57 protein-coding genes and 1 tRNA gene (1 of these 58 only partly in view) are annotated in these 55,144 nt (G+C 65.5%); 32 read left to right on the forward strand and 26 right to left on the reverse strand.

The features are described 5' to 3' along the window. A partial coding sequence (locus HMPREF9710_RS02785) for an SEL1-like repeat protein (RefSeq protein ID WP_005663704.1) occupies positions 1-473 on the reverse strand: 473 nt, incomplete at its 3' end. 224 nt (positions 474-697) lie between these two features. On the opposite strand from HMPREF9710_RS02785, the gene HMPREF9710_RS27650 reads away from it, so the two are divergent. The 3 genes from HMPREF9710_RS27650 (at position 698) to HMPREF9710_RS02795 (ending at position 3,503) form a co-directional block, all read left to right on the forward strand. Then, entirely contained in the window at positions 698-910 is a 213-nt protein-coding gene (locus HMPREF9710_RS27650; RefSeq protein WP_157225416.1) for a hypothetical protein, read from the forward strand. Between the two features lie 73 nt (positions 911-983). Continuing rightward, positions 984-2,033: a porin gene (locus tag HMPREF9710_RS02790; RefSeq protein WP_005663706.1), complete on the forward strand. Its 1,050-nt coding sequence runs from the start codon at positions 984-986 to the stop codon at positions 2,031-2,033. A 189-nt stretch (positions 2,034-2,222) separates the two neighbouring features. Continuing rightward, a complete protein-coding gene (locus tag HMPREF9710_RS02795; protein WP_005663709.1) occupies positions 2,223-3,503 on the forward strand; it encodes a porin in 1,281 nt (426 codons plus the stop codon). Between the two features lie 60 nt (positions 3,504-3,563). Here the strand turns inward: HMPREF9710_RS02795 and HMPREF9710_RS02800 are convergent, their stop codons facing one another. After that, positions 3,564-4,280: a hydrolase gene (locus HMPREF9710_RS02800; protein ID WP_005663710.1), complete on the reverse strand. Its 717-nt coding sequence runs from the start codon at positions 4,278-4,280 to the stop codon at positions 3,564-3,566. A 322-nt stretch (positions 4,281-4,602) separates the two neighbouring features. On the opposite strand from HMPREF9710_RS02800, the gene HMPREF9710_RS02805 reads away from it, so the two are divergent. From HMPREF9710_RS02805 to HMPREF9710_RS02845, 9 genes are all read left to right on the forward strand, one after another. Then, positions 4,603-5,268, forward strand: coding sequence for a DUF484 family protein (locus HMPREF9710_RS02805; RefSeq protein ID WP_005663712.1), 666 nt, complete (start codon positions 4,603-4,605; stop codon positions 5,266-5,268). 10 nt (positions 5,269-5,278) lie between these two features. Next, positions 5,279-6,199 (forward strand): tyrosine recombinase XerC, encoded by a 921-nt coding sequence (xerC, locus tag HMPREF9710_RS02810; RefSeq protein WP_005663714.1) that lies wholly within the window; start codon positions 5,279-5,281, stop codon positions 6,197-6,199. Positions 6,200-6,353: 154 nt separating this feature from the next. Next, complete coding sequence (locus tag HMPREF9710_RS02815) at positions 6,354-7,412, forward strand: CobW family GTP-binding protein (RefSeq protein WP_005663716.1); 1,059 nt, start codon at positions 6,354-6,356, stop codon at positions 7,410-7,412. Between the two features lie 421 nt (positions 7,413-7,833). Continuing rightward, positions 7,834-8,283 carry an RNA polymerase-binding protein DksA gene (gene dksA / locus HMPREF9710_RS02820; RefSeq protein WP_005663718.1) on the forward strand — a complete coding sequence of 150 codons (450 nt, stop codon included), beginning with the start codon at positions 7,834-7,836 and terminating at the stop codon, positions 8,281-8,283. 214 nt (positions 8,284-8,497) lie between these two features. Then, complete coding sequence (locus HMPREF9710_RS02825; protein WP_005663720.1) at positions 8,498-9,757, forward strand: STAS domain-containing protein; 1,260 nt, start codon at positions 8,498-8,500, stop codon at positions 9,755-9,757. A gap of 257 nt (positions 9,758-10,014) precedes the next feature. Then, positions 10,015-10,551: an ATP-dependent protease subunit HslV gene (gene hslV / locus HMPREF9710_RS02830; RefSeq protein WP_005663724.1), complete on the forward strand. Its 537-nt coding sequence runs from the start codon at positions 10,015-10,017 to the stop codon at positions 10,549-10,551. 13 nt (positions 10,552-10,564) lie between these two features. Beyond that, complete coding sequence (hslU, locus tag HMPREF9710_RS02835) at positions 10,565-11,905, forward strand: ATP-dependent protease ATPase subunit HslU (RefSeq protein ID WP_040775527.1); 1,341 nt, start codon at positions 10,565-10,567, stop codon at positions 11,903-11,905. A 20-nt stretch (positions 11,906-11,925) separates the two neighbouring features. Beyond that, positions 11,926-12,129 carry a hypothetical protein gene (locus tag HMPREF9710_RS02840; protein WP_005663727.1) on the forward strand — a complete coding sequence of 68 codons (204 nt, stop codon included), beginning with the start codon at positions 11,926-11,928 and terminating at the stop codon, positions 12,127-12,129. 152 nt (positions 12,130-12,281) lie between these two features. Continuing rightward, complete coding sequence (locus tag HMPREF9710_RS02845; RefSeq protein WP_005663729.1) at positions 12,282-13,013, forward strand: helix-turn-helix domain-containing protein; 732 nt, start codon at positions 12,282-12,284, stop codon at positions 13,011-13,013. A gap of 52 nt (positions 13,014-13,065) precedes the next feature. Here the strand turns inward: HMPREF9710_RS02845 and HMPREF9710_RS02850 are convergent, their stop codons facing one another. The 16 genes from HMPREF9710_RS02850 to gpmA form a co-directional block, all read right to left on the reverse strand. Then, positions 13,066-13,809: a hypothetical protein gene (locus HMPREF9710_RS02850; RefSeq protein WP_157225417.1), complete on the reverse strand. Its 744-nt coding sequence runs from the start codon at positions 13,807-13,809 to the stop codon at positions 13,066-13,068. 19 nt (positions 13,810-13,828) lie between these two features. After that, a complete protein-coding gene (gene gspF, locus HMPREF9710_RS02855) occupies positions 13,829-15,049 on the reverse strand; it encodes a type II secretion system inner membrane protein GspF (protein WP_005663734.1) in 1,221 nt (406 codons plus the stop codon). A gap of 31 nt (positions 15,050-15,080) precedes the next feature. After that, entirely contained in the window at positions 15,081-16,502 is a 1,422-nt protein-coding gene (gspE, locus tag HMPREF9710_RS02860; RefSeq protein WP_005663735.1) for a type II secretion system ATPase GspE, read from the reverse strand. A gap of 3 nt (positions 16,503-16,505) precedes the next feature. Then, positions 16,506-18,920 carry a type II secretion system secretin GspD gene (gspD, locus tag HMPREF9710_RS02865; RefSeq protein WP_005663737.1) on the reverse strand — a complete coding sequence of 805 codons (2,415 nt, stop codon included), beginning with the start codon at positions 18,918-18,920 and terminating at the stop codon, positions 16,506-16,508. Then, on the reverse strand, positions 18,920-19,693 hold the full coding sequence (gene gspN, locus HMPREF9710_RS02870; RefSeq protein ID WP_005663739.1) for a type II secretion system protein N: 774 nt from the start codon (positions 19,691-19,693) through the stop codon (positions 18,920-18,922). The genes gspD and gspN overlap by 1 nt, the downstream gene beginning before the upstream one ends. Further along, positions 19,690-20,208 carry a type II secretion system protein M gene (locus HMPREF9710_RS02875; protein WP_005663740.1) on the reverse strand — a complete coding sequence of 173 codons (519 nt, stop codon included), beginning with the start codon at positions 20,206-20,208 and terminating at the stop codon, positions 19,690-19,692. Before HMPREF9710_RS02875 ends, gspN begins: the two co-directional genes overlap by 4 nt. After that, positions 20,205-21,452, reverse strand: a complete 1,248-nt coding sequence (gspL, locus tag HMPREF9710_RS02880) for a type II secretion system protein GspL (RefSeq protein WP_040774936.1) — start codon at positions 21,450-21,452, stop codon at positions 20,205-20,207. Before gspL ends, HMPREF9710_RS02875 begins: the two co-directional genes overlap by 4 nt. A 16-nt stretch (positions 21,453-21,468) precedes the next feature. Beyond that, positions 21,469-22,449, reverse strand: coding sequence for a type II secretion system minor pseudopilin GspK (gene gspK / locus HMPREF9710_RS02885; protein ID WP_005663743.1), 981 nt, complete (start codon positions 22,447-22,449; stop codon positions 21,469-21,471). Then, on the reverse strand, positions 22,449-23,111 hold the full coding sequence (locus HMPREF9710_RS02890; RefSeq protein WP_005663744.1) for a PulJ/GspJ family protein: 663 nt from the start codon (positions 23,109-23,111) through the stop codon (positions 22,449-22,451). Before HMPREF9710_RS02890 ends, gspK begins: the two co-directional genes overlap by 1 nt. Next, positions 23,108-23,500, reverse strand: coding sequence for a type II secretion system minor pseudopilin GspI (gspI, locus tag HMPREF9710_RS02895; protein WP_040774939.1), 393 nt, complete (start codon positions 23,498-23,500; stop codon positions 23,108-23,110). The genes HMPREF9710_RS02890 and gspI overlap by 4 nt, the downstream gene beginning before the upstream one ends. 8 nt (positions 23,501-23,508) lie before the next feature. Beyond that, positions 23,509-23,988, reverse strand: coding sequence for a GspH/FimT family pseudopilin (locus HMPREF9710_RS02900; RefSeq protein WP_005663746.1), 480 nt, complete (start codon positions 23,986-23,988; stop codon positions 23,509-23,511). 12 nt (positions 23,989-24,000) lie between these two features. Further along, a complete protein-coding gene (gene gspG / locus HMPREF9710_RS02905) occupies positions 24,001-24,438 on the reverse strand; it encodes a type II secretion system major pseudopilin GspG (protein WP_005663747.1) in 438 nt (145 codons plus the stop codon). Positions 24,439-24,643: 205 nt separating this feature from the next. Then, positions 24,644-25,393 carry a HesA/MoeB/ThiF family protein gene (locus HMPREF9710_RS02910; RefSeq protein WP_005663748.1) on the reverse strand — a complete coding sequence of 250 codons (750 nt, stop codon included), beginning with the start codon at positions 25,391-25,393 and terminating at the stop codon, positions 24,644-24,646. 14 nt (positions 25,394-25,407) lie between these two features. After that, positions 25,408-26,880: a S41 family peptidase gene (locus HMPREF9710_RS02915; protein WP_005663749.1), complete on the reverse strand. Its 1,473-nt coding sequence runs from the start codon at positions 26,878-26,880 to the stop codon at positions 25,408-25,410. 17 nt (positions 26,881-26,897) lie between these two features. Beyond that, positions 26,898-28,328: a murein hydrolase activator EnvC family protein gene (locus tag HMPREF9710_RS02920; RefSeq protein ID WP_005663750.1), complete on the reverse strand. Its 1,431-nt coding sequence runs from the start codon at positions 28,326-28,328 to the stop codon at positions 26,898-26,900. A 42-nt stretch (positions 28,329-28,370) separates the two neighbouring features. Next, positions 28,371-29,117, reverse strand: a complete 747-nt coding sequence (gpmA, locus tag HMPREF9710_RS02925) for a 2,3-diphosphoglycerate-dependent phosphoglycerate mutase (protein ID WP_005663751.1) — start codon at positions 29,115-29,117, stop codon at positions 28,371-28,373. Between the two features lie 91 nt (positions 29,118-29,208). Here gpmA and HMPREF9710_RS02930 point away from each other — a divergent pair, with 91 nt between their 5' ends. From HMPREF9710_RS02930 to HMPREF9710_RS02950, 5 genes are all read left to right on the forward strand, one after another. After that, complete coding sequence (locus HMPREF9710_RS02930) at positions 29,209-29,610, forward strand: rhodanese-like domain-containing protein (RefSeq protein ID WP_005663752.1); 402 nt, start codon at positions 29,209-29,211, stop codon at positions 29,608-29,610. A 46-nt stretch (positions 29,611-29,656) separates the two neighbouring features. Then, on the forward strand, positions 29,657-29,920 hold the full coding sequence (grxC, locus tag HMPREF9710_RS02935; RefSeq protein ID WP_005663754.1) for a glutaredoxin 3: 264 nt from the start codon (positions 29,657-29,659) through the stop codon (positions 29,918-29,920). Between the two features lie 170 nt (positions 29,921-30,090). Continuing rightward, the gene (gene secB, locus HMPREF9710_RS02940; protein ID WP_005663756.1) at positions 30,091-30,552 is read left to right on the forward strand and encodes a protein-export chaperone SecB; all 462 of its coding nucleotides are present in this window, start codon (positions 30,091-30,093) and stop codon (positions 30,550-30,552) included. Positions 30,553-30,632: 80 nt separating this feature from the next. Then, positions 30,633-31,088: an SH3 domain-containing protein gene (locus HMPREF9710_RS02945; protein ID WP_040774942.1), complete on the forward strand. Its 456-nt coding sequence runs from the start codon at positions 30,633-30,635 to the stop codon at positions 31,086-31,088. 18 nt (positions 31,089-31,106) lie between these two features. Then, positions 31,107-32,138: an NAD(P)H-dependent glycerol-3-phosphate dehydrogenase gene (locus HMPREF9710_RS02950; protein WP_005663758.1), complete on the forward strand. Its 1,032-nt coding sequence runs from the start codon at positions 31,107-31,109 to the stop codon at positions 32,136-32,138. A gap of 46 nt (positions 32,139-32,184) precedes the next feature. Here the strand turns inward: HMPREF9710_RS02950 and HMPREF9710_RS02955 are convergent, their stop codons facing one another. From HMPREF9710_RS02955 to mscL, 4 genes are read right to left on the reverse strand one after another with little or no spacing between them, the layout of a single operon-like run. Further along, positions 32,185-32,562 (reverse strand): cupin domain-containing protein, encoded by a 378-nt coding sequence (locus HMPREF9710_RS02955; protein WP_005663760.1) that lies wholly within the window; start codon positions 32,560-32,562, stop codon positions 32,185-32,187. Between the two features lie 11 nt (positions 32,563-32,573). Next, the gene (locus HMPREF9710_RS02960) at positions 32,574-33,272 is read right to left on the reverse strand and encodes a DUF2461 domain-containing protein (protein ID WP_005663762.1); all 699 of its coding nucleotides are present in this window, start codon (positions 33,270-33,272) and stop codon (positions 32,574-32,576) included. Positions 33,273-33,298: 26 nt separating this feature from the next. Then, positions 33,299-34,444: a Do family serine endopeptidase gene (locus HMPREF9710_RS02965; RefSeq protein ID WP_040775530.1), complete on the reverse strand. Its 1,146-nt coding sequence runs from the start codon at positions 34,442-34,444 to the stop codon at positions 33,299-33,301. 50 nt (positions 34,445-34,494) lie between these two features. Then, a complete protein-coding gene (mscL, locus tag HMPREF9710_RS02970) occupies positions 34,495-34,914 on the reverse strand; it encodes a large conductance mechanosensitive channel protein MscL (RefSeq protein ID WP_005663765.1) in 420 nt (139 codons plus the stop codon). Positions 34,915-35,137: 223 nt separating this feature from the next. Between mscL and petA the strand changes: the two genes are divergently transcribed. The 6 genes from petA to HMPREF9710_RS03000 all read left to right on the forward strand — a co-directional run bounded on the left by petA (position 35,138) and on the right by HMPREF9710_RS03000 (position 39,407). Next, the gene (gene petA, locus HMPREF9710_RS02975) at positions 35,138-35,752 is read left to right on the forward strand and encodes a ubiquinol-cytochrome c reductase iron-sulfur subunit (RefSeq protein ID WP_005663766.1); all 615 of its coding nucleotides are present in this window, start codon (positions 35,138-35,140) and stop codon (positions 35,750-35,752) included. A 2-nt stretch (positions 35,753-35,754) separates the two neighbouring features. Next, entirely contained in the window at positions 35,755-37,167 is a 1,413-nt protein-coding gene (locus HMPREF9710_RS02980; protein ID WP_005663768.1) for a cytochrome b, read from the forward strand. A 28-nt stretch (positions 37,168-37,195) separates the two neighbouring features. Next, positions 37,196-37,960 carry a cytochrome c1 gene (locus tag HMPREF9710_RS02985; RefSeq protein WP_005663769.1) on the forward strand — a complete coding sequence of 255 codons (765 nt, stop codon included), beginning with the start codon at positions 37,196-37,198 and terminating at the stop codon, positions 37,958-37,960. Between the two features lie 98 nt (positions 37,961-38,058). Continuing rightward, positions 38,059-38,670 carry a glutathione S-transferase N-terminal domain-containing protein gene (locus HMPREF9710_RS02990; protein ID WP_005663771.1) on the forward strand — a complete coding sequence of 204 codons (612 nt, stop codon included), beginning with the start codon at positions 38,059-38,061 and terminating at the stop codon, positions 38,668-38,670. A gap of 135 nt (positions 38,671-38,805) precedes the next feature. After that, positions 38,806-39,306 (forward strand): ClpXP protease specificity-enhancing factor, encoded by a 501-nt coding sequence (locus tag HMPREF9710_RS02995; RefSeq protein WP_005663772.1) that lies wholly within the window; start codon positions 38,806-38,808, stop codon positions 39,304-39,306. A 25-nt stretch (positions 39,307-39,331) separates the two neighbouring features. Then, a tRNA-Thr gene (locus HMPREF9710_RS03000) sits at positions 39,332-39,407 on the forward strand. A gap of 57 nt (positions 39,408-39,464) precedes the next feature. Here HMPREF9710_RS03000 and HMPREF9710_RS03005 read toward each other — a convergent pair. Continuing rightward, complete coding sequence (locus tag HMPREF9710_RS03005; protein WP_229409712.1) at positions 39,465-40,664, reverse strand: cation:proton antiporter; 1,200 nt, start codon at positions 40,662-40,664, stop codon at positions 39,465-39,467. Between the two features lie 261 nt (positions 40,665-40,925). Here HMPREF9710_RS03005 and HMPREF9710_RS03010 point away from each other — a divergent pair, with 261 nt between their 5' ends. The 9 genes from HMPREF9710_RS03010 to HMPREF9710_RS03050 all read left to right on the forward strand — a co-directional run bounded on the left by HMPREF9710_RS03010 (position 40,926) and on the right by HMPREF9710_RS03050 (position 52,533). Continuing rightward, positions 40,926-42,176 carry an ABC transporter substrate-binding protein gene (locus HMPREF9710_RS03010; protein WP_005663776.1) on the forward strand — a complete coding sequence of 417 codons (1,251 nt, stop codon included), beginning with the start codon at positions 40,926-40,928 and terminating at the stop codon, positions 42,174-42,176. A 4-nt stretch (positions 42,177-42,180) separates the two neighbouring features. Then, complete coding sequence (locus tag HMPREF9710_RS03015) at positions 42,181-43,074, forward strand: carbohydrate ABC transporter permease (protein ID WP_005663778.1); 894 nt, start codon at positions 42,181-42,183, stop codon at positions 43,072-43,074. Between the two features lie 32 nt (positions 43,075-43,106). Next, the gene (locus HMPREF9710_RS03020) at positions 43,107-43,967 is read left to right on the forward strand and encodes a carbohydrate ABC transporter permease (RefSeq protein WP_051205051.1); all 861 of its coding nucleotides are present in this window, start codon (positions 43,107-43,109) and stop codon (positions 43,965-43,967) included. Positions 43,968-43,973: 6 nt separating this feature from the next. Beyond that, positions 43,974-45,020: an ABC transporter ATP-binding protein gene (locus HMPREF9710_RS03025; RefSeq protein ID WP_005663781.1), complete on the forward strand. Its 1,047-nt coding sequence runs from the start codon at positions 43,974-43,976 to the stop codon at positions 45,018-45,020. Positions 45,021-45,100: 80 nt separating this feature from the next. Then, a complete protein-coding gene (locus tag HMPREF9710_RS03030) occupies positions 45,101-46,168 on the forward strand; it encodes a LacI family DNA-binding transcriptional regulator (protein ID WP_005663783.1) in 1,068 nt (355 codons plus the stop codon). A 146-nt stretch (positions 46,169-46,314) separates the two neighbouring features. Further along, entirely contained in the window at positions 46,315-47,679 is a 1,365-nt protein-coding gene (locus HMPREF9710_RS03035) for a GH1 family beta-glucosidase (RefSeq protein ID WP_005663785.1), read from the forward strand. 37 nt (positions 47,680-47,716) lie between these two features. Beyond that, entirely contained in the window at positions 47,717-50,239 is a 2,523-nt protein-coding gene (locus tag HMPREF9710_RS03040) for a glycoside hydrolase family 3 protein (RefSeq protein ID WP_005663787.1), read from the forward strand. Beyond that, positions 50,236-51,216, forward strand: a complete 981-nt coding sequence (locus tag HMPREF9710_RS03045; protein ID WP_005663789.1) for a glucokinase — start codon at positions 50,236-50,238, stop codon at positions 51,214-51,216. The genes HMPREF9710_RS03040 and HMPREF9710_RS03045 overlap by 4 nt, the downstream gene beginning before the upstream one ends. 12 nt (positions 51,217-51,228) lie before the next feature. Further along, positions 51,229-52,533: a sugar MFS transporter gene (locus HMPREF9710_RS03050; protein ID WP_005663791.1), complete on the forward strand. Its 1,305-nt coding sequence runs from the start codon at positions 51,229-51,231 to the stop codon at positions 52,531-52,533. A 50-nt stretch (positions 52,534-52,583) separates the two neighbouring features. Here the strand turns inward: HMPREF9710_RS03050 and HMPREF9710_RS03055 are convergent, their stop codons facing one another. The 3 genes from HMPREF9710_RS03055 to HMPREF9710_RS03065 form a co-directional block, all read right to left on the reverse strand. Beyond that, positions 52,584-53,597 carry a cupin-like domain-containing protein gene (locus HMPREF9710_RS03055; protein WP_005663793.1) on the reverse strand — a complete coding sequence of 338 codons (1,014 nt, stop codon included), beginning with the start codon at positions 53,595-53,597 and terminating at the stop codon, positions 52,584-52,586. Continuing rightward, positions 53,581-54,300 carry a SapC family protein gene (locus tag HMPREF9710_RS03060; RefSeq protein WP_005663795.1) on the reverse strand — a complete coding sequence of 240 codons (720 nt, stop codon included), beginning with the start codon at positions 54,298-54,300 and terminating at the stop codon, positions 53,581-53,583. The genes HMPREF9710_RS03055 and HMPREF9710_RS03060 overlap by 17 nt, the downstream gene beginning before the upstream one ends. Before the next feature lie 125 nt (positions 54,301-54,425). Further along, positions 54,426-55,144, reverse strand: partial view of a TonB-dependent receptor gene (locus HMPREF9710_RS03065; RefSeq protein WP_005663796.1) — the 3' portion only. It continues 2,314 nt past the right edge of the window; only the last 719 of its 3,033 coding nucleotides appear in the window; its start codon lies beyond the right edge, outside the window; the stop codon is at positions 54,426-54,428.

The following is a 55,144-nucleotide window of genomic DNA, read 5'->3' on the forward strand; positions in this document are numbered from 1 at the left end:
GGCTGCGCCGCGCCGCTCGACGGCGCGGCCCGCGTACCGGGCTGGGCCGCGGGCTGCCTGCCCTGCCGCTGCGACAGCAACCATTGCGCGTGCGGGAAGCCGGCGCGCGCCGCGTCCTCGAGCGCCCGCACGGCCTTCGGATGCTGCTGGGATGGCGCTGCCGCCGGATCGAGCACCAGCTGGGCGAACACCAGGCCTGCATGCAGGCTGCCGTCGTCATAGGCGCGCTCGTACCACTGGGCGACGGCGCTGGCGTTATGCTGGGCAAGCTCAAGAGGAATATGGTTACCGATCAACTGCCAGGCAGGTGGACAGTCTTGTCGAGCCGCACGTTCAAGCCAGTGGAGCGCCGTCGGCAGGCTCTGCGGGAGTCCGGCGCTGCCGAACAGATACAGCTTGCCCAGCTCGAGCTGGGCCGCCACCTGCCCGGCGCGGGCGTTGCGAATGATCGCCAATTCTTCGCGGTTAGCCATCGTTGGAATACGTAAAAAAAAGTGAGTCGGCAACACGCAGCGGCGACGGCATCACGGCCGTCCGGCCCCATGGCGCAAGCCGGCCTGGCGAGGTTGCCAATATACAAGGTATTGACAGGGCCTGTCGCCGCTCATGCAAATTTGGCCAAAGTCTAAGCCGCTGCAGCCGGCGATTCGATTCGATTCCGGGGTGAGTTGACGGGGCGCAAAGCTGGTTCAAGCGGATGAAACCGGCCACCCTGGCCGCACGACATCAACGCATGCTCGCGCTCGCTTCATGGATGAACGCCGCGGTCTTTTTCCCGGACGCAAAAACCGCCGGCTTTGTGTCATGCATAAGGCATACGTTTCAAAAATACAACAGCACGATTGGATTTATTAGCGATCTACCAAGCGCGCCACTGATAATTGACCAAATAGCCAGCCCTGAAGTTTGAAACAATCAAGGTGACCCGAGCGGCCGGCCTCGACGTTCTGCATGCGCTCACCTCGATCCTGGGAACACCGATAATGAAGAAATCTCTCCTGGCCGTCGCACTGCTTGGCGCTTGCGCCGGCGCGGCCCATGCGCAGACGTCGGTGCAGGTCTACGGCAACCTCGATGCCGGCATCGTCAAGCGCAGTGGCGAGAACGTCAGCATCGGCAAGCGCGCCGCCAACACCCTCGGCATCCGCGGCACCGAAGACCTGGGCAATGGTTTCAAAGCGCTGTTCCACCTTGAAATGCGTTACGAGCCGGATACCGGCAGCAGCGAGATCGGTCCCGACGGCAATCAGCGCCAGCTGTTCCAGGGCCAGAGCCGGGTCGGCCTGCAAGGCGACTTCGGCATGCTGCGCATCGGCCGCGGCCTGACCCCGTTCCATGAAACCATCGGCAACTTCGAACCCTTTCATGCGATCCCGACCGCGGGCGGCTTCTATACCGACCTGAGCGTCGCCGGCTACAGCTCGCAACCGCTCGACCCGGTCGACGCATCTGGCAACCGCTGGTCGAACGCCATCTGGTACAACTCACCGATCGTCAATGGCTTCCAGCTCAACACCGCGATCGCGACCAGGGAAAACAATGGCGGCGTCGCCGTGATCGGCCGCGGCAGCGCCGGCGCGCCGCAGTATCCGGTCGGCGCCGAAGCCTCGGCCAATCCGTTCTCGGTCTCGGCCACCTACAACAACGGCCCCGCCGCCCTGATGGCGGCCTACGAGCGCAACGCGATCGAGTCGAAGGTCTGGTCGGTCGGCGCCTCGGTCCAGGCAACCCCGGAACTCAAGCTCATGGGCACCTTCACGAGGCTGGACGAAGACCACACCCGCCTGTTCAACAACGATACCAGTTCATGGGTGCTGGGCGCCAACTACACGCTGGGCCCGGGCAGGTTCCTGGCCGGCTACGGGCAGAAGGACACCGATGGACTGGAGAAGGTCAGGCAGCTGTCGCTGGGCTATGAATACAGCCTGTCGAAGCGCACCTATCTGTACATCGACGCTTCGCGCAAAAAAGGCTTGCTGACCAATCCGGGCAACGTCAACCAGTACGACATCGGCATCCACCATTCGTTCTAGACGTTCTGGCGTGAGGCGACCTGGCGCAGCCAGCGTTGTCCCTGTCGTCCATCATCCATGTAGTGTTTTCACAACGCCAATCTACCCTCGGCGTGTCCGCGAACGAGCGTTCTGTACAGTGCGCCATGGCAATGGCATATTGGTGGAGCGAGCTCAAGCATCGCGACAAGAAAATAATATGGAGACACGATGAAGAAAAGCCTGATCGCCGCCCTGCTCGGCGCTACGTTTGCATGCTCCGCCCTGGCCCAGACCAGCGTCCAGATCTACGGCATCGCCGATGCCGGCGTGATGTGGCAAAAAGGTGGACCGACCAAGATCTATAGTGGCGGCGCCGACGGCTCGCGCCTCGGCATCCGGGGTAGCGAAGACCTGGGCAATGGCTACAAGGCCATCTTCAACCTCGAAGCCCGCGTCGAACTCGATAACGGCTCGCAGCAGCCGGCCCTGATGAACGACAATCCGGGCGTCTACCTGCTGCGCGGCATGGACCAGATCCCGCAAGCCATCCGCGACCGCCTGCAGGCGGCGATCCAGCCGCCGGGCGCGCCGGCCGTCAATCAGGAAAAAGCCCTGTTCGACCGCACCGCGATGGTCGGCCTGATCACGCCGATCGGCGCCGTCATGCTGGGCCGCATGTACACCCCGGGCTACGAAGTGTTCAACATGGCCGACGCCTTCGAATCGGGCACCGCCGGCACCTGGGGCCACGTCACCGGCGGCACCGCCGGCTTCACCGCGCTGGGCGCCGACATCCGCTCGCAGGAAGCGATCCAGTACCGCATCGCCCTGCCGAACGGCCTGGGCGGCTCGGTCATGTATGGCGCCCGCAATTCCGGCTACCTCGGCCGCTATTACAAATTCCGCGCCGGCGCCGTCACCTATAAGGCCAACGGCTTCGACGTCGGCATCGGTTACAACCACGGCTACGACATGCAGAACCGGCCGAGCCTGCGCACCCTGACGGTCGGCGGTTCCTACACGCTGAACGACAGCTGGAAATTCTTCGCCGGCTTCCACAGCCAGCGCAACCAGAATTCGGCGCTGCTGCCGGATTACCTGGCTGGCTGGAACCAGGCCGTGGTGCCGGCGCTGGTGGCGCAAGGCGTCCCGCAGGCGACCCAGGCCGCCCTGCTCAGGATCTTCCAGACCAATATCACCGCCAACACCCAACAGGACGCGAACAGCTACCAGGTCGGCGTCCACTATCGTGTCGGCAACGGCCGCATCGTGGCCTCGTACGCGCACCAGAACGACCGCCTGGCCTCCAACAGCGACGCCGACCTGTATGCGGTGGGCTACAACTACTACCTGTCCAAGCGCACCGACCTGTACACCGCGCTGGCCTTCATCAAGAACGACAACGAGGCGCAGTATGCGCCGGGCACCTCGGGCAATCCGGGCGGCTTCACCGAAGCGCCGGGCGCCGACGGCCGCGCCTTGCAGCTGGGCATCCGTCATCGTTTCTGACGCGGTCCGCGCAGGCATGCACACCGCGGCCACGGCCGCGGTTTTTTTTTGATCGCCGGATCAGCGCAGCGGCGCCGCGCTCGCTGCAGCAACCGGAGCAGCAACCGGCGCCAGCACCGGGTTGTCGCCGCGATTGCGCGCCGGCGCCTTGTGCACCATGGTGTAGGCGTAGTCGACGCCCATGCCGTAGGCGCCCGAATGCTCGGTGACGATCTTCATGACCGCGTCGTAGGTGTCGCGGTTCTTCCAGTCGCGCTGCCATTCCAGCAGCACCTGCTGCCAGGTCACCGGCACCACGCCGGCCTGCACCATGCGCTGCATGGCGAAGTCATGCGCATCCTTGGTGGTGCCGCCCGAGGCGTCGGCCACCATGTAGATCTCGTAATCTCCTTCCAGCATGGCGCACAGCGCAAAGGTGGTGTTGCACACCTCGGTCCACAGGCCGGCCACGATGACTTTCTTGCGGCCGTTGGCAGCCAGCGCATCGCGCACTTTCTGGTCGTCCCATGAATTCATCGAGGTGCGTTCGAGGATCGGCTTGCCCGGGAATACGTCAAGCAGCTCCGGATAGGTATGGCCCGAGAAGCTGTCGGTCTCGACCGAAGTGATGATGGTCGGGATATCGAAGACCGAGGCCGCCTTGGCCAGTCCGACGACATTGTTCTTCAGGGTCTGGCGGTCGATCGACTGCACGCCGAACGCCATCTGCGGCTGGTGGTCGATGATGATCAGCTGCGAGTTTTGCGGGGTCAGGACGTCGAGTTTCGGATTGTGCATGATGGTTCTCCCAGGTTGTGTATGTATAAACCATCGAACTGATCGACGCTGGATCGAGGCCTTCTGCCTGTTCCGTTGCTTCGTGTTCGATGCGATGGAGCCATTATGCGGTGCTGAAACGCCAAGGAAAAACGGAAAAAATATCAACATTTCATCGAAATTTTCGAACATCGATTTTGCCTCTATCCCATTGGCCGGGACGACCTGTCCCTGCTGCGGCAAGCCGCGTGGCAGGATGGCGCCGGCGGCATGTTTGTTCGCCGGCGCCATGCCTGGGTCGGGTAGAATGGGAGAATCATTTTCACGCCGGACCTCCCATCACATGAGCATCGCACCACTGGACGCCAACGCAGTCGCGCAATACCTGATCGATCATCCGCAATTTTTCCAGGAGCATGCCGGCCTGCTGGGCGAAGTGAAGCTCTCCAGCCCGCTGACCGGCCGCGCCGTGTCGCTGCAGGAGCGCCAGATGGAAGTGATGCGCGACAAATTCCGCGCGCTCGAGCTGCGCCTGTCGGAGCTGTCGCGCCGCGCCGAAGAAAATGCCGGCATCGCCAACCGTTTCCACGCCTGGACCCAGGCCCTGCTGGTGTCAAAGGGTGGCGCCGCCATGGCGCGCGACCTGGCCGACGGCCTGCGCACCCATTTCATCGTGCCGCAAGTCACCCTGCGCCTGTGGAATGTGGCGCCGGAGCATGCCGGCGAATGGTTCGCCCAGGGCGTGTCGGACGACGCGCGCATCTTCGCCAACAGCCTGCGCGCGCCATATTGCGGCCCGAACAACGATTTCGAGGCGGTGCGCTGGCTGGACGATGCGGAATCGATCCGCTCGACCGTCATGCTGCCGCTGGGCCAGCCGGGCCAGAGCTTCGGCCTGCTGGTGCTGGGCTCGCCCGATCCGGCGCGCTTCACGACCGCGATGTCGACCGATTTCCTGGTCCACATCGCCGCCACCTCGACCACCGCGCTGGCGCCGCTGCGCGCCTGAGCCAGCGGCCATGGACTGGGCCGCACGCTACCTGGCCGAGCTGGCTACCCAGCGCCAGCTGTCGCCGCACACGGTCGACGCCTACCGGCGCGACCTGGCCGAGCTGGCCGAACTGGCCGGCCACGCCGACTGGCCGCGGCTGACCCACTTCGATATCCGCCGCTACGCCGCCAAGCTGCATGCCGGCGGCCAGTCGGCGCGCACGATCGCGCGCAAGCTGTCCGGCTGGCGCGGTTTCTATGCCTGGCTGTCGAACCACACCCCGCTGGCCGCCAACCCGGTCGACGGCGTGCACGCCCCGAAACGCCCCAGGAGCCTGCCCAAGGCGCTGGCCGTCGACGATGCCGTGCAATTGATGGATGCAAATACGCGCGGCCACGCCGAACCTTTCGAGCTGTGCAACCGCGCCATGTTCGAGCTGCTGTATTCGAGCGGGCTGCGGGTATCGGAACTGGCCGGCCTCGATATCGCCTGGCAGGATGCGCGCGCCGGCCAGCCGGCCTCGCTCGGCTGGCTCGACCTGCAGGCCGGCGAAGTGGTGGTCACCGGCAAGGGCGGCAAGATGCGCCGGGTGCCGGTCGGCGGCCCGGCGCGCGAGGCGCTGGCGGCCTGGCTGGCGGTGCGTCCCGCCGCGCGCGACGGCAGCGCCGCCCTGTTCCTGTCGGCGCGCGACACCCGCATCTCGCCGCGCGTGGTGCAGAACCGGCTCAAGCAGCATGCGCTGCGCGCCGGCGCCCCGGTCCACGTGCATCCGCACGTGCTGCGCCACTCGTTCGCCTCGCACCTGCTGCAATCCTCGGGCGACCTGCGCGCGGTGCAGGAATTGCTCGGCCACGCCAGCATCACCTCGACCCAGATCTATACGGCACTCGATTTCCAGCACCTGTCGAAGGTGTATGACGCGGCCCATCCGCGCGCCAAGGCCAAGTAATCGCCTGACCGACGCAGGCGCGCCATTCTGGCCACATCCCCGGGTTGATGGTTTGAACTCGATCAAGCCCGGACACTGTTGATGGTGAGCTTGCAAGAATTGCGGCATAATCCCCCGGTTCTTTTGTCCAACCCCCAACACGAGTAGCGTACCAATGGACCTGATTCCCAGCACCATCCTGACCGGCTTCCTCGGCGCGGGCAAGACCACCCTGCTCAACCGTATCCTGCAGGAAGAGCACGGCATGCGCATCGCCATCATCGAGAACGAATTCGGCCAGGAGAATATTGACAACGAAATCCTGGTGCAGGATTCGAGCGAGCAGATCGTCGAGATGAACAACGGCTGCATCTGCTGCACCGTGCGCGGCGACCTGATCGTGGCATTGACCAACCTGGCGCAAAAGCGCGCCGCCGGCGAAATCAGTTTCGACCGCGTGGTGATCGAAACCACCGGCCTGGCCAACCCCGGCCCGGTGGCCCAGACTTTCTTCGTCGACGAAGAAGTGGGCGCCAACTACCTGCTCGACGCCGTGGTGACCGTGGTCGACGCCCGCCATGCGATGGACCAGCTGACCCAGAACGAGGAAGCCCAGCGCCAGGTCGGTTTCGCCGACAAGATCCTGCTGTCCAAGACCGACCTGGTCGACGCCGCCGCCGTCGAGACCCTGAAGGCGCGCCTGCACCGTATCAATCCGCGCGCGCCGATCGCGACCAGCGACTTCGGCCGCGCGCCGATCTCGGACGTGCTCGACCTGCGCGGCTTCAACCTGAACGACAAGCTGGAACTGGATCCGGATTTCCTGAAGGTCGAGGAAGCCCATGACCATGATCACGACCACGATCACGCCCACTGCGGCCACGACCATGCGCATGGCGAAGCCTGCAATCACGACCACCACCACGGCCACCACACCGACGACATCGCCGCCTTCGTGTTCAAGAGCGAGCGCGCCTTCGACCCGGAACGCCTGGAACAATTCCTGGGCAGCCTGGTGCAAGTCTTCGGTCCGCAAATGCTGCGCTACAAAGGCGTGCTGCGGATGGAAGGCGTCGACCGCAAGGTGGTGTTCCAGGGCGTGCACCAGATCATGGGCAGCGACGTGGGACCGAAATGGGGCGAAAACGAGACGCCTGCCACCAAGATGGTCTTTATTGGTAAAAATTTACCAAAAGACGTATTTGTCCGCGGACTTGAACAATGTTTGGTATAAACTACATCGGTTTGACCGGCGTGTTAAGAGCCTATCCCGGTAGGTGGGGGGAAGCGCATGGCGATGCATGGCTGGCGTGAGCAAGGCGCGAGGAGGACGCATGGCGGCGCCATGCAACGACGAGCAACGCAGCACACGCCTGCCAGGCGCGCCAGGCGCGACTCCCACCTGCCGGGGTAGGCTCTCAGATCGCATGACGACCCGCCGCGACAGTTTGTCGCGGCCGACTCGCCGGACCGACCGGTGCGCTATATACTAGCCGCCAGCCTGCTGTAGCGAACTGTCCTTGCTGCATATGCGGCGCGGCCAGAGAAGGGATGGCGCCAGGTCGCCATCAAGGCAGCTTGCCTCACGCACACCTTTATCGGGTATAAAGTTGGCAAGCTGATAAAATGAAAACCTCTGTCGTATCGAAGGCATCATGACTAAAACAACGAAACCGAATACCGCCCAGCCCGAAGAACGCCTCCTGACGGAAGAAGAGATTCGGGCGATGAGCGATGACGACTACATGAATCCGGCCCAGCTCGCGTTCTTCAAGAACCGTCTGCAGGAACTCGAGAAGGAACTGCTGAAGAACGCCGGCGAAACCACGGAACACCTGCGCGAAACCGTCCTGGTTCCCGACCCGGCCGACCGGGCGACGATCGAGGAAGAACACGCGCTGGAACTGCGCACCCGCGACCGCGAACGCAAGCTGCTCAAGAAAGTGCAGCAATCGCTGCAGTCGATCGACGGCGGCGAATACGGCTGGTGCGAAGAAACCGGCGAGCCGATCGGCATTCCACGCCTGATCGCCCGCCCGACCGCCACGCTGTCGCTGGAAGCCCAGCAGCGCCGTGAGCTGAAGCAAAAACTGTACGGCGACTGATTTATCGCCGACGCCATCGAGAAAAGCATGCGAGGGATCGCATGCTTTTTTTGTTTGCGCGCCCGTCTCCCGGCATGACTGCGCACGCTTCACGCGCCATGCATATGCTATCGTTTCCCATCGGATACACTAGGCCGAGCGGCGTGTGCGCAGCACACTGGCCGAAGGTTCGTGCTATGGTCTGGCACGGCTGGCCTAATTGACAACGGTGAGCATGGGGCTTTTCTCCTTCCTGAAGAGAAAGAACGACGATGCGGGGGTGCGCGATTGGCCGCCGCCCGAGTCGCGCCTGCGCGGCGAGCCGTCGCGCCTGGACACCGAGGCCGAGCGCGAACGCCAGCGCGAGATCGCGCGCGCCACCGCCGCCAAGATCGACGAGATCGAGCTCGCATTCGCTTCCGACATGTTCGACGACGAGCCGGCCTGGGGCAGCGGCGTGCGGCGCCCGGCCGCTGGCGTCGCGCCTGCGGAACATGACATCCCGCCCCAGGCCGCGGCGCCCGCCAGCGCCCCGGCCATCGACGAAAGCGCCATCCTGTACGCCAACGGCCAGCCTGACGCGGCCGAACAGCTGCTGCGCGCCTGCCTGCCGACCCTGGGCCGCGCCGAGCGCCTGCCGTGGTGGATGCTGTTCGACCTGTACCAGGCCGATGGCCGCGAAGAAGCCTTCGAAAGCGTGGCCATCGACTACGCCAGCCATTTCGAGACCTCGCCGCCGGCCTGGAAGCCGCTGCCCGCCGCGCCCGCCGCAACCGCTGCGGCCCGTCCCGGTCCCGGCCTGGCTGCGGTCGAGGCCTTCGCCCCCAGGATCGACGCCAGCGTCGCGGCGCCGCTCAAGCGCGTGCTGGATGCGCCGGCGCCGGTCGTGCGCCTCGACTTCGGCCGGGTGACGGCGATCGACGCCGACGGCGCCGCCTGCCTGCTGGCGGCGCTGCAACAATTACGCGGCGCCGGCCGCGAGCTGGTGCTGGCCGGCGCCGACACCCTGCTGGCGACCCTGCGGCCGATGCTGGCGATCGGCCAGCGCGACGCCAGCCCGGCGCCCTGGCTGCTGCTGCTCGAGCTGCTGCTGTTGACCGGTCGCGAAAAACAATTCGAGGAAGCGGCGATGGATTACTGCGTCACCTACGAGGTGTCGCCGCCCTCGTTCGAGGCGCCGCTCTACGTGTCCACCGCCGCGCCGGCGCCCGGCCATGGCGACCGCTTCATGTTGCCGGCGGTCGTGAGCGGTCCAGAAACCAGCCTGCTGGCGGCCATTGACGCCTATGCGCTAGAGCGCGAGACGCTGGTGCTGGACTGCTCGCGCCTGGCGCGCATCGACTATGCCGGCGCCGGCAGCCTGCTGGCGCGGCTGGATGCGCATGGCGCCGCCGGCCGCGCGGTCGAGCTGCGCGAACTGAACCATCTCGTCGCCACCCTGCTGCGCCTGCTCGGCGCGGGCGATGGCGTACGGCTGTATCCGCACCGCTACTGACCGATCAGAGCCAGCCGAAGGCCAGCAACAGCAGCAAGGTCACGACCAGCGACACCAGGATCGAGCCAAGGCAACCAAGCTTGTTGGAAAAAAATAAGAACATCGTTTAGCGGCTCCATTCTATCGGCGTCGGGACAGCGTACAGGCCGCCGCCCGCGCCGGGCGCACATTTGGCCTCGAGCATTTAAGGCTGAGCTAATCTTGCAATCCCGCGCACGATCCCCACCTGCTGTTGGCTAGAACATCACGAGGTCAAAATGGAACAATTTCACGGTACAACCATCGTCAGTGTGCGGCGCGGCAACCAGGTCGCGCTGGGTGGCGATGGCCAGGTCACGCTGGGCAATGTCGTCATGAAGGGCTCGGCGCGCAAGGTGCGCAAGCTGTACCAGGGCAAGGTCCTGTGCGGATTCGCGGGCGGCACCGCCGACGCATTCACGCTGCTGGACCGCTTCGAAGGCAAGCTGGAAAAACACCAGGGCAACCTGCTGCGCGCGTCGGTCGAACTGGCCAAGGATTGGCGCACCGACCGCGTGCTGCGCCGCCTGGAAGCGATGCTGCTGGTGGCCGACCGCGAGTCGACCCTGATCATCACCGGCAACGGCGACGTGCTGGAGCCGGAAGACGGCATCGGCGCCATCGGTTCGGGCGGCGTCTACGCCCAGTCCGCCGCCAAGGCGCTGTACGAGAACACCGACATGGCCCCCGGCGAAGTCGTCAAGAAGGCGCTCACCATCGCCGGCGAGCTGTGCATCTACACGAATATGTCCCACATCATCGAGACCCTGGATTGATATGAGCAGCATCATGAACATGACCCCACCCGAAATCGTTTCCGAGCTCGACAAGCACGTGGTCGGCCAGGGCAAGGCCAAGAAGGCGGTTGCCATCGCCCTGCGCAACCGCTGGCGGCGCCAGCAGGTCGACGAGAGCCTGCGTCATGAAATCACGCCCAAGAACATCCTCATGATCGGCCCGACCGGCGTCGGCAAGACCGAGATCGCGCGCCGCCTGGCCAAGCTGGCCGACGCGCCCTTCATCAAGATCGAGGCGACCAAGTTCACCGAGGTGGGCTATGTCGGCCGCGACGTCGACACCATCATCCGCGACCTGATCGACATCGGCGTCAAGCAGACCCGCGCCAGCGAAGCGAAAAAGGTGCGCCAGCGCGCCGAGGACGCGGCCGAGGACCGCATCATCGACATCCTGGTGCCGCCGGCGCGCGACTTCGGCTTCAACACCAGCAGCGGCAACGGCGACACGAAGGAAGGCGAAGCCACGCGCCAGACCTTCCGCAAGCGCCTGCGCGAAGGCTCGCTCGACGACCGCGAGATCGAGATCGAAGTGGCCGACGCCGCGCCGCAGATGGAAATCATGGCGCCGCCGGGCATGGAAGAAATGACCGAGCAGATCAAGTCGATGTTCGCCGGCGTGGGCAATGCGCGCAAGAAGCCGCGCAAGCTCAAGATCAAGGAAGCGATGAAGCTCCTGATCGACGAAGAAGCGGGCAAGCTGCTCAACGAGGACGAACTCAAGCAGAAGGCGATCGCCAACGTCGAGCAGAACGGCATCGTGTTCCTGGACGAGATCGACAAGATCGCGACCCGTTCCGAACACGGCGGCGCCGACGTCTCGCGCGCCGGCGTGCAGCGCGACCTGCTGCCGCTGGTCGAGGGCACGACGGTGAACACCAAGTACGGCATGATCAAGACCGACCACATCCTGTTCATCGCCTCGGGCGCCTTCCACCTGTCGAAGCCGTCGGACCTGATCCCGGAACTGCAGGGCCGCTTCCCGATCCGCGTCGAGCTCGAATCGCTGTCGATCGACGACTTCAAGAGCATCCTGACCTCGACCCACGCCAGCCTGACCAAGCAGTACGAGGCGCTGCTGGCGACCGAGGGCGTCAAGATCGAGTTCGTGGACGAAGGCATCCATCGCCTGGCCGAGATCGCGTTCTCGGTCAACGAGCGCACCGAGAACATCGGCGCACGCCGCCTGTACACGGTGATGGAAAAGCTGCTCGAAGAGATCTCGTTCAGCGCCGGCTCCGAGAAGGACCAGGTGGTGCGGATCGACGCGGCCTATGTCAACGAACGGCTCGATGCGCTGGCGGTCAACGAAGACCTGTCGCGCTACGTGCTGTAACCATCCTGGCGGAGACCCGCGTGGCGAACAAGGCATTGGCGACACGGCAGAAGATGCGCCTGCGGGTCGAACCCTCGCAGCAGTTCGGCAAGCCGCGCAACCCGATCGCGGCGCTGGCCAAGGCGCGGTCGGCCGGGCCGCATGCCAAGCCGCTGTCGAGCGAGCGGCATGAAGCCAAGCGGGCGCTCAAGAAGGCCAAGCTGGTGGCGGACGAGGACGACTGAGCCTGCGTTAGCCTGATCAAGACATTCTCCTTGCGGACACTTCGGTGTCCGCTTTTTTTCGTCCATCGGCCCGGCGTGCCATTCGTCGCATGCGCCTTGTCCCTGTCCCCGTTCAACGGTAGAGTCAAGCGTCGCCATTCTTTACGGATACCATGAGTTCACCCGACCTGATCCTCGACGCCCTGCGCGCCCGCCTGCGCGCGGCCGGCATCACCTACAAGCTGCTGGCCGAGCGCATCGGTGTGAGCGAATCGAGCGTGAAACGCATGTTCGGCCAGAAGGACATGGCGCTGTCGCGGCTGGCCGAGATCTGCCAGGCGACCGGCATCCCACTGGAAGAGTTGTTGCGCGGGGCTCTCGACACCCGGCCCCGGCTGGATGCCCTGAGCCTGCCGCAGGAGCGCTCGCTGGTGGCCAATCCGCGCCTGCTGCTGATGGCGATCTGCTGCCTCGGCCACTGGAACGTGGAACAGGTCGTCGACACCTACAAGCTGAGCGAGGCCGAGTGCATCACCCTGCTCGCCGAACTCGACCGACTGGGGCTGATCGAACTCAAGCCGCTGAACCGTTACCAGCTACGGGTGTCGAACGCATTCCGCTGGCTGCCGGATGGGCCGGTGCAGCACTTCTTCCGCGAACACGTGGTGGAGGATTATTTTGCCGGACGCTTCGACGGCGCCGGCGAAGCGCTGATGTGCCTGCCGGCGCGGCTGTCGCCTGCCAGCGCAAAAGAGTTGTCGCTCAAGATCGAGCAACTGGCGGCGGAACTGGCGCGGCTGCACCTGAACGACCGGCGCCTGCCGGCCGAAGAGCGCGAGGGCTATACCTTGTTGCTGGGGTTCAGGTCGTGGGAACTGGCGGCGTTTACCGCACTGCGACGCTGATGGGCTCGGTACGGTGAAGAGGCGATAAGAGCCTGCCGCCGCGCCGCCGCCCTTACTGGGTGATCGGTTGCTGGGTCTGGTTCATCGGCGGCGCATTCGGCGGCATCTGCACGTTGTTGCGGCTCTGCTGGGTCGGATCGCCCTGCTCCGGCGGCGGATCCTGCGGCTCTTGCGACGCCTGCTGGTCTTGTGGCGCCTGCTGCTCTTGCACCACCTGCGCATTCTCCGGCGTGGTCGGCGTGCCCTGCGGACCGCCGCCCGGCGGCGGCACGCTGCGCATGGTGGGCGGCGCGCTGACCACGCCCGGCGCGGTTTGCGGTTCCACGCCAGGCGCCGCGGTCATCGGTTGCGGCATCTGCTCTGGCATCACGCGCGGTTCCGGCGGCATGATCGACGTCGACTGGCCGGTATCGGGCGCCAGTTCCACCCGCTTCATCACGCCGCCATCCGACAGCATCACGTAGCGCCGGTGCACTTCGGCCACAGTCACGCCCGGCGCGATTTCGCGGCCGATGCGCACCGCCTTCGGCGGCTGGCCGTCGGCCACCAGGATGACCGCGCTGTCGGCGCCGGCCGACACCACGCCGGTGAGCTGGAAATTGGAAATCACCGCGGTCGGCTGGCCGCCGAACAGCGTTGCCGCCGCCTCGGGGCTCGGCGGGGGCTGGGTGGCGACCGGCGCCGCCGCCAGCGGCCGCTGCTCCGGCTTGTACAGCTGCAGCACCCAGTAGGCGATCGAGGCCGCCAGCAGGATCAGGGCAAGCAGGCTGAGAAGAAGAGGCAAACGCTTGTTCATATTATTGACTGCCATTGTTTTACTGCACCAGCTGGTTGATTTCGATGATCGGCATCAGCACCGCCAGCACGATCAGCAGCACGACCAGGCCCATGGCCAGGATCAGCACCGGCTCGAGCAGGCCGGCGATGGTGAGCGTGCGGCGCTCGAGGTCGGCCTGCTGCGAATTGGCGGCGCGCTCGAGCATGGCCGGCAGTTCGCCGGTGATCTCGCCGGCGCGGATCATGTGCACCAGCATCGGCGGGAAGTGTTTTTGCGCCGACAGCGCGCGCGCCAGGCTCACGCCTTCGCGCACGCTGCCCGTGGCCTGCTCGACCAGCTCGCGCATCGCCACGTTGGACAGGGTTTCGCGGCTGGTGTCGAGCGCGCGCAGGATGGGCACGCCGGAACCGGTGGTGATCGCCAGGGTGCTGGCGAAGCGCGCCGTATTGAGGCTGCGCTCGAACTTGCCGTAGATGGGCGCCGTCAGCAGCCAGGTGTGCCAGCGCCGCTTGAGGTCGGGATTGCGCAGCGCGCGCCGCCATAGCCAGAACGCGCCGCCGATCAGGATCGCGCAATAGATGCCGTAGGCGCGCACGAAGTCGGACACGGCCAGCATGACCACGGTGAGGAAGGGCAGCTTCTGCTTGGTGTTGGCGAACACCGAGACGATCTGCGGCACCACATAGGTGAGCAGGAAGATCACGATCGCGAACGCGACCACGGTCACGATCGCCGGATAGGTGAAGGCCAGCCGCACCTTCTGCACCAGGGCGTTGCGGCGCTCGATGTAGTCGGCCAGGCGCGACAGCACGCGCGAAAGCTGGCCGATCTGCTCGCCCGAGGCGACCAGCGCCCGGTAGATCTCGGCGAAGTCGCGCGGGTGGTGCGACAGCGCGGTGGAGAATGGCGAGCCGCCGATGACTTCGGAGCGGATCGAGGCGATCAGGTCGCGCATATAGGCGCGCTCGGCCTGCTCCAGCAGCGCGGTGAAGGCTTGCTCGAGCGGCAGGCCGGCCTCCAGCAGGCTGGCCAGCTGGCGCGTGAACAGGGCCAGCTCGTTCTGCGACAGGCGCTCGCCGATGCCGCGCGCGCGGGTGACGCCCGAGGCGTCGACCTGGGCGGCAATCGCCTCGACGTTGAGCGGCGTCAGGCCTTGCGTGCGCAGGTCGGCGCGCGCCGCGCGCGGGCTGTCGGCGTTGACCACGCCCTTGCGGGTGGCGCCGCCGGCGTCAACGGCTTCGTAGCGAAATGCCGGCATCAGTCAGTTCCCATCCTCGCGGTTCCCCATCCTAGTCTTTCGTCACACGCACCAGTTCGGCGCGCGTGGTGGTGCCGTCCGCCAGCCAGCGTTCGCCGTCGTCGCGCATGGTCTTCATGCCGGTTGCCAGCGCCGCATCGCGGATCTCGGCTTCGGAGGCGCGGTTGTGGATCTGGGAGCGGATCTGCTCGGTGGTCTCGAGCAGCTCGTAGACGCCGACCCGGCCGTGATAGCCAGTATGGCCGCAGCGCTCGCACCCGACCGCATGCCAGGTGGACCCGTCGAAGGTCTTGCATTGCGAGCAGAGCTTGCGCACCAGGCGCTGGGCCATCACGCCCAGCAGCGACGAGGACAGCAGGAACGGTTCGATGCCCATGTCCAGCAAGCGCGTCACTGCCGAGGCGGCATCGTTGGTGTGCAGCGTGGCCAGCACCAGGTGGCCCGTGAGCGAGGCTTGCACCGCGATCTGCGCCGTCTCCAGGTCGCGGATCTCGCCGATCATGATCACATCGGGATCTTGCCGCAGGATGGCGCGCAGCGCTTTCGCGAACGTCATGTCGATGCGGGCGTTGACTTGCGTTTGGCCGACGCCGTTCAGGTCGTACTCGATCGGGTCTTCCACCGTCATGATATTGGTGGTGGACGCGTTCAGGCGCGACAGCGCCGCGTACAGGGTGGTGGTCTTGCCGGAACCGGTCGGGCCGGTCACCAGCACGATGCCGTGCGGCTGGTTGATCAGGCGGTCGAACTGCGGCAGCATGTCTTCGGCCATGCCCAGGTGCGACAGGTCGAGGCGCCCTGCCTCTTTGTCGAGCAGACGCAGCACGGCGCGTTCGCCGTGGCCGGTCGGCAGCGTCGAGACGCGCACGTCGACTGGTTTACCGCCCACGCGCAGGGTGATGCGGCCATCCTGCGGCAGGCGCTTCTCGGCGATGTCGAGCTGCGACATGATCTTGATACGCGAGATCAGCGAGGCGTGGATCGCCTTCTTGGGGCGCACGATGTCGCGCAGCGCGCCGTCGATGCGAAAGCGCACCACCGAGGTCTGTTCGAACGGCTCGATGTGGATGTCGGACGCGCCTTCGCGCAGCGATTGCGTGAGCAGCGCATTGATCATGCGGATCACCGGCGCATCGTCGGACGATTCCAGCAGGTCTTCGATGGCCGGCACGTCCTGCAGCAGCTTGGTCAGGTCGAGGTCGGCGTCGAATTCGTCGACCACCTGCGACGCGTCGCCGCCGCCGCCGGCATAGGCGCCGGCGATGGCCGCGTCGAGCTCGTCACGGTCGAGGCGGCGCAGCTGGATGCGGCCGAAACGGCGCGAGACCTCGGCGATGGCGGCTGGCGCGGTGGCGCTGGACACCAGCACTTCGACGCTCTGGCCCGGTTCGCCATTACCGCGCGCCAGCACGCCGTGGTCGCGGGCGAAGGCGTAGGGCAAGAGATTGTTCATGATTTAATTTCCGTTCGGTTGCTGCACCGGACGGGTTGGCGCGTTTGGCACTGCCGCGCCGGGCATGACCGCGCCCGATCCTGGTTCAGACACGCCTGCCCCCGGCGCGGTTCCCGGCGCAGTGCCCTGATGCCGCGACGCCGCGCCATCGTTCGACGCGCCCGGCGCCGCGTTCGGCGCCGGCTGGCGCTGGACCGGCACGGTCGCCATGCCGCCGCCGACCGGCGGCTGGCCGTTCACCAGCGGCGGCAGTTGCGGCGCGCCAAGGTCGCGCAGCAGCGCCGACGATTCGGGCTGGGCGGCGGCGCCGGCCGCGCGCATGTAGTCGTAGCGGTCCATCGCGATCGAATTCGAGGCTTCCTTGCTGCGCACCACGACCGGCCGCAGGAACACCATCAGGTTGGTCTTCACGCGGCTGCGGGTGCGGTACTTGAACAGGTTGCCGATCACCGGGATGTCGCCCAGGCCGCGCACTTTCTCTTCGCCATCGCCTTCGCTGTCCTCGATCAGGCCGCCGAGCACGATGATCTGGCCGTCGTCGGCCAGCACATTGCTCTCGATCGCGCGCACGTTGGTGGTCAGGCCGGATTCGGCGTTGCGGGTCGACGCATCCACGCTCGAGTTCTCGTGGTAGATCGCCATCTTGATGGTACCGCCTTCCGAGATCTGGGGCCGCACGCGCAGCAGCAGGCCCACGTCTTGCCGGTCGACGGTCTGGAACGGGTTGCCGCCGCCGGTGGTGCTGTTGGTGGCGAACGAACCGGTGATGATCGGCACGTTCTGGCCGACCTTGATCACTGCGAGCTCATTGTCCAGGGTGAGCATGTTCGGCGTCGACAGGATGTTGGCGTTGCCATCGTTTTCCAGCGCACGCGCCACCGCGCCCAGGCCCAGCTCGCCGCCCACCTGGCGGAACAGGCCGAAGGTCAGGCCGGTCGGCAGGCCCGTCAGGCCGCTGGTGCCGTTGGTGGCGCTCGTGCCCTGGGCCGCCGCCAGCGCCAGGTTGACGATGCTGTTGTTCGAGCCGCCGCCGTTGAAGTTCTGCAGGCCGCCGAAGCGGTATTTGCTGTCGGAGTCGCCAGTGGCGCCGACCCACTGCACGCCGAACTCGGATGCCTTGTTGGAGGACACTTCGACCACCAGCGCCTCGATATAGACCTGGGCCCGGCGCACGTCGAGCTGGTCGATCACCGAGCGCAGGTTGCGGTACACCGCGTCCGGTGCGGTGATGATCAGGCTGTTGGTCGAGGCGTCGGCCTGGATGATGCCCGAACCCTGGCCGCCGCCCTGGGCTCCTTGCTGCCCCTGCTGGCCGGCGCTGTTGCCAGTACCACCAATGCCGGTGCTGCCCTGCAGGCCCTGTTGGCCGCCGAGGCCGCCCTGCCCGCCCAATCCGCCCTGGCCCGCCTGGCTGCCGATGCCGGACTGGATCGAGCTGCCCTGGGTGCCCTGCTGCACCTGCAGGGCCGAGGCGTCTTGCGACACCACCGCGCGCAGGGTCTGGGCCACGCGCGTGGCTTCCGCGTTCTTGAGATAGACCACGTGGATATTGCCCTTGCTCGAGCTCTCTTGATCCAGGCGGGCGATCAGGCTCTTGGCCAGGTTGGCGCGCGCCTGCGACGGCGCGCGGATCACGACCGAGTTGGTGCGCGGGTCGGCCAGCACCGTGACCCGGCCCGAATCGCCGCCGGCGGCCGGTTCCATCAGGCGCGTCACGAGCTGGGCGATGTCGCTGGCGATCGCGTTGCGGATCGGGATGACATCGAGGTCGGCCGCCACCGGCGCGTCGAGCGCGGCGATGATGCGCGCCAGGCGGCGCAGGTTGTCGGCGTAGTCGGTGATGACCAGCGTGTTGTTGCCCGGGTTCGCCATGATGGAATTATTGGGCGAAATCAGCGGACGCAGCACGGCGGTGAGGTTGGCGGCCGACTCGTAGGACAGATAAAACACCTGGGTCGCGATCTGGTCGCCGGTGGCCTTGCTGGAGCGCACGCCGCCGACCTGGGTCGGCGAGGACTGCAGCTTGGCCTCGGCCTCGGGCACCACCTTGGCGTAGCCGTCGCCGCTGGTGACCACCGCGAAGCCCTGCAGGCGCAGGGTCGAGGTGAGCAGGCCGAAGGCTTCGGTCTTGCTCAGCGATTTCTCGGACACCAGGGTGAGCGTGCCCTTGACCCGCGGGTCGATGATGAAGGTCATGCCGGTGTAGTGACCGATGGCCTTGATCACCGACTCGATGTCGGCATTGACGAAGCTCAAAGCGGCGGCGTTCGCGCTTTCCTGTGCCAGCGCGGGCAGCGGCAGCGCGACCATCGTGGCGGCGCAGCACAGCATGGCGCCGGCCGCAAGGCGGCGCAAGGCCGGCAGCTGCATGGCCGAAAAGTCGAGGTGCGCGAAGGTGGAGCGGTCTGTTTTCTTCATTATCTGAACTCGAGTGCGATTACGTTTTTGCCGTTCACCATCCGGCGCTGGCCCAGCAGGTTCAACATGGTCCCGAGCTGGTCCTCATAGCCGTCGGCGGCGCTGGCCTGGCCCGAAAAGCGCAGGCGTCCATTTTGCAGTACACCTGAGCCCGACAGCAGCAAAGCGCCGCGCACGGTGCGCAGGGTCAAATCGGCCTGCGGTCCACGCCAGTCCATGATCATTTCATAACTGCCAAGCGGCTTGATGGGCGACATGCGCGCACCCATATCGCTCATCGACAGGACGGTGCGCCCCTGCACCGTCACGGTGTTCTGCTGGCGCAGCAGGTCCAGCGCGTTCCAGGACAGCCGGATGCGGCCGCTCGGCGCCAGCGTATTGAGCGGCGCACCCAGGCCCGACAAGCCCTCGGCCGGCAGCAGCAGCTCGCCGGCATTGACCTGCCAGCGCGACCAGCTGCCTTCGATCCGCACCGGGTTGGCCAGCGCCTGGGGATTTTCCAGGCTCATGCTGACCTGGCCCAGCACCACCAGCGGCGACAAGGTCCAGGAAAAACGGCCCGGCAACAAGGGCGTGACCGACCCGCCCGGTCCCGGCGCCCCGCCGATAAAGGCTGAGCCGCGCCAAAGCGTACCCTGCGCATCCCCCAGCGTCAATCGACCGCCGGTCTGGCGCTCGACTATCGGGCCGAGCCAGGCCGCCGGCAGGAAAGCCAGCACCGTCGCCACTACCGCCAGGATGACCAGCAGGCCCCACGTCAGCGCCCGCCTCATGAAGCCGGATCGCTGCGCTGGCGCAGCGTGAGCGTGGCGTCGACCTGGCCCAGCGCGGTCTGGGCGCTGAATTGGGCGTCCTGCACCATCAGGCGGCTCTCGCGCCGCTGGGCGTCGAGCCAGGCCATCAGGTTGGCAAAGGAAACATTGTTGAGCTGAACCTTGGTGAACTCGCCGCTGACCGACAGCGAGGCCGGCTTGAGGCCGCGCCCCGCCATGCTGGCGGTGAGCGACTCGTTCGTGACTGGCGTGACGGCGGGCGCCGGCTCGCTGGCGGCGGCCCGGGCTTCGCCGGCAAGCGCCTCGAGCTGGGCCGCCTGCTGGCGCAGTTCGGGCAAGGAACGGCGCAATTGTTCGCGCCCTTCGAGCGCGGGCTCGAGCAGGACGAGATAGAACAGCGCCAGCGCGGCGACGGCGCCGCCGACCAGCAGGAACTTGCGCTCCTGCTCGGTGCGCGCGATCCAGTAGGCGGTGGCGCGTTCGCGCAGCCCGCTGATTTTGCCGGCGACATTCATTGCGTAACTCCAGGTTGCGAGGCGCCAGTGCTGCGGATCAACCAGGTGTTGGCGTCGGGCGCTTCCAGGCTGAGGTGGCGTGCCGCCAGGGCCGGGCGCAGCTGGTCTGCGGCGCCGGGATTGGCAGACTCGGGTTTGACGCGCACCGTGAGGGCGCGTTCGCGAAACTCCATTGATGCAATCGCAGGCGGCGCGCCGAGGCCGCCGATGGCTTCGCCGAAGGCAGCCGCCATCCAGGTGAATTCGTCGCCGCCCACCTCGCCGCTGCCGGCCCTGGCGCGCGCGATGTTCTGCTGCATCTGCGCCACCGGGTCGATCGCCGGCTGGCCCGGATACACCGAGCGGAACGTCTGGCTCATCTGCTGGCGCACGGCGTCGGCCTCGCGCTTCAGCCCCAGCCACTCGACGTTCAGGCCGATGACGTTGACCACCAGCGCCGCCAGGGCAAGCCGGATCGGCCAGCGCCAGCGGCGCCAGTCGCGCCGGGCCACGCCGGCCGTGCCCAGGCCGGGCACCAGGTCGAGCGCGGGGCCGACGGCGCCGCCGTTGTTGCTGCCGCGGGCGCCGGCGATCCAGTGCGCCCAGTTGTCGCTCTCGAGGGTGACGCCGGGGCCGGCCTCGGCCAGCAGCGCCTGGTACTCGCCCAGTTGCTCGTGCTCGACATACAGCACCAGCGGCGCATCGCCCGCCAGCGCGCGCGCCGTCTGCAAGGCCACCACCGGGGCGCCGTCGAGCGCCAGGCCCAGGCCTTCGTACTGGCTCTGGCGCAGGATCAGTTCGCCCTTGCCGAAGGCGGCGCTCACGCTGCCTGGATGCAGGGGCAGGCACAATTGTTCGGGCACGGCCACCACCGCGCGCGCGCCCATTTCCAGCAACTTGCGCACCAGCGGCTCGAGCCAGGCCTGCTGCACCACGGCCACCGGACGGCGACCGTCGGCCATGGCCGGGCCGGCCACCAGCACGCAATCGAGCGGATCGCCCAGGATATATTCTTCGACCAGGGCCGGCAGCGCCGCGCGCAGGCGCGCGCCGGCCAGCGGCGGCGCCTGCACCGCCAGCAGGGTGACGTCGCTGGCGGCCAGGATCAGCACCACGCGCCGGCTGGCCGCGACCACATCGCCCAGGTTGCGCAGCGCGCCTTCGCCCTGCTGTCCGATGGCGCCGTTATCGCCGACCATCGCGAACCGGCATAAGGCGCCTTCGCCTTCGCTCCTGGCCGGATGCCGAATATAAAGAGTAGTCAAACCGTCTCGCTTTCTTCTAGTTCTGGCGGGTCCAGATCACGGTCACACCATTGGCGGGGCCAAGGTTGGCCAGGCTGCCTTTCTGCACCAGCGACTCCGCGTCCAGCGCCGCGCGGTCGAGGCGGATGCGGCTCTGCACCAGGAAGTAATTGCTGGTGATGCTGATCTTTGGCTGTTCCACCGCTTCATCCCTGCATTGCACTTCGCTCAAAAACTGCTGGACGTCGTTCCACGGCACCCGCTTGCGCTGCTCAACCAGGGCATTGGCCTGGGAGGTCGAACAGCCAGCCAGGACCGCCGCCAGCACCTCGGCCGGCGCCGTATTCACGTTCACCGTCGTCCCTTGCGCCGGCAGCACGATCACGAACGGACGCAAGGCCTCGACCGTCTCGGGCTTGACACCCGGCACCGCCAGCAAGTCGTCGACCCGCAGGAGCGGCATCGGGTTTCCCTTGCGCGGCGTCTGCGCGGTTTGCTGGTTCGGCTCGTCCGGATCGACCGTCAGCGCCTGGCCGGCGGCGACGAAATCGGCGATCGGCCGCGCCAGCCGCGGCTCTTGCCGCAGATTGGTCAGCAGGCGGCCGAGCACCGCGGTCTCGACCGGATCGCGCTTGCCGCCCGTTGCCAGGTTGTTCAGATTGTATCGCGCCGTGGCATCGTATACCTGACCCGACAGGGATGCATTGAAATTTTCTCCCTGCACCCGCTCGCGTTCGATGTACTGGTCGAGCCGGGTTTCGGCCAGCGGCGTGGCCCACACCTGCTCGAGCGAGATGCGTCCGCCGAAAGGCTGGCGCAGGATCACGCTGGCCCAGTCGAGGGCGCCGCGCTGGATCCACTTGGTCTGCAACTGCAAGCGCTGGTTTTCCATCGAGCGTACCTGCACCTGCTGCTGCCAGAACAGGCTGGCGACGATCGAGATCGCCAGCGTGGTCAGGAGCAGTGCGGTGACCACGGCGACGCCGCGCTGGCGGCGCGGAAGGGGCACGGGCCGCATCAGGTGCCTCCCAGCAGGAAAGACTTGACCATCGGCTGGCCCAGGCCCTGCACGGTGAGCGCCACCTGCACGCCGGTGGGTTCGCGCGAGCGGGCCGGGCCCAGGCCCGGATCGACAGGCGGGGGTTCCTGCTCGCCATTGCCGCCGACCGCGGTCGGCTCATTACGCCAGGCATTGTTTTGCCAGCCCTGCACCTGCATGCCGCCCACGCCGACCTGCAGCACGACCGACGGCGCATTCTCGGCCGGCGCATCGGACGCGAGCGCCTGCCACAGCTGGGCGATGTGGTCGAGGTCGCGCGTGCCGGGCGACTCGCGCCGCATCAGCTGGCCGTTGACCACGCGGTAGCTGACCACCTGCAGGCGCGACGGCTCGTGTTCGACGAACACCTTGCGCACCAGGGTCAGGCGGTCGGCATCCCACAGCAAGGCCGGGCGGCCACGCATGATGTCGTTGCCGGCCGCGTTCTCGCAATCGTTCTGCATCTGGGCGAAGGCCAGCTGCATGCCGCGCGTGATTTCCATTTCGTGCGTGAGCGCCACGCGCGCGCGCACGATGCCGTCCAGCCCGCGCCAGCCGAGCACGGCCACCATGGCGAGGATGCCGATCGCCACCAGGAGTTCGACCAGCGTGAAGCCTGCATGCCGCGACCTGGCGTTCATATCGGGGAAGGCCTCAGGACCAGTTGGATGAGTTTGACAATGCGGCGTCCCGGGTTGTCGGCGTCGAACACCGAGACTTCGATCCTGCGCAACAGTGGATTGGGGCTGGACAGCACTTCTTCTTCACATACCAGGTTCAGGTCGCCTTGCGGGCAGGGAAAGCTGCGCTTGCCGATCGCGGGAAACTCGCGGCCCAGGCGGATCTGCACCAGCCGGTTCTCGGCCGACCAGGTCGCCATCATCGAGGCGCGCAGGCCGGCGCTGTTGGACGTCAGGCTGCCCACCGCGCGCAGGCCGGCGGCCAGCGCGGTGCCGACGATAACCAGCGCCACCAGCACTTCGAGCAGGGTGAATCCGAAGGCGTGGCGCGAGGCGCGGCGAGAGAACATGATGTGCTTCATTCGACGGTAAAGTGGCCGACGCCGTCGGCGCGGATCGCGACCGCGTTGGCGCCCGAGGCCAGGGTCAGCACGAAGGGACGGTCGACCGGCTCGCGTCCGAAGGTGATGCGCAGCATATCCGGGCCACCCGTGCCGGACGGCTCGAGCACGAGCCGCAGCGGCGGATTCTTGAAGCTGCGCTCGCGCAGCAGGTCGTCGCGCGTGACCGGTTCCCAGCCGGTGTCGCCGCGCACCATGAAGCGGTAGCGCTCGCCGTTGGCCTCGAATGCGACCAGGCGGTTGCGCACGATGGCTTCGTCGCGCGCCAGCTGCAGCAGCAGCGCGATGCGCCTGGCCTCGTTTTCGAGGTCCTGGCGCGGGCTCGGGATGGCGTTCAGCGTAGCCAGTCCCAGCGTGATGCCGATGATGACCATCACGACCAGCAGCTCCACCAGGGTGAAGCCGGAGGATGCGCCCCGCGCGCGCCAGGCCGGCATGGGAAAGATGTCTTAGTGCCAGGAACCGACGTCTGCGTCCTCGCCGTTGCCGCCCGGCTGGCCGTCGGCGCCGTAGGAGAACACGTCGATCTCGCCTTTCACGCCCGGCGACAGGTATTGGTAGGAGTTGCCCCACGGATCCTTCGGCAGCTTCTCGATATAGCCGCCTTCTTTCCAGCCGTTGGCGGCCGGGCCGGAGGTCGGCTTGGCGATCAGGGCGTTCAGGCCCTGCTCGGTGGTCGGATAGCGCTGGTTGTCGAGTTTATAGAGCTTGAGGGCCTGCATCATGGTGGCGATGTCGACCTTGGCGGCAGTGACGCGCGACTCGCCCGTGCGGCCCAGCAATTTAGGCACGACCAGGGCGCCGAGGATGCCGATGATGACCACGACGACCATGATCTCGACCAGGGTAAAGCCGCGGGCGCGACGTTGTGTACGTTGGAAATTCATATGCAGTGTGAGTAGGCTGGTGAATCGGTAGAGCCGGGACAGTATACGGCCGAAATATGACAAGATAATACTGCGGATGAATCTGCGTACAATTACTGTGCGAACGATTACATCGCTACCGGCAGCGGGTGTGCAATTGTAAGCTACCTACGCTCGTCACGACACCTTGGATCCGCGCCGTTAAGCGTGTCCTCATCAAACCTGGCTAGCGCCTGGCGCACACCGGGCAGTCGGGATTGCGCGCCACCTTGACGCCAGTCCATTCCATGAATTTCCCGTCCAGCATGAGAAGGCGGCCGACCAGGGGCTCGCCGACGCCCGCGATCAGCTTCATCGCTTCGGCGGCCTGGACCGCGCCGACGATGCCGACCAGCGGGGCGAACACCCCCATGGTGCTGCAGGCAACGTCCTCAAAACCACTGTCTTCTGGGAACAGGCAGGCATAGCACGGGGCGTCGGGCTGGCGCGGGTCGAACACGGACAGCTGGCCGTCGAAGCGGATCGCCGCCCCCGACACCAGCGGCACGCCGGCAGCGACGCAGGCGCGGTTGACGGCGTGGCGGGTGGCGAAGTTGTCGCTGCAGTCGAGCACGACGGTGGCCGTGCGGGCCAGCGCCAGCAGGCGCTCGGGGCCGGCCCGTTCGTTCAGGGCGACGACCTCGATCTCGGGATTGATCGCCAGCAGGGCCGCGCGCCCGGAATCGACCTTGGGCTGGCCGATGCGTTCGGTCGTGTGCATGACCTGGCGCTGCAGGTTGGTGAGGTCGACCGTGTCGTCGTCGACCAGGGTGATGCGGCCGATGCCGCCAGATGCCAGGTACAGCGCTGCCGGCGAACCGAGGCCGCCGGCGCCGATCACCAGGGCATGGGCCTCGAGCAGGCGCTGCTGGCCTTCGATGCCGATATCGTCGAGCAGGATGTGGCGCGAGTAGCGCAGGAGCTGGTTGTCGTTCATGGGTCACCCCGACATCATTTCTTCGGCGGCGCCTTCAATTCGGGCAATTTATGCTCCGCCCCCGGCAACGGCGCCGGCGCGGGTTTGTCTTCGTCGGGCACGCCCCTGGCCAGTTGCACCGGCAAGCCCTTGAAGTGCTTGATCGCCTGCGCCAGCTGGAAATCGTCCTGGCCGCCGAACTCGATCGGCTTGCGGTCCTTCAGCAGCGCCAGCGCGCGCTGCTGCTGCGCCAGGCTGGGGTTCTGGTCCCTGGACGCCGCTTCTTTCTTCTCGCCTTCGGCCGCCAGGTGGCGCTGCAGGTCCGCTTCGCGCACGCGCAGGGCGTTCAGCAGGTCGCCCTCGGCACTCTCGTCGACCCGCATATCGGGTTCGATGCCGGTGGCCTGGATCGGCCGCCCTTTCGGCGTGTAGTAGCGCGCCGTGGTCAGCTTGATCGCGGTGTCCTCCGACAGTTGCCGCAAGGTCTGCACCGAGCCCTTGCCGAAGGTGCGGCTACCCATCACGATCGCGCGCTGGTAATCCTGCAGCGCGCCGGCCACGATTTCGGAAGCCGATGCCGAGCCGCCATTGACCAGCACCACCATCGGCACCGATTTGAGGCCGGCCGGCAAGCCCGCCAGCGGGTCGCCGCGCTGGGCATAGAACTCGCGCCGGCCATAGAATTCCTGGTTCGAGTCCGCTATCTGGCCCTTGGTCGACACGATCACCTGGTCCGGCTGCGGCAGGAAGGCGGCCGAGACGCCGATCGCGCCCGGCAGCAGGCCGCCCGGGTCGTTGCGCAGGTCGAGCACCAGGCCCTTGATGTCGGGTTGTTCGGCGTACAGTTCCCTGGTTTTCTTGGCCAGCTCGTCCAGGGTGTTTTCCTGGAACTGGCTGATGCGCAGCCAGGCATAGCCGGGCTCGACCATCTTGGCCTTGACGCTGACCACCTTGATTTCCTGGCGCGCGATCGGCACCACCCAGGGCTTGTCTTCGCCGGGACGGGCGATGGTGAGCGTGACCTTGCTGCCGACCTTGCCGCGCATGCGCTTGATCGCCTCGTCGGACGACATATTGCGCACGGGGACATTGTCGATGCGGGTAATCAGGTCGCCCGGCTTGATGCCGGCCTTGAAGGCGGGCGTATCCTCGATCGGCGACACCACCTTGATGTAGCCGTCCTCGTTCGAGATCTCGACGCCGACGCCCACGAACTTGCCCTGCACCGCTTCGCGCATGTCGCGGAAGGCCTTGGGATCGAGGTAGACCGAATGCGGATCGAGCGAGGCGACCATGCCGCCGATCGCTTCCGACAGCAGCTTTTTATCTTCCACCGGCTCGACGTAGTCGGTCTTGATCAGGCCATACACGTCGGCCAGCTGGCGCAGCTCGTCGAGCGGCAAGGGCGCGCCGGCCTTTTGCGCATGGGCCGACAGCTGGAACGATGCCGCCACGCCGACCAGGACGCCCACGCCGACCAGTCCGAAATGCTTTGCTTTCATGCCCATGTTGACCCTTGTTGTACCTAGAACCGGACCCAGCCCGCCGGGTCGATGGCCTTGCCGCGATGCCTGAGCTCAAAGTATAGCCCCGATTCCTCGTTGCCACCGGTATTGCCGGCACTGGCCACCGCCTCGCCGGCGCGCACGCTGTCGCCGGGACGCTTGAGCAGCGACTGGTTATTGCCGTAGATCGACAGGTAGCCGTCGCCGTGGTCGACGATGATCAGGTTGCCGAAGCCGCGCATCCAGTCGGCGTGCACCACCCGACCCGGGGCCACGGCGCGCACCTCGGCGCCTTCCGCGGCCTTGATGAAATTGCCCTTCCAGGTCGGGCCGTCGCCGCGGCGTCCACCGAAGCGGGCCACGACGCTGCCGTTGACCGGGCTGGCCATGCGGCCCTTGAGCGACGCGAACGAGCCGCTCGGCGCGGCCGGCCCCAGCATCGGCGGCGCCGGTTCGTTCGACCGGGTGTCTTCCTCGACCGGCTCCTCGGCCACGATCGGCGCTTCCTTGATCGGTTCGGGCATCGGCTTCGGCTTGGCGCCCGGCTTGGCGTTTTCGCGCGCGATGCGCTCGCGTTCGCGGTCGCGCTCGGCCTTCTCGGCCGCCGCCTTGGCGCGCGCCGCCGCCAGCGCCCTGGCTCGCGCTTCCGCGGCGGCCTTGGCCTTGGCGCGTTTCGCCGCCAGGGCGGCCTGGCGCTTGCGCTCGGCTTCTTCCTGCTCGCGGATCAGGCGCTCGAGGCGGGTGACCAGCCCCGACATGCGTTCTTCGTCGCGCTCCAGGCGGTCGGCCTGCTTGCGCTGGTCGGCCAGGCGGGTCGACAGGTTGTTGAGCAGCGCGGCGCGCTTGGCCTTTTCTTTTTCCAGCAGCGCCTTCTGGTCGAGCTGTTCCTGGGCGATTTCTTCCAGCTCTTGCTTGGCATTCTCGACCTGGTCGCGGTTGGCCTCGACTTGCGCCAGGTTGCCGCGCAGCGAATCCAGCAGGCGCGCCTGGGCCTGCGAAACATAGGCCATCAGCTGCAAGTCGCGGCTGATGCGGTTCGGGTTGTCGCCGGACAGCAGCAGCTTGATCCGGTCTTCGTTGCCAGCCACATAGTGTTCGCGCAGCAGCCTGGCCAGCTGCTTTTGCTGGGCGGCGATGGTCTGGTTCAGCTGTTCCTGCTGCGCGGCCAGGTCTTGCAGGCGCGTGTTGGTGGTGCCCTGCTCTTCCTGCAGGTCGCGCAGCGCCCGGTTGGCGTTGGAAATGGCGGCCTCGGACTCGGCCAGCGTGTCGGCCGCGTCTTCCTTGGCGCTTTCGGTCTGGCTGATGTCGCGCTTGATCGCCTGCAGTTGTTGCTGGATGCCGGCGCGCTGCTTCTCGGCCGCCGCCTTCTGGCGGCTGCGCTCGGTCTGGCGCTGGGCCCAGGCATCCGTTGCGAACGCGCCGGACAGCGCGACCGCCAGCAGCGTACTCAAGAGTACGCTACCGGCTCCCTTCGTGAATGGCAAATGCAAGACTTACTTTGCCTTCCCTTGGTTGGCCACGGCCGCCATGGCGGCGGCGATCGCTTCCTGGTCGCCCAGGTAGTAGTGCTTGATCGGCTTGAGGTCGGCGTCCAGCTCATACACCAGCGGCTGGCCGTTGGGGATGTTCAGGCCGACGATGTCGGCGTCGCTGATATTGTCCAGCATCTTGATGATGGCGCGCAGGCTGTTGCCGTGGGCCGAGATCAGGATTTTCTTGCCGGCGCGGATGGCGGGGGCGATGTCGTCGTTCCAGGCCGGCATCACGCGCGCCACGGTGTCCTTCAGGCATTCGGTCAGCGGGATCTGCTCGTCGGTGAGCGCTGCATAGCGCGGGTCGCCGAACGAGGTGCGTGGATCAATCTTTTCGAGCGCCGGCGGCGGGGTGTCGTAGCTGCGACGCCAGACCAGCACCTGCTCGTCGCCGAACTTGGCGGCGGTCTCGGCTTTATCGAGGCCCTGGAGGGCGCCGTAGTGGCGCTCGTTCAGGCGCCAGTCGTTCTTGACGGGAAGGTACATCATGTCCATCTCGTCCATCGCCAGCCACAGGGTGCGGATGGCGCGCTTGAGCACCGAGGTATAGGCCACGTCGAAGGTGAAGCCGGCTTCCTTGAGCACGCGGCCCGCGGTTTTCGCCTCGGCCACGCCTTTTTCGGTCAGGTCGACGTCGGTCCAGCCGGTGAAGCGGTTTTCCAGGTTCCAGGTGGATTCGCCATGGCGCATGAATACGATCTTGTACATTAGTCTCTTCTTCTCGAAAAAATTCTGGTTGAAGTCCGGTCCGGCATCTATTTTATAATGCCCCGATTCAGTTCAACCAATCGGAACCCTTGTGAATTTCTTACTCGATAATATCTTCGTTGTTGCGATCGCCGTAATTTCGGGTGTCGCCCTGCTGTGGCCGGCACTGACGCCGCGCGGAAAACGCGCGACGCCGCTGCAGGTGACGCAGATGATCAACCGCGGCAAGACCACCGTGGTCGACGTACGCAGCGCGGAAGAATTCGCGGCAGGCCACCTGCGCGACGCGAAACACATCCCGCTGGCAGACTTGGGCAATCGCATCGGCGAACTGGACAAGTCGAAGAACCGTACCGTCGTGGTGGTGTGCCAGAGCGGCGCCCGTGGCGACAAGGCCGCGCGCCAGTTGCAGGCGGCCGGCTTCGAAGACGTCCACAGCCTGGAAGGCGGTCTGGCGGCCTGGACGGCTGCAGGCCTGCCGGTCACCAAGTAAACCCGCCGGCCCCTGTTCCGGGCCGGCAGACATGAAAGGATTCAGCATGACAGCCCACGTCGTTCTCTACCACACCGCAGCCTGCCCCTATTGCGTGCGCGCCGAGCGCCTGCTCGAAGCCAAGGGCGTGCATGACATCGAACGCATCCGCGTCGACCTCGACCCGGAACAGCGCCAGATCATGATGCAGCGCACCGGCCGCCGCACCGTTCCACAGATCTACGTTGGCGACACCCACGTCGGCGGTTTCGACGATTTGTATGCGCTGGACCAGGCCGGACGCCTGGACCCGATGCTCAAGGGCGAGTAAGCTAATTGGGCTGAACGCGGCGGCGGGCGGCAAAGCCGCTATTGCTTCCAAGTTGGTTTTGCTACAATTGTCGTCGCGTTTGACCCGAAGTCGGGCCCGGCCCCATAGCCGCGCTCGACCAAAGCACCCGGAGTAGCCTCCTGCTCCCCACTATTATTAGAAAGCGTTCCATGTCTGACGAAAACCTGCAACCAGTATTCCAAATCCAACGCGTCTACCTGAAAGACATGTCGCTGGAGCAACCGAATTCGCCATCGATCTTCCTGGAACAGGAAGCGCCGGCAATCGAAGTGTCGCTCGACGTCGGCGCCGAAAGCATCGCCGAAGGCATCTACGAGTCGACCGTGACGATCACCGTCACCGCCAAGGTCAAGGACAAGGTCGCGTTCCTGGTGGAAGGCAAGCAGGCTGGCATCTTCGAAGCCCGCAACATCCCTGCAGAGCAGATGGATCCGCTGCTGGGCATCGGCTGCCCGAACATCATCTACCCATACCTGCGCGCGAACATCGCCGACGTGATCAGCCGCGCCGGTTTCCCGCCAGTGCACCTGGCCGAGATCAACTTCGAAGCGTTCTACCAGCAGCGCGCCGCGGCCATGGCCGAAGCAGCTGCCGCCGCACCGGCAAACTAAGCATCATCTCGCGGATGCGGCCAAGGCCGCGTCCGCGCCAGCCTTCCGGCGTCGCGGTTCACCCACAATCCAGGCCCGCCATGCGCTTTCCCCGACCACTTGCAGCTGCTCCACTGTTGGCGATGACAGTGCTGGCCGCGCCGAGTGCTCACGCCTTCGATTTCAAGACGGTCGGCGCCGCCCCGGCGATCCTGTACGGCACGCCATCGGCCAAGGGCAACAAACTCTATCTGGCGCCGCCCGGCATGCCGCTCCAGGTCATGATCGCCTATGGCGACTGGGTCAAGGTGCGCGACATGAACGGCGACGTGGCCTGGACCCCAGCCAGGTCGCTGAGCGCGCAACGCAATGTGCTGGTACGCACGCCCGGCGGCCGGGTCCATTCCGGCCCGGACGCAACCTCGGCGGTCCTGATGACGGCCGACAAGGGCGTTTTACTTGAACTGGTCGATCCCCATGCCATTGTCTGGGCGCGCGTGCGCCATCGCGACGGCGTCATTGGCTATATCAAGGTCTCGGACATCTGGGGCCTGTAAATCCACTCCAGGAGTTCCATGCAACAGAACAAACCCACTACCAAGATCACCGTCCTCGGCGCCGGCGCCTGGGGCACCGCCGTCGCCATCGCGCTGGCCGCACGCCACGACGTGCTGCTGTGGGGCCGCAATCCGCAACAAATGGCGGATACCGACGCGGCGCGCGACAACCTGGCCTATTTGCCGGGCCACCCGCTGCCGTCAGCGTTGCGCGTGAGCGCCGACTTCGAGGCGGCGCTTGCCCACGTGGCGCCCGGCGCCGCGCAAGACGCGCCGCTGCTGATCCTGGCCTGCCCGGTGGCCGGCCTGCGTCCGCTGCTGGAGCAATTGCGTGGCCGCCCGATCCCGAACGTCGTCTGGCTGTGCAAGGGCTTCGAAGCCGGCACCGGCCTGCTGCCGCACCAGGTGGTGGCGCAGGTGCTGGGCGACAGCGTCCCGGGCGCGGCGCTGTCCGGCCCTTCGTTCGCGCAAGAAGTCGCGCGCGGCCTGCCGTGCGCGCTGACCGTGGCATCGAGCTCGGCCGAGCTGCGCGAACGCGTGGTGGCCGCGGCCCATGGCGACAACCTGCGCGTCTATTCGCACGACGACCTGATCGGCGTGGAAGTGGGCGGCGCGGTCAAGAACGTGATGGCGATCGCCACCGGCGCCGCCGACGGCCTGGGACTGGGCCTGAACGCGCGCGCGGCGCTGATCACGCGCGGCCTGGCCGAGATCACCCGCCTCGGGCTGGCGCTCGGCGCCCAGCCGGGCACCTTCATGGGCCTGTCGGGGATGGGCGACCTGATCCTGACCTGCACCGGCGACCTGTCGCGCAACCGGCGAGTCGGCCTGGCGCTGGCCGAAGGCAAGGCGCTAGACACGATCGTGGCGGAACTGGGCCATGTGGCCGAAGGCGTGCCCTGTGCCAAGGCGGTGCGCGAACTGGCGCGCCGGATGGAAGTCGACATGCCGATCACCGAGGCGGTGGCCAGCGTGCTGTTCGACGGCGTGGATGCGGCGCAGATGGCGGCGCAGTTGCTGGCGCGGGATCCGCGGGTGGAACTGGCGTAACTGGTATCGCAGCCGTGGTGGACGGCTTTGCCGTCCACGCGGTACCTCACTTCGGCGGCGCCCCGCTCGGGTCGTCGCTCGGGCCGCCCGAACGCTCCGGCCCCATCAGGATGGTCATCAAGGCCACCGCATCCTTCAGCGCGCGCACCGTGTGCGGCACGCTGCCCGCCAGATAAACCATCTCGTTCGGCTGCAGGGTGGTCGTCTTGTCGTGGGCGTCGATCGCGATCTCGCCCTCCAGGCAGACGATGGTCACTTCGCCATCGACCCGGTGCTCGGGAATCGGCCGTTCGACCGGCAACACCAGCCGGATCAGTTCCATGTGCTCGGTCTTGACCAGGGCCACCGAAGTGAAATGGGCGATGTCGTCGTCGCCGCGTTGCAAAGCAATCTTTTCGCCGGATACTGCGTGATGCAAGGCCATGTCGCCCTCCTCTATGTGCTTGTCGCTTCCTCTTGCGGTTCCGGCACGCTGCGCAGCCAGCTGACCAGCGCATAGGCGTCCTGGAATCCTTGCGCCAACCGCGGCACCAGTTGATCCGGTGCGTTCAGGTCCAGTTTCACCTCGGTCCACACGAAGAAGCTTTTCAGTTTCAGGTAATCGACATGCGGATGATCGGGATCGAAGCCCTTCGGTGGACGCTGCAACTTGTCCTCTTCCAGCATGTCGTTATAGGTGGCGCGAAGATTCTTATTCTTCAATACTTTGGCGAAACCCGTCGCATCGTTGACCACGTGCTCGCGGATCGCCTTCAGGCGCGCCGGCGGCGGCAGGTACTCTCCCACGCCGAAGCCCAGGGTGCCGTCGCGCTCGAGTTGAAAATAATAGGTCGAGCCGCCGCCCGCGCTCGGGCGGCGCTTGTCGTGCGGGGTGATGCCGGCCGAGAAGCGGGTTTTATACGGCGTCTTGTCCTTCGAAAAGCGGGTGTCGCGGTGGATCCGGAACATCGCCTTCTTGGGATTGCAGGCCGCCACCTGCTTGTCGAACTTCGTCAGGGCCTTGATCAGTTCCGTGACCGTTTCTTCGAATTCGGTGCGCAGGATGTCGTAGCGCGGTTTATTCCAAAGAAACCAGGGCCGGTTATTGTTTTCGCTCAGTTCGCTGAGAAATTGCGTCAGGTCGCGCAGATGCATGGTGGTTCAGGTGTCGATAGAAAAGTTCAGGGCGCCTGGCGCGGCCGGCGGCCCACCGTCACGTCGACCGTGGCTTCGCGCCGCTTGCGCAGGATCGTCATTTGCGTCTTGGCGCCGGGCTCGAGCTGGGCGATCAGGTTCAGCATCTCGCTGGTGTCCGCGATCGGCTCGCCGGCCACGGCCACCAGGATATCGCCCGGCACGATGCCGGCGCGGTCGGCCGGGCCGCCGCGCACCACGCCGGCGATGATGGCGCCACTGCGCTTGGCCAAGCCAAAACTGTCGGCCAGCTCGGGCGTGATGTCCTGCGATTCGATGCCGATCCAGCCGCGCACCACGCTGCCGTGCTTGACGATCGAATCGAGCACGGTCTTGGCGGTCGACACGGGAATCGCGAAGCCGATCCCGACCGAGCCACCAGTCTGCGAATAGATTGCCGCATTAATGCCCAGCAAATTGCCTTCGGTATCGACCAGGGCCCCGCCCGAGTTGCCGAAATTGATCGCGGCATCGGTCTGGATGAAATTCTCGAAGTGATTGATGTGCAGGTTGTTGCGGCCCAGGGCCGAGATGATGCCCAGGGTAACGGTCTGGCCGACGCCGAATGGGTTGCCGATCGCCAGCACCACATCGCCCACGCGCGCCTGCTCGGGGTCGCCCAGCACCATCACCGGCAGGTTGCGCTCGCTGACGCGGATCACGGCCAGGTCGGTCTCGGGATCGGTGCCGACCAGGCGCGCCGCGGCCTTGCGGCCATCGGCCAGGCCGACTTCGATCGCGTCGGCGCCGTCGATCACGTGGAAATTGGTCAGGATATAACCGTCGCTGCTGACGATGACGCCGGAGCCGAGGCTGGCCAGTTGCTCGTCGGGCGGCGCGCGGTCGCCGAAGAAGCGGCGGAAGAACGGGTCGCGCAGCAGTGGATGCGACTGGCGCGACGCCTTGCTCGTGTAAATATTGACCACGGCCGGCATCGCCTTGGCCGCGGCATTGCGGAAGCTGCCGCCCGCCGCCCGCGGCGGCGCCTGCAGCATCGGCACCGGATTGCCCGGCGTGCCGACCGCGACCGTGTCTGGCCTGTCGAGCCATTCGGGCCGCATGGCGGCCACCACGAACCAGGCCGCCAGCGCAATCGTCACCGCTTGCGCGAACAGCAGCCAAAGGCGTCGCAAAAGCGGCCGCTTGGGCTGCGGACGCCGGATGTCGTGGACCAGATCGTCTTTCACTTTTTGAGGGAATCCCGGATTTCGCGCAGCAGGACGATGTCTTCCGGCGTCACTGGAGCAGCAGGTTTGGCCTCTTCGGCCGGGCCACGCAGGCGGTTAATCACACGCACCATCTGGAAGATGATGAAAGCCAGCAGGATAAAGTTCAGCAAAATGGTCAGGAAATTACCGTATGCCAACACAGCACCGGCCTTTTGCGCTTCTGCCAAGGGGAGGTGATAGCCCTGGTTATTGAGAGGAATATAATAGTTGGCGAAGTCGAGGCCACCGAGGACCGCGCCGATCGGCGGCATGACCACGTCCTTGACCAGCGAATCGGTGATGCGCGCAAACGCGCCGCCGATGATCACGCCGACGGCAAGGTCGATGACATTGCCGCGCATCGCAAACTTCTTGAACTCTTCCAGCATCGCCATTGGAACTTCTCCCATTGTTATTGATACAAGCAATTGCATGATACCCGAACGCTCCGGAGGCTGTCTTTCGGCCGAATGCTGCAGGAGCACAAAAGACCATTCTGCTAAAGCGTGTAGCCCAGACAATTTTTTTCCCTCAGGTATTGCCGTTCACATATAATTTTGGATGCTGGAAGCTCGCTATTAATTCTTAAAATTCGTATATTCACGGAGTGGGGTTGGTATGAGTAATGAAAAGCAGGTCGATCCGGGCCGACGCGGATTGCTGGTCGCGACATGCGCGGCTGGCGGCGTAGTCGGCGTGTCCACGGCGGGAGCCCTGGTCAGCACCTTCCAGCCTTCCGAACGCGCAAAAGCGGCGGGAGCCCCGGTTGAAGTCGATATCTCCGACGTCGCTCCGGGTGAAATGAAAGTCGTCGAATGGCGCGGCAAACCGGTCTGGATCCTGCGCCGCACCCCCGCAATGATGGCCACGCTCGAGAAGGACCAGGGCGAACTGGCCGATCCCGCCTCCGATAATGTGTTCCAGCTGCCGATGCCGGAATACGCCAAGAACCCGTTCCGCTCGCGCGCCGAGCACAAGGAAGTGCTGGTCACGGTCGGCATCTGCTCCCACCTGGGCTGCTCGCCCTCCTCGCGCCTTTCCGCCGGCCCGCAGCCGAACCTGCCCGACAACTGGCCGGGCGGCTTCCTGTGCCCCTGCCACGGCTCGACCTTCGACCTGTCTGCGCGCGTGTTCAAGAACAAGCCGGCGCCGACGAATATGGATGTCCCCCCGTACATGTATCTGTCCGATAACAAGCTGGTGATCGGCAAAGACGAGAAAGGCGAGGCATAACAATGGGCGCATTCAAGGAGACCAAGCTACCCGCCGACGCACCGGTGGCCCAGAAAGCCCTGGCCTGGGTCGACGACCGCTTCCCGGCATCGAAGCTGTGGAACGACCAATGGGGCAAGTACTACGCCCCCAAGAATTTCAATGTCTGGTATCTGTTCGGTTCGCTGTCGGCCCTGGTGCTGGTGCTGCAGATCGTCACCGGCATCTTCCTGACGATGCACTACAAGCCGGACGCCGCGCTGGCCTTCGGCTCGGTCGAATACATCATGCGTGAAGTGCCGTGGGGCTGGCTGGTGCGCTACCTGCACTCGACCGGCGCCTCGGCCTTCTTCATCGTGGTCTACCTGCACATGGCGCGCGGGCTGATGTACGGCTCTTACCGCAAGCCGCGCGAGCTGGTGTGGCTGTTCGGCTTCGGCATCTTCCTGTGCCTGATGGCCGAGGCCTTCTTCGGCTACCTGCTGCCATGGGGGCAGATGTCGTACTGGGGCGCCCAGGTGATCGTGAACCTGTTCGGCGCCATCCCCGTGATCGGCGAAGACCTGTCGCTGTGGATCCGCGGCGACTACGTCGTCTCCGACGCCACCCTGAACCGCTTCTTCGCCTTCCACGTGATCGCGCTGCCGCTGGTGATCCTGGGCCTGGTGGCCGCCCACCTGACGGCGCTGCACGAAGTCGGCTCGAGCAACCCGGACGGCATCGAAGTCAAGGAACATCTGGGCCCGGACGGCCATCCGCTGGACGCCATTCCGTCGCACCCCTACTACACCACCAAGGACCTGTTCGGCGTGTCGGTGTTCCTGCTGCTGTTCTCGGCAGTCGTCTTCTTCGCACCCGAGATGGGCGGCTACTTCCTGGAGTACAACAACTTCCTGCCGGCCGACTCGATGAAGACGCCGCCGCACATCGCGCCGACCTGGTACTTCACCCCGTTCTACTCGGTGCTGCGCGCGACCACGGCCGACTTCATGTACGTGCTGATGATCGGCGTCGCCCTGTACGTGGCCTTCATCTGGCTGAAATCGCGCCGGGCCTTCCGCACCAAGGCGATCATCGCCGTGGTCGGCCTGCTGCTGATCATCGGCATGCTGCCGCAGGTGCTGGACGCGAAATTCTGGGGCGTGGTGCTGTTCGGCTCGTCGGTGATGATCATTGCCGGCCTGCCATGGCTCGATCACTCGCCGGCGAAATCGCTGCGCTACCGTCCGAGCTGGCACCGCTGGATCTATGCCCTCTTTGTGCTGGTGTTCGTGACGCTGGGCTACCTGGGCACCCAGCTGCCGACCCCGGCCTTCACCATCCTGTCGCAAGTGTGCACGCTGGCCTACTTTGCGTTCTTCCTCCTGATGCCGTGGTGGAGCACGATGGGCACCTTCAAACCGGTGCCGACCCGTGTCACCTTCTCCCCGCATTGATCACCGGACAAGAGCACAAGGACACGACATGAAATTGTTTGCAAAGAAACTGATTGCAGTCCTGGCGCTGGTGCCGGCACTGGCTTTCGCCGCCGAGGGCGGCATCCCGCTGGACCGCGCACCGGACCGCAACGACATGGCGTCGCTGCAGAACGGCGCTAAAATCTTCGTCAACTATTGCCTGAATTGCCATGCGGCGGCCTCGATGCGCTACAACCGCCTGCGCGACCTGGGCCTGTCGGAAGACCAGATTCGTGACAATCTGTTGTTTTCTGCCGACAAGGTCGGCGATATGATGACGACGGCGATGCGCCCGAAAGATGCGGCGGCCTGGTTCGGCGCGGTGCCGCCGGACCTGTCGGTGATCGCGCGCGCCAAAGCCTCGCCGGCCGGCTCGGGCGCTGACTACCTGTACACCTATCTGCGCAGCTTCTACCAGGACGAAACCCGCCCGACTGGGTGGAATAATATGGTGGTGCCGAATGTTGCGATGCCGCATGCAATGTGGCAGCAGCAGGGGATTCGCACCGCCAAGTTCACCGAGGAAGCCGATCCGCATGAGCCAGGCAAGATGGTGCACAAGTTCGCCGGCTTCGAGCAGGTATCGCCGGGCACCATGAGCCAGCAGGACTTCGATGCCGCCACCGCCGACCTGGTCGCGTATATGGTCTGGATGGCCGAACCGGCCCAGGCTACCCGCAAAAAGCTGGGTGTGATCGTGCTGTTGTTCCTGTCCGTGTTCGTGTTTTTGACCTGGCGTTTGAACGAATCGTACTGGAAACAAGTGAAGTAATTCGCTTTCATTGCCCGGTTGGCTATAATACGGGCAATCATTTCTCTGGGGTGAGTGCTCTGCGCTACACCCCTTTGTTTCTTAAGGAACTATAAACCATGATGGTTCTCTACTCCGGCACCACGTGCCCGTTCTCCCAACGCTGCCGCCTCGTCCTGTTCGAAAAGGGCATGGACTTCGAGGTCCGCGACGTTGACCTGTTCAACAAGCCGGAAGATATTTCGACGATGAACCCATACGGCCAGGTACCGATCCTGGTCGAGCGCGAACTCATCCTGTACGAATCGAACATCATCAACGAGTACATCGACGAGCGCTTCCCGCACCCGCAACTGATGCCGGCCGACCCGCTGATGCGCGCCCGTGCCCGCCTGATGCTGTTCAACTTCGAGAAAGAGCTGTTCGTCCACGTGCACACGCTGGAAAGCGAGCGCAACAAGGCGAACGACAAGAACCACGACAAGGCGCGTGCGGAAATCCGCGATCGCCTGACCACGCTGGCTCCGCTGTTCCTGAAGAACAAGTACATGCTGGGTGACGAGTTCTCGATGCTGGACGTGGCGATCGCCCCGCTGCTCTGGCGCCTGGACCACTACGGCATCGAGCTGTCGAAGACCGCTGCGCCGCTGATGAAGTATGCCGAGCGTATCTTCTCGCGTCCGGCCTACATCGAGGCGCTGACCCCGTCCGAGAAAGTGATGCGTCGTTGATGATGCGTCTGGGGTGGGATGCCTACGCATTCCGCCCCTGCCAGCTTGATTGCTTCACACGCGCCGGTTTTTGGACGTCCGTCGGACGATTCCGGTAAACTGGCGCAAACGCCTGTATTTCTAGACAACACCACCATGGCAGAAATTTCCACCAAACCCTACCTGCTGCGCGCCATCTATGAGTGGTGCACGGACAGTGGCTTCACGCCCTATATCGCCGTCAAGGTCGACGGGGCGACGACGGTGCCGATGGAGTATGTCCGGAAAGGCGAGATCATCCTGAACATCAGCTACGGCGCGACGTCGGGGCTGAAGATGGACAATGACGCCATCCACTTCCGTGCGCGCTTCAATGGCGTGTCGCGGGAGATCTATATCCCTGTGCACAATGTGTTGGCGATTTATGCCAATGAGAATGGGCAGGGGATGGCGTTTGAGGTGGGCACGGCGCCGGAGGGTGATGCGCAGTCGTCGGGGGCTTCGGTCGAGAGTGCTCCGGCTGCGCCTGCCTTGTCGGCGGTGCCGTCGAAGGGTGTGGATTCGCCGGTGGTGGCGGATGCGCCTGCGACTACGCCTGGCGGGGATGATGAGCCGCCGAAGAAGGGTGGACGGCCAACCTTGACGCGGATCAAATAGCGTATAATCGTTGTCTTAAGGTCATGCCGACTTAGCTCATCAGGTAGAGCAGTTGATTTGTAATCATCAGGTGGCGGGTTCGAGTCCTGCAGTCGGCACCAGTCATTCAGCAAAAAGCCCAGTCCTCCAGACTGGGCTTTTTGTTTTTCGCGGTCCGCCTACCTCGCCTTGAGCGACAGCGCCATGCGGTGCCGCAGCTTCGGATATACCATAGGCACGGTCAACATCGTGCTGCCAATCGCCATCAGCAGCAACGCGGTAAACGTCTCGCTGGTAATGACGCCCTTGTCGAGCAGGATATTTGCAAAGATGATCATGATCAGCGCCTTGGTCTGCAGCAGCCAGCCGATGATCGAGGCTTCTTCCTTGCTCCACCCGAGAATGCGACCGGCGATCCGCACGCCCACCAACTTGCCCGACACCGACGCCGCCAGCAGGACGGCCGCCACGACGAACACCGCAGCCCCTCCCACTGCCCAATTGGTGCGCAAGCCGGTGCTCAAGAAGAACACAGGCATCAATACCAGCAATACGTTATGGCGCAGGAAATCGAGTTTCTCCTGGTCGAACCAATCCGCATCCATGACAGCGCCGGCCAGGAACGCCCCCACCATATAGTGCAACCCAGCCCAGTCAGCAGCGAACCCGCACACGATCAGCCATACCAGCATCACGAACCACCGATCCCGCTCAGGAATACTCACCATCAAGCGCCGGAACAGCTTGGTCGCCACGAAAAACACCAGGAAGAATCCCAGCTGCCGCCCCACCCGCTCCCAGTCGAGCAGAATCAGCGCCAGCACGCCCCAGATCGCGATATCGTCCAGGCTGGCATACCGCAAGATGCGCTGACCCAGCGGCTGCCGCAAGATATCCAGCTTCTCCATCAGCAGGATCAGAATGGGCAACGCCGTCACCGCACAGGCCATGCCCACACCCAGCACGAACTGCCAGCTTTGCGCCTCAGCCCCGATCCATCCGGAATAGCCGAGCATGCCCACCGCAACGACGCTACCGAACACTAGCGGCACCCCAAGCGCCAACCCGGCCGTAATGCTGCTCTCGCGCCGATGCTCCCACGCCTTCCTGAGATCGAGCTCGATCCCCGCCAGCATGACGAAGATCATGACCGCCCACCAGGCAATCCCGTTGAGAGTCTGAATAACCTGCGGATTGAAAACGAAGCTGTAGTACTCCGGATACGCCTTGCCCAACACGCCAGGCCCCAGCAACACACCGGTGATGATCTGCACGACGACCAGCGGCGCCCAGTAATCGGTATTGCCAAGCCGCCAGATGAGGTAAGGCACGGCAAAGATCAGCAACATCGCGATCAGGAAGATTTCGGTGGTACTCATTGCACTGTGCATCGGACTGTCTCAAGCTAATTATTATGGTGAAGGCGCCCGCCTGACGACGAGGCCCACGATCTCTCGCGAGTATCCCCGTAAATATCAGCGCGCAGCAATGTATAACGTGAAGTTTCCCTGAAGATTCGTGTCAAAATAACATAATGCAAGATTAGTTTGACCGAGAATTAACCCGGTGCTATAGTCGGGCCAAGCCGATGGTAACGTTTCCAAACTTACCAAAACAATAACGGCACCAATGGAGACAAGATGGTCACACCCCGCAACCTGGCTGCAGCCTGCGCATGGCTGTGCGCCGCTGCTTTCGCGCCAGGCACCGCACTGGCCAACGCCGCCGCGCCCAAGGCGGAAGTCATCCATTGGTGGACGTCCGGTGGCGAATCGAGCGCCGTCATGCAGGTCGCCCAGGCCTACCGCGCCGCCGGTGGCGTCTGGATCGACAGCGCCATCGCTGGCGGCGACCAGTCGCGCGCCGTCACCATCAACCGCATCATCGGCGGCAACCCACCCACCGCCGCCCAGTTCAACACCTCCAAGCAGTTCACCGACGTCATCGAGCAGGACATGCTCAACAACGTCGACCTGGTCGCCAAGGCCCAGGACTGGGACCGCATCCTGCCCGAGCCGCTGATCGACGTGATCAAACACGACGGCCACTATTACGCGGTGCCGCTCAACATCCACATGCAGACCTGGATCTGGTACTCGAAGGCCGCCTTCCAGAAGGCCGGCATCGACAAGGAGCCGGCCAGCATCGATGAGCTGTTCGCCGCCCTGGATAAATTGAAGGCCGCCGGCCTGGTGCCGCTGGCCCACGGCGGCCAGTCGTGGCAAGAGACCGTACTATTCTCGGCCCTGCTGGCCAATATCGGCGGCCGAGAGTTGTACCTGAAAGTGATCCGCGATCGCGACCAGGCCACCATCCTCTCACCGCAGTTTCGCAACGTGCTGCTCACCTTCAAGCGCATGAAGTCCTATGTCGATGCCGGTTCGCCGGGCCGCAACTGGAACGACGCCACCGCGATGCTCATCAGCGGTAAGGCCGGCTTCCAGGTGATGGGCGACTGGGCCAAGGGCGAGTTCACCAATGCCGGCCAGCTGCCCGGCCAGCACTATGGCTGCATCCCCGGGCTGAAGCCCGACACGCCCTACCTGATGCAGGGCGACGTCTTCGTCTTCCCGCGCACGAACAAGATGGAGGCGATCAAGGCCCAACAACTGCTGGCCAACGTCGTGTCGCAGCCCGAGCTGCAAGTCACCTTCAGCAAGCTGAAAGGCTCGATCCCGGTGCGTCTTGATGCCGATGCGTCGCAGCTCGACCTGTGCGCGCAAAAGGGCATCGAGATCGTCAAGGACCGCAGCCGCCAGCTGGGCGTCACCGAGGTCTACCTGACCCCGGACCAGAACGGCGCCATGCAGGACATCCTCACCGCCTACTGGAACATGGACATCAAGGTGGATAAAGTCCAGCGCAGCATCGCCAACGCCCTCAAATACTGACGCCATGCTCGCCCAACGCCTCCACGTCCGCCTCACGCCTCACTTCGCCCTCCTGCCGATGGCGCTGGTGGTGCTGGGCGCCTACATCGGCGGCGCGTTGTGGACCTTGCGCACCTCGTTCACGGCCTCGCGCACCTTCCCGTCCGATACCTTCATCGGCGCGGCGCAGTACGTGCGCCTGTTCGACAACGAGCGCTGGCTGCTGTCCCTGCACAACCTCGCCGTCTACGGCGTCGCCTTCATCCTCGCCTGCATGGTGATCGGCTTCCTGCTGGCCGTCTTCATCGACCAGAACGTCAAGGGCGAAGGCCTGCTGCGCACCGTGTTCCTCTACCCCTACGCGATGTCCTTCATCGCCACCGGCCTCGTATGGCAATGGCTGCTGGCGCCCGGCAGCGGCATCGAAGGCGCCGTGCGCCGCATGGGTTTTGACGGCTTCTCGTTCGACTGGATCGTGCACCAGGACCTGGTGATCTACACCGTCGTCATCGCCACCGTGTGGCAAGCCTCGGGCCTGGTGATGGCGCTGATGCTGGCCGGCCTGCGCGGCATCGACCCCGAAATCTATAAAGCCGCGCGCCTGGACGGCATTCCGGCCTGGCGCGTGTACCTGCAGATCGTCCTGCCCATGCTCGGCCCGTCGGTCGCCACCGTGTTCCTGCTGCTGTCCACCGCGGTCGTGAAACTGTTCGACGCCGTGGTCGCGATGACCCAGGGTGGCCCCGGCATCGCCAGCGAAGTGCCGGCCAAGTTCATCATGGACCACCTGTTCCTGCGCTCGAACGTCGGCCTGGCCTCGGCGGGCGCGGTGACACTCCTGATCCCGGTGCTGGCCCTGCTGGCGCCCTACGCCTATGCCCGCAGCCGCCGCGCGCGCCTGAACGGAGGCCACGCGTGAGCCACCATTCGCTGCAGGCGATCGCGCCACCCATGTCCAGCCACCCTGCCCAAGCCGCGCGCCGCAGGCGCCTGTTCACGCCGGCGCGCCTGGGCGTCTACGCCTTCCTGTTCAGCGCCGCCCTGTTCTTTTTGCTGCCGCTGTACGTCATGATCATCACCTCGTTCAAGCCGATGGACGAGATCAGGACGGGCAATGTGTTCGCCCTGCCCGCTGCCGCCACGCTCGAGCCATGGCGCGCGGCCTGGGGCGCGGTCAGCCACGGCTTCTGGAATTCGGTGGCGATCGCCGTGCCCAGCACCGTGATCCCGATCCTGCTCGGCGCCGTCAACGGCTATGCGCTGTCGTTCTGGCGTCCGCGCGGCGCGAATGTGCTGTTCGGCGTGCTGCTGGCCGGCGCCTTCATTCCGGTGCAGGTCATGATTTATCCGCTGGTATGGATGATGGCGCATGCCGGCGTGTTCGGTTCGCTGCCGGCGATCGTGGTGGTGCACGTCATCTTCGGCATGCCGCTCATGACCCTCCTGTTCCGCAACTACTATGCCTCGGTGCCGCACGAGCTGTTCCAGGCCGCGCGCATCGACGGCGGCGGCTTCTGGCGCATCTTTATCCAGGTGATGCTGCCGATGTCGTTGCCGATCATCGTCGTGGCCGCGATCATGCAGGTCACCGGCGTCTGGAACGACTATATCCTGGGCCTGGTGTTCGCCGGTCGCGAGAACCTGCCGATGACGGTCCAGCTGAACAACGTGATCAACACCACCACCGGCACCCGCCTGTACAACGTCAACATGGCGGCGACCATCCTGACGGCCGCGGTGCCGCTGGCGATCTACTTCATCTCCGGACGCTGGTTCGTGCGCGGCATCGCCGCCGGCGCCGTGAAAGGATAACCCGGCATGTCGAACGTCCACCTGCGCAAACTGTGCATTACCCGCGGCAGCAACGAGATCATTCGTGATCTCGATTTGCAGATCGAGCCGGGCGAATTCCTCGTGCTGCTCGGCCCTTCGGGCTGCGGCAAGTCGACCCTGTTGCACAGCATCGCCGGCCTGATCGACCTGTCCGGCGGCGCGATCGAGATCGGCGGGCGCGACATGAGCTACGCCGACCCGAGCGAGCGCGGCATCGGCATGGTGTTCCAGTCGTATGCGCTGTATCCGACCATGACGGTCGAAAAGAATATGTCGTTCGGCCTCAAGATCGCCGGCACGCCGAAGGCGGAAGTGCAGCGCCGCGTGCGCAAGACAGCCGAGATGCTGCAGCTCGACGCCCTGCTCGATCGCAAGCCGTCCCAGCTCTCGGGCGGCCAGCGCCAGCGCGTGGCGATCGGGCGCGCGCTGGTGCGCGAAGCCGGCGTCTACCTGTTCGACGAACCGCTGTCGAACCTCGACGCCAAGCTGCGCGCCGAACTGCGGCGCGAACTCAAGATGCTGCACCAGACGCTGGGCTCGACCATGATCTACGTGACCCACGACCAGGCCGAGGCGATGACGCTCGCGACCCGCATCGTGGTGATGCAGGGCGGACGCATCCAGCAGATCGGCACCCCGGCGGAAGTCTATGACACGCCCGCCAACCGCTTCGTGGCCGGCTTCCTCGGTTCGCCCTCGATGAATTTTATTGACGGCAGCGTCGATGCGCGGGGCCGCTTCAACGCCGGCGCAGTGACGTTGCCACTTACGGGTGGCGCGGCAGCCGGCGCCGTCACGCTGGCCGCGCGACCGGAACACATCCACGTCGACGACAACGGCCCTTTGAATGCGACGGTCACCCTGGTCGAACCGATGGGAAACCACCAGGTGGTGTGGCTCGACTGCGGCGGGCAGGCGCTGTCGTGCATCGAGCACGATGGACGGCCGCTGGCGTCCGGCCAGGCGGTGCGCTTCGCGATCGACACCGCCCGTGTTTCCTTGTTCGATCCTGAAAATGGTCAGCGTTTATGAAGGATGGGTGCCATCCGCACGCGGATGCAGTATGCTTGGCGGTTGTTTTGATCGACGTATTTATTGAATAGGGATCGCAGGTGGCGACAATCAAGGACGTAGCGCGGCTGGCTGGAGTAGGTCTCGGCACCGCCTCGCGCGTGGTCAGCGGCAAGGGTTCGGTATCGCCGGCCACGCTCGAACGCGTGCGCAAGGCGATCGACGAGCTGGGCTTCCGGCCTTCGCACGCGGCGCGCGCCCTGCTGTCCGGCACCAGCCGGATGGTCGGCGTCTACATCCCCGTGTTGTCCGGCACCTTCTACACGCCGATCCTGCAGATCATCGACACCGAGCTGCGCGCGGCCGGCCTGCACATGGTGGTCGCCTTTGGCGTCGGCCTGGGCGATGCACGCAACCAGGCCATCGAAGGCATCGAGTTCCTGATCGAGCGCGGCTGCGACGGCCTGATCATGATGAGCAGCGCCCTGCTCGACGAAGACATCGCCGCCCTCGGCGGCAAGCGGCGCCTGATCGTCGCGCTGAACCACGACTTCAAGGACATCCCGGAGCAGTGCTTCACGGTCGACCATGCGCAAGGCGGCAGGCTGGCGGCGCAGACCCTGCTCGAGCACGGCCACCGCGACATCGCCGTCATTGCCGGCCCCAGCGCGCTGGTCGACAACGTGGCGCGTATCGATGGCTTCATGCTCGAATTGAAAGCCAACGGCGTCGACACCGACAAGGTGTGGCTGGTCGAAAGCGACTTCTCGCCGCAAGGCGGCTGGCATGCCGCCAAGGCCCTGGTCGAATCGAAGACGCCGTGCACCGCCCTGTTCTGCGCCAACGACGAGATGGCGGTCGGCGCCCTGTCCTACTTCCAGGAAGCCGGCATCAGCGTGCCGCGCGACCTGTCGGTGATCGGCTACGACGACACGCCGAGCGCGGAGTTCTCGGCGCCGCGCCTGACGTCGGTCCACATGCCGTGGCGCGAGATGACGCAGAACGGCATCAACGCCCTGCTCAACCGCTGCTATGACCTGAAGCGCCCGGTGGCGCGCAGCTTCCCGGTCGGCGTAACCATGCGCGCGTCGCTGGCCAGGGTCGGCGGCGGCAAGGCGAAAAGCACCAAGAGCAAAACCGGGAGCAAAGGCAAAAGTAAAAGTGAGTGAGGCATGTTTGCCTCACCCACGGCCGCGTGCGGCCATTTTTTTGGCGCCAGACTGGAAAGCTTTCCAATGTATTGGTAAGCTTTCCAATGTATTGGTAAGCTTTCCCAAAATTTAATCAGAACATATTCATCACCTGAAGCGAGACCATGACCACTGCCAACCGACCCGAGCCTTCCGCGCCGCAGCGCAGCGATTTCGCCCGCGATTTCCTGTGGGGTTGCGCCACCTCGTCCTACCAGATCGAAGGCGCCGGCCGTGAAGACGGCCGCGTGGAATCGATCTGGGACCGCTTCGCCGCCACGCCCGGCACGATCCGCGACGGTTCCAGCGGCATCGAAGCCTGCGACCACTACCACCGCTGGCCGGAAGACTTCGACATCGCGCGCGGCATGGGCCTGAACGCCTACCGCTTCTCGTTCGCCTGGCCGCGCATCTACACCGGCATCAAGGGCCAGCCGAACCAGAAGGGCCTGGACTTCTATTCGCGCCTGGTCGACGGCATGCTCGAACGCGGCCTGCAGCCATGGGCCACGCTGTACCACTGGGACCTGCCGCAGGCGCTGCAGGAAGCAGGCGGCTGGGAAAACCGCGCCACCATCGACGCCTTCCTCGAGTACACCGACGCCATGACGCGCACCTTGGGCGACAGGGTCAAGCACTGGATCACCCACAACGAGCCATGGTGCACGGCGATCATCGGCAACTTCGAAGGCTGGCATGCCCCAGGCAAGACCGACCTCAAGGCGGCGCTGCAGGTCGCGCACAATGTGCTGGTCTCGCACGGCAAGGCAGTGCCGCTGATCCGCGCCAACGTACCGGATGCGAAGGTAGGCATGGCGGTCAGCCTGCACCCGCTGCGCGCGGCCAGCGACAGCGAGGAAGACAAGGCGGCGATGGAACGCCACGACGGCCTGCGCTACCGCTGGTTCCTCGATCCGCTGTTCGGCCGCGGCTACCCTGAGGCCACGCGCGAACGGTTCGGCGCCGCGGCGCCCGACGTCGCGCCGGGCGACATGGAAGCGATCGCAGTCAAGACCGACTTCATGGGCGTGAACTACTACTTCCCCGAAGTGATCAAGCACGAGGCCGGCCACGCGCCACTCGACGCGAAAGTGCTGCCGACCACCAGCGGCGAGATCACCGCGATGGGCTGGCCGGTGTCGCCGGAAGGCTTCACCGAACTCCTCACCCGCATCGAGAACGACTACCACCCGGGCCCGATGTACGTCACCGAGAACGGTTCGGCCTTCGAGGATACCGTCGGCCCGGATGGCGAGATCGACGACGTCCAGCGCCGCCACTACCTGATGCGCCACCTGGCCGCCATGAAGGATGCGATCGACGGGGGCGCGCCGATCAAGGGCTACTTCGCCTGGAGCCTGCTCGATAACTTCGAATGGGCCGAAGGCTACCAGCGCCGCTTCGGCCTGGTGCACATCGATTACGCCACCCAGCAGCGCCGCCTGAAGAACAGCGGCAAATGGTATGGTTCCTTCCTGCGCCAGGAATGAACCTTCAACATCAACGAACAATAAAGCGAGACAACCCATGACCTTCAAGCTTCGTCCTTCCACGCTGGCCCTTTCCATCGCCCTGGCCCTGCCGGCTGTCTGCGGCGCCGCCGCTCCGGTCGACACCAGGTTGGCCGACTGGCCGCGCGTGACCAGCGCCATCAAGATGGACGACGCGATCGAGAAGCGGGTCAAGGAAATCGTCGGCAAGATGACGCTGGCGCAGAAGGTCGGCCAGATGACCCAGCCCGAGATCAAGACCACCAGGCCCGAGGACGTGACCAAGTACTACCTCGGCTCGGTCCTGAACGGCGGCGGCAGCTGGCCAAACAACAACAAGGCCGCCGATGCGAAAGAATGGCTGGCGCTGGCCCAGGCCTACCACGAGGCCTCGATGAAGACCGACATGGCGATCAAGGTGCCGGTGGTGTGGGGCACGGACGCGGTCCACGGCCACAATAACGTGCCGGGCGCCACCCTGTTCCCGCACAATATCGGCCTGGGCGCGGCGCGCAATCCACAGCTGATGCGCGAAATCGGCGCCGCCACCGCCAGGGCGGTGCGCGCGACCGGCATCGCCTGGGTGTTCGGCCCGACCCTCGCGGTGGTGCGCGACGACCGCTGGGGCCGCACCTACGAAAGCTATGCCGAGCATCCGGAAGTCGTGCGCAGCTATGCCGGCGAATACGTCAAAGGCATGCAGGGCGTGTTCAAGGACGACGCCAACACCATCGCCACCGCCAAGCACTTCATCGGCGACGGCGGCACGAAGAACGGCAAGGACCGCGGCGTGACCGAGACCCCGGAACGCGACCTGATCAACATCCACGGCGCCGGCTATTTCCCGGCCCTGGAAGCGGGCGCCCAGACCGTGATGTCCTCGTTTAACAGCTGGACCGACACTGCCAGCGGCAAGGAATACGGCAAGCTCCATGGCAGCAAGTACGCGCTGACCGACATCCTCAAGGTCAAGATGGGCTTCGACGGCTTCGTCGTCACCGACTGGAACGGCATCGGCGAAGTGAAAGGCTGCCGCAACGACAGCTGCGCCCAGGCGATCAACGCCGGCAACGACATGATCATGGTGCCGGACGACTGGAAGGCCTTCATCGCCAACACCATCAAGCAGGTGGAAGCCGGCGAGATCCCGATGTCGCGCATCGACGACGCCGTCTCGCGCATCATCCGCGTCAAGCTGCGCGCCGGCCTGTTCGACAAGAGCCCGATGCAGAACGCCCATGCCGGCAAGGACGACGCGATGCAGGCGCGCGCCTTGGCGCGCCAGGCGGTGCGCGAATCGCTGGTGCTGCTCAAGAACGAAGGCCCTGCCCTGCCCCTGAAGCGCGGCCAGAAGATCCTGGTGGTGGGCAAGAGCGCCGACGAGCTGTCGAACCAGAGCGGCGGCTGGTCGATCACCTGGCAGGGCACCGCCACCACCAATGCCGATTTTAAAAATGCCGACACCATCCTGACCGGCATCCGTGAAGCGGCCGGCAAGGACAACGTCACCTTCAGCCTGGATGCGAAAGGCGTCGACGTGTCGAAGTTCGACGTCGTGATCGCCGTCATCGGCGAGCGTCCGTATGCCGAAGGCGACGGCGACATCCATCCATCGGGCACCCTGCGCCACAGCAGCCGCTATCCGGAAGATCTCGCCGTGCTCAAGGCCGTCGGCGGCAAGGGCAAGCCGGTGGTCACCGTCATGGTCACCGGCCGTCCGGTGTTCGCCAACGACTTGCTGAATCTGTCGGACACCTTCATCTCGGCCTGGCTGCCGGGCTCCGAGGGCAAGGGCGTGTCGGACCTGCTGATCGAAGGCCAGCAGCGCCATGACTTCCGCGGCGTGCTGCCGTTCTCGTGGCCAAAGTCGGCCTGCCAGATCAAGCTGAACGTCGGCGACAAGGATTACGCGCCGCTGTTCGCCTATGGTTATGGCTTGAAGGTCGCCACCCGCTCCAAACTGGGCAAGCTGGATGAAAGCTATCCGCAAGGCGGCTGCAGCGCCGGCAACACCTTCCCGGTGTTCAGCCAGGCCGACCGCCTGAGCTATCCGCTGGCGATCCGCTCCGGCCAGCAAACCACCGTGCTCGGCGCCGACCTGAACGCCAGCTTCAAGCTGCCGAACATCACCGTCACCACCGCCCAGGTCAACACCCAGCAGGACGCCAAGCTGGGCGCCTGGACCGGACCGGCCACGCTGGAAGCGCGCGGCGCACGCGCCATCGTGTTACCAAGCGCGGCGCTCAAGGATGGCGCGCTGCGCTTCGACACCATCGTCGCCAAGGCCCCGGCCGGCAAGGTGACGATCTCGATGCGCCAGGGTTCGACCAGCGTCGACCTGGATGCGACCGCCCTGTTCAAGCGCCTGGCCGTCGGCGCCAAGAACACCGTCGCAATTCCGCTGTCGTGCTTCCAGGCCAAGGGGCTCGACCTGGCCAGGGTCGATACGCCGTTCGCCGTCACCAGCGACGCCGCATTCTCGGCGGCCTTCGCCAATATCGAGATCGCCGGCGGCGCGGCGAAGGAAGCAGGCGCCGTGCAGTGCGGCGAACTGAAATGACGCGAAAGGTCGCGACTGAGCTGCGGCTGCTGGCCGACGTCGGCGGCACCAATGCGCGTTTCGCCCTGCAGTCGGCGCCGGGCGCGGGGTTCGACGACGTCGAGGTGCTGGCGGCCGCCGGCTACCCGACCCTGGGCGCGGCGATGCGCGCCTACCTGGCCAACGCGCGCGCCCGCGGGCTGGCGGTCGACACCGTCCGCCATGCGGCGGTCGCGATCGCCAATCCGGTCGAGGGCGACGAGATCAGGATGACCAATCACCACTGGAGCTTCTCGATCGAGGCCTTGCGCCTGGAGCTGGGTTTGACGACGCTCCTGATGGTGAACGACTTCGCCGCGCTGGCGATGTCGCTGCCGCACCTGGCGCAGGACGGCCGCCGGCAGGTCGGCGGCGGCATCGAGCTGCCGAACCGGACGATCGGCCTGATCGGCCCCGGCACCGGCCTGGGCGTCTCGGGCGTGGTGCCGGCGGGCGAGCGCTGGATCCCGCTGTCCGGCGAAGGAGGCCACGTCAGCTTCGCGCCGGTCAACCGCGACGAGGTGGCGATCCTGGAAGCGCTGTGGGGAGAATACGGCCACGTGTCGGCCGAGCGCCTGCTGTCGGGCATGGGCATGGAGCTGATCCACTGGGCCCGCACCGGCAGGCGTCTCAAGGCGGCCGACATCAGCGCGGCGGCGCTGGATGGGTCATCAAACGATTGCCGCGGCTCGGTCGACGTGTTCTGCGCCATCCTGGGCAGCGTGGCCGGCAATGTCGCGCTGACCCTCGGCGCGACCGGCGGCATGTATATCGGCGGCGGCATCGTGCCGCGCCTGGGCCCCGTCTTCGAACAATCGGCGTTCCGCGCGCGCTTCGAAGACAAGGGGCGCCTCGGCGACTATCTGTCGCGTATCCCGACCTACCTGATCACCGAACAGTATCCCGCTTTGCGCGGGGTTTCGGCTATGCTGTCGGATCACGTCCTTACTCTGCAATAAAACGGAGACTCCATGCAGAACCCAATCCAGAACCCCACCGTGGCCAGCGCGGCCGTGGATGGGGAACACAACCAGCACACCGGTGCGCTGGTCATCGTCACCATCCTGTTCTTCATGTGGGGACTCATCACCTCGCTGAACGACGTCCTGATCCCGCACCTGAAGTCGATCTACACCCTCACCTACATGCAGGCGATGCTGGTGCAGTTCTGCTTCTTCGGCGCCTATTTCATCGTCTCGCTGCCGGCCGGCGCGCTGATCCGACGCCTGGGCTACCAGAACGGCGCGGTCACCGGCCTGATGATCGCGGCCGCAGGCTGCGCCCTGTTCTACCCGGCCTCGAACGGCGGCTACGGCATGTTCCTGTTCGCGCTGTTCGTGCTGGCCAGCGGCATCACCATCCTGCAGGTGGCGGCCAATCCCTACGTCACCGCGCTGGGACCGGCGCGCACCGCGGCCAGCCGCCTGACCCTGACGCAAGCCTTCAACTCGCTCGGCACCACGGTGGCGCCGGCGCTGGGCGGCATCCTGATCCTGTCGACCGTGGTGCTCTCGGCCGACCAGCTGGCCCTGCTGCCGGCGGCCGAGCAGGCCGCGCACAAGGCCGCCGAAGCCGCCGCCGTGCAAGGCCCTTACCTGGGTCTTGCCGCCGCGCTGGCGCTGCTGGCGGTGCTGTTCGCGATGGCGCGCCTGCCGAAGATCGCCTTCGACGACACCACCGCGGCGGTCGACGCCAAGGGCGGCGCGATGTCGTATCGCCACCTGGTGCTGGGCGCGCTGGGCATCTTCCTGTACGTCGGCGCCGAGGTGAGCATCGGCAGCTTCCTGATCAACTTCATCGGCGAGCCGCACATCGCCGGCCTGTCGCACGCCGACGCGGCGCGCTACGTCAGCATGTACTGGGGCGGCGCCCTGGTCGGCCGCTTCATCGGCTTCGCCGTGATGCGCTATGTGAGCCCGGGCAAATCGCTGGCGGTCACCGCGCTCGGTTCGATCGCGCTGGTCCTGACCGCGACCTTCACCGAAGGCAGCCTGGCGATGTGGGCGATCGTGGCGGTGGGCCTGTGCAACTCGATCATGTTCCCGACCATCTTCAGCATGGCGCTGCATGGCCTGGGCAAGTTCACCGGCCAGGGCTCGGGCATCCTGTGCATGGCCATCGTCGGCGGCGCCGTGGTGCCGTTCGTGCAGGGCATCCTGGCCGACACCATCGGCCTGCAGATCTCCTTCCTGGTGCCGGCGGCCTGCTACCTGTTCATCATGTATTACGGCGTGAAGTACGCCAACCTGCACAAGCAGAAGATCGCGGCCGAATAAACCGCGCCAGCATCAGGCAAAAGGCCCGCAGGATCTGCGGGCCTTTTTTATCAGCGGTTCAGCCGCTTGAGCAGCTGCGCGCGCACCATGCGCGAGGCGTTGTCGTCGAACGGCGCCAGCAGGCCGCGCGCGGCCGGCGGGATGTGGGCCGCGGTGTCGGCATCGGCCTCGAACACGTAGTGGCGGAACAGCTCGGCCCAGGCCGCGCGCTGCGCCGGCGGCAGGTCGCGCACCGTCATCAGGGCGTGCATCAGGGCGTTGTTGGGCGTGTCCATCCAGTCCGGCGACTGGCGCCACCAGTAGTTCACCAGCACGTTGAAGCCATCCAGCGCCTCGACGTGGTGCCACCACATGCTGGGCACGAAGATCGCGTCGCCTGGCTCCATGTCGGCCACCTGGGCGTGTTCCAGCGCCTGGGCGAAGCGCGGAAAGCGTTCGGGATCGGGATGCTTGAAGTCCACCAGGCTGATGGGCTGGCCGGCCGGGGTCAGGTCGATCGGGCCGACGTAGAGATTGCGTTGCTGGCCCGGCGGGAACAAGGTGAAGCGGCGGCGCCCGGCGCCGATGCAGGCCAGGTTGTCGGGCAGGTCGTAGTGGGCCGAGATGCGCGTGCGGTTGCCGATCCAGATGCTGGCCAACGGATCGCGCGGGCCCAGGTCGACGTCGTTCTCGCCCCTGAAACCCGGCAGCGCGCCGTCGATCGTGGTGGAGCCGACGTAGATGGCCGGCGGCGTTGGATTGGCCAGGTGCTTTTCCAGTTCGTCCAGCACGGCGTCGAGCCGCACCCGCATGGACTGGAAATTGAAGCCGTCCAGCGCCTCGTTGTAGAAGAAGCGGCCGTCGATCTCGGGCGCGCCGAGCATGGCGTTGACGGTGGCGTCGACGTACCAGCGGCGCAGGTAGGCGATGGCGGCCTGCGGCGACGTGCGCGCGGCGGCCACCGCCGGCCAGTCGGCCACCAGGCCGCGCAAGAGCAGCGGCTCGGTGGATGCGAGGATGGCGGGGCCGAGGTCGGCGGGCCGCAGCCCGGTGAGCTCGCGGACCGGCTTAGCGGCCGGCGCCATCGCGCGCGTTCCTGCGGTTCTTGCGGTCGATCAGGTCGCGGAAATGCGATAACGACGCCAGCGCGAAGTAGATGGGGGCCAGGTGGCCGGCCGCGTGCAGCTCGGCGATGGCGGCGCCGTCCAACGCGCCCAGGCGTTCCTCGTGGATGGTGAAGAAGCCGCTCATGCGGGCTTTTTCACCGTTGTCGAATTCGATGTCGAGCACAAAGGCATCGAGCAGCTCGTAACGCTTGAGGGCCTCGAGGAAGCCCGCGTTGGCCTGCACGCCGTTGTGGATGTTCGACAGCGTCTGGCTCATCTTCTCGAGCAAGTCGGTATTGCCGCCATGCGGCTTGAACACCGGTTCGCCCTCGGTCGTGCTGACGCGCGGGTGATCCAGGTCGACCTGGATCATCAGTTCGTCGCCGTTGCGGCCGATGTAGAACGGCAGGCGCTCGTGCAGCCACGGCACCAGCGGCGCATCCCAGCGGCCGTCCTCGAGGAACAGGTTCTCGTCTTGCTGGAAGCCGAGCAGCGCGATCGCCTCGTAGTTGGCGCCGTCGTCCAGCTGGCGGAAGATGATCGGATAGTGCGCCTGCAGCGAGCGGAATTCGTCGGCGAAGGTCGGCACCCAGGCGACTTCGCTGCCCAGGCCGGGGCGGTGGCCGTGGATGATGCGCAGGTCCTTGTGCTCGATATTGTTCAGCAGGGCGATGTTGGGCATGGATGTCTCGTTATCTTGTAGTGGGTGTCAGTGAAACGACAACGGCGGGCCGGCTGTTGCCGACCCGCCGTCAATACCGTCATCCGGGAAGTCTACTCCCGAACGACGGCACAGACAAAGCCCGATCAGAACTTGTAGCGTGCGGCCAGCATGTAGCGCGGGCCCGACTGCGTCACGAACAGCACCTGGTTCTTGGTGCGGCCGTGGATGCGCTGGATCTCGTCGGTCAGGTTGATGCCTTCGAACGACAGCGACAGGTTGTCGTTCACGTTGTAGCCGACGCTCACGTCCAGCTGGCCGTATTTCTCGACGTAGTTCGGGTTCGGGCCCTGGCCGTCGAAGGTCGACGACAGGAACTCGTCGCGCCAGTTGTAGGCCACGCGCGCATTCCACTTGTCGTTCTCGAAGATGCCCACCAGGTTGGCCGAGTCGCCCAGGCCGACCAGCGCGAACTGCTCGCCCTTGCTGGCGTTGTCGTACTTCAGGCCCGAGTTCACGTAGGTGTAGTTGGCCTGGATGCCGAAGCCGCTGTTGCCGAACATGTGCTGGAGGTTGAATTCCAGGCCGCGGATGCGCGCCTTCTGCTGGTTCGAGTACGAGGTGATGCGGAAGTCCGCGATCGGATCGGTGCCGATGGCCGTGATGGTGCCGGTGGCGTCGCCCGAGGCGTTGTCCGGACCCGCGACCACGCCCGGCTGGCCGTTGAAGTTGCGGAAGATGTAGTTGCGGATGCAAGTGGTGTCCGCGGTCGTGCAGCCGTTGGCCAGCGCCGCGTTCCAGTAGGCGCCCCCGACCGGGGTGCGCACGCCGAACGGCTGGGCGATGATCTGCGACTGCCCGGCGT

This window comes from Massilia timonae CCUG 45783 (assembly GCF_000315425.1).
GTDB classification, from domain to species: domain Bacteria; phylum Pseudomonadota; class Gammaproteobacteria; order Burkholderiales; family Burkholderiaceae_D; genus Telluria; species Telluria timonae.

What these genes read in the sequence shown, in the direction of transcription:
- HMPREF9710_RS27650 (WP_157225416.1), top strand. Translation starts at nt 698, where the DNA reads ATGAAACCGGCCACCCTGGCCGCACGACATCAACGCATGCTCGCGCTC.
- HMPREF9710_RS02790 (WP_005663706.1), top strand. Translation starts at nt 984, where the DNA reads ATGAAGAAATCTCTCCTGGCCGTCGCACTGCTTGGCGCTTGCGCCGGC.
- HMPREF9710_RS02795 (WP_005663709.1), top strand. Translation starts at nt 2,223, where the DNA reads ATGAAGAAAAGCCTGATCGCCGCCCTGCTCGGCGCTACGTTTGCATGC.
- HMPREF9710_RS02800 (WP_005663710.1), bottom strand. Translation starts at nt 4,280, where the DNA reads ATGCACAATCCGAAACTCGACGTCCTGACCCCGCAAAACTCGCAGCTG.
- HMPREF9710_RS02805 (WP_005663712.1), top strand. Translation starts at nt 4,603, where the DNA reads ATGAGCATCGCACCACTGGACGCCAACGCAGTCGCGCAATACCTGATC.
- xerC (WP_005663714.1), top strand. Translation starts at nt 5,279, where the DNA reads ATGGACTGGGCCGCACGCTACCTGGCCGAGCTGGCTACCCAGCGCCAG.
- HMPREF9710_RS02815 (WP_005663716.1), top strand. Translation starts at nt 6,354, where the DNA reads ATGGACCTGATTCCCAGCACCATCCTGACCGGCTTCCTCGGCGCGGGC.
- dksA (WP_005663718.1), top strand. Translation starts at nt 7,834, where the DNA reads ATGACTAAAACAACGAAACCGAATACCGCCCAGCCCGAAGAACGCCTC.
- HMPREF9710_RS02825 (WP_005663720.1), top strand. Translation starts at nt 8,498, where the DNA reads ATGGGGCTTTTCTCCTTCCTGAAGAGAAAGAACGACGATGCGGGGGTG.
- hslV (WP_005663724.1), top strand. Translation starts at nt 10,015, where the DNA reads ATGGAACAATTTCACGGTACAACCATCGTCAGTGTGCGGCGCGGCAAC.
- hslU (WP_040775527.1), top strand. Translation starts at nt 10,565, where the DNA reads ATGAACATGACCCCACCCGAAATCGTTTCCGAGCTCGACAAGCACGTG.
- HMPREF9710_RS02845 (WP_005663729.1), top strand. Translation starts at nt 12,282, where the DNA reads ATGAGTTCACCCGACCTGATCCTCGACGCCCTGCGCGCCCGCCTGCGC.
- HMPREF9710_RS02850 (WP_157225417.1), bottom strand. Translation starts at nt 13,809, where the DNA reads ATGAACAAGCGTTTGCCTCTTCTTCTCAGCCTGCTTGCCCTGATCCTG.
- gspF (WP_005663734.1), bottom strand. Translation starts at nt 15,049, where the DNA reads ATGCCGGCATTTCGCTACGAAGCCGTTGACGCCGGCGGCGCCACCCGC.
- gspE (WP_005663735.1), bottom strand. Translation starts at nt 16,502, where the DNA reads ATGAACAATCTCTTGCCCTACGCCTTCGCCCGCGACCACGGCGTGCTG.
- gspD (WP_005663737.1), bottom strand. Translation starts at nt 18,920, where the DNA reads ATGAAGAAAACAGACCGCTCCACCTTCGCGCACCTCGACTTTTCGGCC.
- gspN (WP_005663739.1), bottom strand. Translation starts at nt 19,693, where the DNA reads ATGAGGCGGGCGCTGACGTGGGGCCTGCTGGTCATCCTGGCGGTAGTG.
- HMPREF9710_RS02875 (WP_005663740.1), bottom strand. Translation starts at nt 20,208, where the DNA reads ATGAATGTCGCCGGCAAAATCAGCGGGCTGCGCGAACGCGCCACCGCC.
- gspK (WP_005663743.1), bottom strand. Translation starts at nt 22,449, where the DNA reads ATGCGGCCCGTGCCCCTTCCGCGCCGCCAGCGCGGCGTCGCCGTGGTC.
- HMPREF9710_RS02890 (WP_005663744.1), bottom strand. Translation starts at nt 23,111, where the DNA reads ATGAACGCCAGGTCGCGGCATGCAGGCTTCACGCTGGTCGAACTCCTG.
- gspI (WP_040774939.1), bottom strand. Translation starts at nt 23,500, where the DNA reads ATGTTCTCTCGCCGCGCCTCGCGCCACGCCTTCGGATTCACCCTGCTC.
- HMPREF9710_RS02900 (WP_005663746.1), bottom strand. Translation starts at nt 23,988, where the DNA reads ATGCCGGCCTGGCGCGCGCGGGGCGCATCCTCCGGCTTCACCCTGGTG.
- gspG (WP_005663747.1), bottom strand. Translation starts at nt 24,438, where the DNA reads ATGAATTTCCAACGTACACAACGTCGCGCCCGCGGCTTTACCCTGGTC.
- HMPREF9710_RS02910 (WP_005663748.1), bottom strand. Translation starts at nt 25,393, where the DNA reads ATGAACGACAACCAGCTCCTGCGCTACTCGCGCCACATCCTGCTCGAC.
- HMPREF9710_RS02915 (WP_005663749.1), bottom strand. Translation starts at nt 26,880, where the DNA reads ATGGGCATGAAAGCAAAGCATTTCGGACTGGTCGGCGTGGGCGTCCTG.
- gpmA (WP_005663751.1), bottom strand. Translation starts at nt 29,117, where the DNA reads ATGTACAAGATCGTATTCATGCGCCATGGCGAATCCACCTGGAACCTG.
- grxC (WP_005663754.1), top strand. Translation starts at nt 29,657, where the DNA reads ATGACAGCCCACGTCGTTCTCTACCACACCGCAGCCTGCCCCTATTGC.
- secB (WP_005663756.1), top strand. Translation starts at nt 30,091, where the DNA reads ATGTCTGACGAAAACCTGCAACCAGTATTCCAAATCCAACGCGTCTAC.
- HMPREF9710_RS02945 (WP_040774942.1), top strand. Translation starts at nt 30,633, where the DNA reads ATGCGCTTTCCCCGACCACTTGCAGCTGCTCCACTGTTGGCGATGACA.
- HMPREF9710_RS02950 (WP_005663758.1), top strand. Translation starts at nt 31,107, where the DNA reads ATGCAACAGAACAAACCCACTACCAAGATCACCGTCCTCGGCGCCGGC.
- HMPREF9710_RS02955 (WP_005663760.1), bottom strand. Translation starts at nt 32,562, where the DNA reads ATGGCCTTGCATCACGCAGTATCCGGCGAAAAGATTGCTTTGCAACGC.
- HMPREF9710_RS02960 (WP_005663762.1), bottom strand. Translation starts at nt 33,272, where the DNA reads ATGCATCTGCGCGACCTGACGCAATTTCTCAGCGAACTGAGCGAAAAC.
- mscL (WP_005663765.1), bottom strand. Translation starts at nt 34,914, where the DNA reads ATGGCGATGCTGGAAGAGTTCAAGAAGTTTGCGATGCGCGGCAATGTC.
- petA (WP_005663766.1), top strand. Translation starts at nt 35,138, where the DNA reads ATGAGTAATGAAAAGCAGGTCGATCCGGGCCGACGCGGATTGCTGGTC.
- HMPREF9710_RS02980 (WP_005663768.1), top strand. Translation starts at nt 35,755, where the DNA reads ATGGGCGCATTCAAGGAGACCAAGCTACCCGCCGACGCACCGGTGGCC.
- HMPREF9710_RS02985 (WP_005663769.1), top strand. Translation starts at nt 37,196, where the DNA reads ATGAAATTGTTTGCAAAGAAACTGATTGCAGTCCTGGCGCTGGTGCCG.
- HMPREF9710_RS02990 (WP_005663771.1), top strand. Translation starts at nt 38,059, where the DNA reads ATGATGGTTCTCTACTCCGGCACCACGTGCCCGTTCTCCCAACGCTGC.
- HMPREF9710_RS02995 (WP_005663772.1), top strand. Translation starts at nt 38,806, where the DNA reads ATGGCAGAAATTTCCACCAAACCCTACCTGCTGCGCGCCATCTATGAG.
- HMPREF9710_RS03005 (WP_229409712.1), bottom strand. Translation starts at nt 40,664, where the DNA reads ATGAGTACCACCGAAATCTTCCTGATCGCGATGTTGCTGATCTTTGCC.
- HMPREF9710_RS03010 (WP_005663776.1), top strand. Translation starts at nt 40,926, where the DNA reads ATGGTCACACCCCGCAACCTGGCTGCAGCCTGCGCATGGCTGTGCGCC.
- HMPREF9710_RS03015 (WP_005663778.1), top strand. Translation starts at nt 42,181, where the DNA reads ATGCTCGCCCAACGCCTCCACGTCCGCCTCACGCCTCACTTCGCCCTC.
- HMPREF9710_RS03020 (WP_051205051.1), top strand. Translation starts at nt 43,107, where the DNA reads ATGTCCAGCCACCCTGCCCAAGCCGCGCGCCGCAGGCGCCTGTTCACG.
- HMPREF9710_RS03025 (WP_005663781.1), top strand. Translation starts at nt 43,974, where the DNA reads ATGTCGAACGTCCACCTGCGCAAACTGTGCATTACCCGCGGCAGCAAC.
- HMPREF9710_RS03035 (WP_005663785.1), top strand. Translation starts at nt 46,315, where the DNA reads ATGACCACTGCCAACCGACCCGAGCCTTCCGCGCCGCAGCGCAGCGAT.
- HMPREF9710_RS03040 (WP_005663787.1), top strand. Translation starts at nt 47,717, where the DNA reads ATGACCTTCAAGCTTCGTCCTTCCACGCTGGCCCTTTCCATCGCCCTG.
- HMPREF9710_RS03045 (WP_005663789.1), top strand. Translation starts at nt 50,236, where the DNA reads ATGACGCGAAAGGTCGCGACTGAGCTGCGGCTGCTGGCCGACGTCGGC.
- HMPREF9710_RS03050 (WP_005663791.1), top strand. Translation starts at nt 51,229, where the DNA reads ATGCAGAACCCAATCCAGAACCCCACCGTGGCCAGCGCGGCCGTGGAT.
- HMPREF9710_RS03055 (WP_005663793.1), bottom strand. Translation starts at nt 53,597, where the DNA reads ATGGCGCCGGCCGCTAAGCCGGTCCGCGAGCTCACCGGGCTGCGGCCC.
- HMPREF9710_RS03060 (WP_005663795.1), bottom strand. Translation starts at nt 54,300, where the DNA reads ATGCCCAACATCGCCCTGCTGAACAATATCGAGCACAAGGACCTGCGC.